The organism is Catenuloplanes atrovinosus (assembly GCF_031458235.1).
Lineage (GTDB): Bacteria > Actinomycetota > Actinomycetes > Mycobacteriales > Micromonosporaceae > Catenuloplanes > Catenuloplanes atrovinosus.
The window spans coordinates 8,489,297-8,545,434 of record NZ_JAVDYB010000001.1; the positions used below are offsets into that span (position 1 = coordinate 8,489,297).

Here is a 56,138-nt window from a genome sequence, read left to right on the forward strand (position 1 = left end):
TCGGTACGGACGGAGATAACGCCTAACTCGCCATAAATTCCGTGCAGGCCGATGGTGTGGGCCAATACTCAGAGTCCAGTGGCGATCACGCTGCACACAGTGACGGTAGCAACTTCCTCGATATCCGCTCGATGGGAGGCATCCAGCGCCGTCACACCCGGGCCTCGTGATCGAGCAGCCAGCGCTTGACGTCCAGGCCCCAGCGGTAACCGCCGAGCCTCTGATCGGTGCGCAACACCCGGTGACACGGCACGAAGAACGCCACCGCGTTCCGCGCGCAGGCCGCCGCTGCCGCCCGCACCGCCGCCGGCCGCCCGGACAACTCGGCGAAGCGCGTGTAACTGACCGGCTCGCCCGCCTTGATCCGGCGCATCACCTCCCAGGCGTGCGCCATGAACACGCCACCGGTGTGCTGATGCACCGCCACGTCGTCGATCGCGGTCAGATCACCGTCCAGGTAGGACCGCACCTTCGCGGTGACATCACCCAGGTCCGCGCGCTCCCGCGGCTCGCCGCCGCGCAGGGTCGGGTGGATCAGCGCCACCAGGCCCGGCACGTCCGCGGTGAAACCGGTGGCGCGCACCCGCCCGTCCGGCCCGGCCACGATGGTCAGCGGCCCGGCCGGCGTCGGCATGGTCGCGTAGTCCAATGTGATCATCATTGCTCTCCTCGAATCTCGGGGGTGGAGAAACCGGCGGTCACCAGGGCGGGAGCCGCCGCCGCGCGCCACAGCCGGATCAGCGCGTACGACCGCCAGGGACGCCAGCGCTCCGCGCGCGCGACCAGCGCGGCGGGCGTGTGCGGCAGGCCGAGCGCCGCCGCGCCCTTGCGCACGGCCAGGTCGGTGGGGAGCAGCACGTCCGGGTCGCCGAGCGCGCGCAGCGCCACGTAACCCGCGGTCCACGCGCCGATCCCGGGCAGCGCGGTCAGCCGGGCGGTGATCTCCACCCGATCGGCCCCCGGATCGAGCGTCAGCCCGCCCGCCACCGCCGCCGCCAGCGCACGCAGCGTCTCCCGCCGCGCGGCCGGCATCCGGAACGCCGAATCCGGCAGCGCCAGCAGCCGCTCCGCGCCCGGAAAAGGCACCAGCCCGTCACGCGCGCACCCGTCGTCGGCGGGCTCGCGGGCCGCGGCGGTGACCAGGTGTTTCAGGACCGCTCGGGCGGAGGCGACCGAGATCTGCTGGCCGATCACCGCGCGCAGGGCCATCTCGAAGCCGTCGACCGCGCGCGGGACACGCACGCCCGGCTCGTCCGACACCGAGGGCGAGAGATGCGGGTCGGCGTCGAGCGTGCCGTCGATCGCGTCCGGGTCGGCGTCGAGGTCGAGCAGGCGGCGGCAGCGGGCCACCGCGGGCGCCACGTCGCGCATGTCGGCCATCCGCAGCGTGGCCGCCACGTAACCGGGACGCGGCGTCAGCTCGGCGATCGCCGGACCGTTCGGCAGCGCCAGCGCGCGCCGGTAGGTCTCGCCGTCCGCCTCCTCCACGCCGGGAATCGCGCGGGCCGCCAGGAAGCCGAGCAGCGCGGGCGCGTGCAGCGGCGCGCGATAGGACATCCGCAGGTGGACCACGCCGGGCCCGGCCGCCCCGGCCGGGCCGGGCAGCGTCCACCCGGCGCGCTGCCGCCGCATCTCGCGCAGCCGGGACGGGCTGGCGTCGAAGACCTGCTGCATCGTCTCGTTGAACTGCCGCACGCTGCCGAAACCGGCCGCGAACGCGATCTCCGTCAGGCCCAGCCCGGTGGTCTCGATCAAGATCCGCGCGGTCTGCGCGCGCTGCGCCCGGGCCAGCGCCAACGGGCCGGCGCCCACCTCGGCCGCGAGCATGCGGTGCAGGTGCCGCTCCGTGTAACCGAGCCGACGGGCCAGCCCGGACACGCCCTCGCGGTCGACCACGCCGTCGCCGATCAGCCGCATGGCACGGCCCACCGCGTCGGCCCGCGAATCCCACTCCGGCGAGCCGGGCGCCGCGTCCGGCCGGCAGCGCCGGCAGGCACGGAACCCGTTGCCCTGCGCGGCGGCGGCGGACGGGTAGAACCGCACGTTCTCCCGGCGCGGGGTGACGGCCGGGCAGGACGGCCGGCAGTAGATGCCGGTCGACGTCACGGCCGTGAAGAACCACCCGTCGAACCGCGGATCGCGGCTGTCCACGGCCCGGTAGCAGCGCTCGAAGTCCAACTCCACGCCTTCGATCCTGCCCCCGCCGCCCGGCCGGTGGCTCGCGGGTTTCGGACATCACCGTGACCGGTCCGCCGGTCGGTACGGTGGGGCCATGCATGTCGGACTCGGCCTCCCGGTGGCCGGCGCGTGGGCCACCCCGGAGCGGATCGCGGCCGTGGCCACTCGCGCGGAGCGGCTCGGATACCACTCACTCTGGACGTTCCAGCGGCTCTACGTCCCGGCCGACCCGCAGCCGGACCCGGTCTACCGCAGCGTGCTCGACCCGCTGATCGCGCTCGCGTACGCGGCCGCGCACACCAGCCGGATCCGGCTCGGCGTCGCGGTGGTGAACGCGCCGTTCGTGCCGCCGCCGCACCTGGCCAAGCAGGCCACCACGCTGGACGTGCTCTCCGCCGGCCGCCTCGATCTGGGCCTGGGCAGCGGCTGGTCCGCGCCGGAGTTCGTCGCGACCGGCGCGGACCCGGCCCGGCGCGGCGCGCGGATCGGCGAGTACGTCCGGGTGCTCCGCACGCTCTGGTCCGGCTCCGGCGCCGCCCACGAGGGCGAGTTCTACCGGCTCCCGCCCGGCTACCAGCATCCGCTGCCGGTCCAGCGCCCCGGCCCGCCGATCCTGCTCGGCGGCTCCGCACCGGCCGCGCTGCGCCGGGCCGGTCGCCTCGCCGACGGCTGGATCAGCCGCAGCAAGGCGAACCTGGCCGAGATCGGCGACAGCGTGGCCATCGTGCGCGCCGCCGCGGCCGGCGCGGGCCGCGACCCGGCCGCGATCCGCGTGGTCAGCCGCGGCCCGGTCCGGGCCGGCGACGCGCTGCCGGAGGCCGGGCGCACGCCGCTCACCGGTTCATACGCGCAGATCCGGGCGGACGTGGACCGGCTCGCCGAGGCCGGCGTCACCGAGGTCTTCCACGACCTGAACTGGGACCCGCTGATCGGCGCGCCGGACGCCGACCCGGCCGCCGCCGCCCGCCGCGCCGACGAACTCATCGAGGCGCTGGCCCCCTAGGACGCCCACTCCAGCGCCGCGGCCTGGATCTCCTCCACCGGTACGTCCCGGTCGTGCCGCGCGATCGCCCAGCGCACGCCGAACGGGCAGCGCAGCACACCCATCCGGTCGCCGGAGAAGACGTCCGCGACCTCGGACAGCGGTGTGGCGCCGGCCGCCACCGCGCGCGCGAAGACCTCGTCCGGGTCCGGCACCCACAGCGTGACCGTGAACGCGTTCCCCTCGGCCGGTGGCGGCACGATCCCGTACGCCGGCATCGGCTCGCTGAGCTGGAACCGCACCCCGTTGATCTCCACCTCGGCGTGCATGATCGAGCCGTCCGGCGCCTCCATCCGCACCGGCACGGCCGCGCCGAAGACGTCCCGGTAGAAGTCCAGCGCCTTGGCCGCCTCGTTCACCGTGAAGAAGAGGCTGACCTGGGCGTATCCGGCCGGAGCCACGTTTTTGTCAGACATGGGGTCCATGCTTGTCCCATGACGGCGACCGCGCTTGGACAAACGCGACAGGCGACCACCAGCACGCGCGGGCTGCTCGGCGCCCGTGACTACCGGGTGACCCGGCTGGCCCCGTCCGACGCGGTGTCCGAGCTGGTGGAGCGGCACTGGCTGGTCGACTGGGACCTGCCGGACGGGCGGACCTCGCGGGCCACGCTGCTGCCGCACCCGTGCGTGAACCTGACCTGGCTTCCGGGGACCGACGTGATGATCAACGGAGTGGGTCGCGGCCTGTTCACGTACCCGCTGGCGGGCCGGGGTTTCGTCTTTGGGGTGAAGTTCCGGCCGGGTGGCTTCGCGCCGTTCTGGCCCGGCCAGCTGGCCGAGCTGACCGACCGGGTCCGGCCGCTCGACCGGGCCGGCGAGCTGCGCGACGCGCTGGCCGCGGCCCGGGGTCCGGACGAGATGGCCGCGGCCGTGGAGCGGCACCTGCTGGCCCGGTGGCCCGCGCCGGATCCGGCGGTCGCGCTGGTCGGGCGGATCATCCGGGTGCTGCTGCACGACCGCGAGGTGCGCCGGGTGGACGAGGTGGCCGCCCGGTTCGGCCTGTCCGCGCGCTCGCTGCAGCGGCTGTTCCGGGCGTACGTGGGTGTGACGCCCAAGGCGGTGCTGTCCCGCTACCGGCTGCACGAGGCGGCCGAGCGGCTGGCCGATCCGGACTCCGGCGGGCCGTCCCAGGTCGCGGCGGACCTCGGCTACTTCGACCAGTCGCACTTCATCCGCGACTTCACCCGGGTGCTGGGGGAGACCCCGGGCAGTTTTGAGTACCGGCACTCAGGGCCGGCACCGCGCGCGGCGGCAGGATCGTCCCCATGAGTCGCACGAGTGCCGGGCTCCGGCAGGTCCTCCTCGGCGCGGTCGCCGGGGCCGCCGTCTTCGCGGTCGCCTGGGCCGCGTCATCCGCCGTCGTCTTCGGGCTCGGCAGCCTGCTGTGGCCGGAGAGCCCGGACGCCAACATCGGCGCCGGCCTGATCCTGCTGGCGATCCCGGCCGCCGTCATCCCGCTGGCCCTCTGGGCCGCGCTGCGCGCGTTGCGCGTGCCCGCCGCCGCGCTGATCGGCGCCGGCGGCATCGTCGTCTACGTGCTGGCCGTCCAGATCGGCACCGGCCAGTCCGCCTGGGAGCCGGTCTACCTGACCGCCGCGGCCGGCACCGCCGTCTTCGCCATCTACGCGGGCCTCGCGACCGCACTCGCCGGCGCGATCACGTCCCGCCGCGAGGCCTGATCCCGGGGGGTGGGGATCGGGTCCGGGCGGCTGGGGGGCCGCCCGGACCCGCGACGTCCACGGCAGCACGTCGCCCCTGCCGGCGATTTTCCGCTGTCGGCAGGGACGTCCGCGCGCGCCATGAGACCCGGCCGGCGGCGGCCGCCGCGTGCGGTTTCCGAGACGACGTGCCAGGGCCTGCGACAGCCGGGCCGTGGTCGGCGGCGCGCCGCCGGTCACGTTCCGGAACGGGATGCCCGTCGCGACCGAGGTTCCGCGGCGGAACGCCACGCGCGTCACGAGATCAGGCCGGCGGAGGCCGCGTAGGTTTGTCCTGGCCACGCCGGGACCGGCTCCGTCGCCGCGAGCGGAGCGGAGCGCCAGCGGAGTCGGAGCGCGCGGCGAGGTTTGCCCGCGGGAGCATGCGGAAACCGGCCGCGCCGGAAGCGGGAATATGGGGTCCGGGGTTGTTCCCGGGGCTGGCGCAGTGCCCGCGGGAGCGACGGTCACAGCTCGAAAAGGTCCCGGATCGCCTCGCTGAGCCGGGCCAGGCTGGCACCGGTGATCATGCCGACCTTCTCCGCGCCCGCGCTCGCCGGCAGCCGGCGCATCCGGTTCACCACCACGACGCCCGACAGCGGGTCCGCCTCCGCGAGCGGCACCGCGAACGGGGGCAGCTCCGTCGAGCCGCGCTGGCGCACGATCGGGGCGCAGAACGGGGCGGCGCTGGGGCGCTCGTTGTGTGAGTCGCCGGACAGGACCACCACCCGGTACCGCAGGTCGCTGCGGCCACCGATGGTCCAGATCTCGCCCCGGTTCACGCTGCGTCGGAGAGGTCGTTCCAGTTGGTCTCGAGCTTCTCCGCCAGACGGTCGAAGCCGTCCAACTCGTCGCGGACGTCGGGGTTGGCGGTGAGCCACTCCTCGTGGCGCCGGGCCGCCTGCCGCAGCGCCTCGCGCCGGACCGCGCGGTCCAGCCACGCCGAGAGCGTGAGACCCTCCTCGGCCGCGGCCGCCCGCGCCCGGGCCAGGGTGTCCGCCCTCAGGCCGAGGGTCACCTTTTCCGCCATACGGCCGATCGTACGCGCGCCGGGCGTCCTCGCGAACTCAGCACGTCGCGTCCCGGACCAGATCATGACCTGCCGGTACGCAGCCGGACCAGCAGGTCGTGCACCGCGTCCGCCGCACCCGGCCGCTCGGGCAGGTGGGTCGACGCGCGGGCCTGCTCCAGCGCGGCCTCCAGCGTGGCGAGGTCGGTGGCCAGCCGGTCGTCGCCCGGCCCGAACCCGGTGGCGGCCCGGTGCTCGCCGGCCGCCTTCGCCGCGATCAGCTCGGGCAGGTATCCGGGTGCCTCGGGCACGATCCCGGCCAGCGTGGGCAGGTGCGCGCTCAGCTCGCCGGACCGCATCAGGTGCAGGCCGGTCAGGTACGCCCGGAACGTGTACAGCAGCGGCTTGAGCTCCCCGGACTTGGCGTAGAGCCGGTGCTGGGTCTGCGCGAAGCCGCGGTAGTGGTGCGCGTGGTGGCGGGTCACCGTGTCCGGGCCGAGCGCCACCAGTTCCTCGTGCGCGGGCGATCCGGCCACCACGATCGGCGAGAGCAGCTGCTCCAGCACGTACCCGTTGCGGCTCAGCAGCAGCCGGAAGAACTTGAACGCGTCGTGCGTGACCAGGTCGATCTCGGCGCCGTCCTGTTCCCACCCGGTGTCGATCGTGTCCCGGCCGGTCCGCAGCCCGACCACCTCCTCGATCGGCAGCAGGTGCGCGCCGCGCAGGTCGACGTCCGAGTCCCGGCTCGGGAAGCCGTAGAGGTGCGCGCCGGAGACGGTCACGAACAGCAGCGGGTACGGCTGACCGGCCGTGATCGCGCGCAGCTCCGCCAGGTCCAGCACGGTCATGTCGCGCGTCACGCCAGCGCCTCCCGCGCGCTGCGGGCCCGCACCGAGCGCAGCCAGGCGTCGACGCGGGCCGCGTCCGGCACGGCGGGCAGCGGCGTGGCGTCCAGCGCGTCGTCGATCTGCGCGTGCAGCGACAGCCGCCAGGTCTCCACCTCCGGCCAGGCGCGCTCGCCCCGCCGTACCGACAGCAGCCGTTCGCGGTGTTCGCCCGCGTCGGTGCGGAACGCGCCGGTCGCGAGCACGTCCCGGCAGGCCAGCAGCAGCCGGAGCAGGTGCATCACGTGCTTCCAGCGCGGTTCCCCGTCCCGCCGCAGGTCCGCCTCGATCTTCTTGAACTGACTCAGTACATAACCGGAGTAGGTCTGGTACATCAGCTGGGACAGGAACGCGCCGCGCAGCTCCACCAGTTCCTCGCCGAGCGGCGTGATCGTCTCCACCATCGGCGAGTGCAGCACCTCCAGCAGGTTCGGGTTCGCCTTCAGGGCCAGCTCGCAGAAGCGCTCCACCTCCCAGGAGAACTGCTCCGGGGCGGGACCCTCCACGTGCCGCGGCGGCTTGCGCAGCGACCAGAACGCGTCCGCCGGTGCCGCGTAGACACCGCGCAGGTCGGTGTCCGAGCCCTCGACGTCCAGCCCGAACGCGCGCGAACCGACCACCGCGGCGTAGATCGTGTGATCCGTGACGTAGCGGTGGTCGTCCGTGACCGGCCCGGACCGGGTCGCGTCCCGCTGGTAGGCCTTGCGCAGCGCCAGGTCGCCGCGCCCGGCCGTGATCTGGCGGCCGTCGGTGAGCCGGATCAGGTATCCGCCGGACTCCGCGTCGCCGACCACGCGACCGGTCGCGCCGCGCTGCACGCGGGCGCCGGCCTGGTCCAGGGAGGCCTCCCGGAGCACCACCTGGGTGCCGCCCGGGAGACGGGGAGAAGTCGTCATCGCTAGGCGATCGTACGTTCGCCCCGCTCGAAACCCCGGCCGGTCCAGGTGAACCGGTCCGTCACGGTCAGGCTGCCGCCGGACGCGTTGTCGTCCTTCTCGGTGAACGCGCGTGAGGTGACCACCACGGTGCCGTTCTCCAGCAAGAGCTTCTTCACCCGAAGGCCGCGGTCGTCCTCGCCGTCCTGGTACGTGAGCAGCACGCCCAGCCGCCGCCAGCCACCCGCGGGCGGCGCGCCGTCGTACGCGTGCACCACGGACGGCCAGCTCGACGTGGACGCGGTGCAGGAGGCCGCGACCAGGACGTCCGCCACGCCGTCGCCGGTCACGTCGCGGTTGGCCACCGCACCCTGCTCGACCGGCATCGCGGCGGCCGGGCACGCCAGCGCCGCGGCCAGCGCGGACTGCCAGTCGCCGGTGCCGGTCTCACCGGGCGCCGCCGGTGGGGCTTCGCTGGTCGCGGGCGGGGCCGCGCCGGTCGCCGATGGCGCCGGGGCGGCGGCGGAGGCGGCGGCGGGCGCGGAGATGGTGGACGGCGCCGGCTGGGGTGCCCTCGCCTCCTCCTCGCCTCCGTTGGTGCACGCCGTGAGCGCCAGCGCCAGTGCCAGCACGCCGATCTTCTTGATCATGTCGAGTTCCTCCCCGTGACGGACGACTGTCGGTTCGCACCAACGGCACGCCTCAGCCGCGGTGCCGGTTGCACCCGATCTCAATCTCTGGCGAGTACGGCCGCGCCCAGCACGCCGGCCGCCGCGTGCACGCCCGCGGCCGCGAACAGCAGGCCGTGCGCGCCGGCGCCGGCCGCGTACCCGGCGAGCGCGGTGCCCAGCGCCGCTGTGGTCACCTTCAGCCCGGCGCCGAGCGTGAAGACCTGCGTGTGCACCGCGGCCGGCGCGTGCCGGTCCCGGCTGGTGAACAGCGCGGCCGACTGCGGCCCGAAGAAGAACCCGGCCGCGCCGAAGAGCAGGGCCGCGGGGATCACGCCGGGCACGAACGGCACCGCGGCCAGCGGCAGCGCGGAGGCCACCAGACAGATCATCACGGTACGTTCCGGACGGCGCGCGCCGATCGGGTACCGCGCGTACAGCAGCGATCCGGCCATCCCGCCGATCGCGGCCGCGGACAGCAGCGCGCCGGAGGCGTACCCGGCGTGGTACTCGATCGCCAGCAGCGCCGCGATCAGCGGGAACGCGCCGGTCGCGCCCGCGCCCAGGCTGGTCGCCAGCGTCACCGCGCGCAGCCGGCGGATTCGCCAGATCGCGCCGAACCCGCCGGTCAGCATGCCGCCCAGCGTGGCGGCCGGCGCCTCGCGCCGGGTCAGCGGCAGCGACAGCACCACCAGCCCGGCCGTGAGCGCACCACCGCCGAGCAGCAGCGTCGCCGCGCGCGGGCCGGGCGTCTCCGCCACCACGGCCGCCGTGGCGGGGCCGCAGATGCCGGCCAGGTTGTAGGTCATCACGTCCAGCCCGTAGACCCGGTCCCGCCGCCCGGCCGGGAACAACTCCTTGATCAGGCTGGACAGGCCGCCGAAGCCCAGCGGCGCGCAGGCACCGCCGAGCACCGCGACGAGCAGCACCACCGCGGCCGGGAGCACGCCGGTGAGCAGGCCGCACACGGCCAGCGCCGCACCGTACCCGCCGAGGAACAGCGCGTAGACCGGCGCCCGGCGGCGGGCCCGGTCCGCGATCACGCCGACCGCGGACGCCGCCAGCACGTGCGGCACCATGAACGCGGCGGCCAGCGCACCGCCGAAGAACGTGCTGCCGGTCGTGTCCAGCGCCAGCAGGAGCAGCGCCACCCGGGCGCCCTCGTCCGCGAACCGGGCGAGCACCGCGACGGCCAGATATCGATAGATCATCACCGAAGACGATAGGCCGGACCGGCGCGATCCGCGCGGGCACTAAGCTGGTCAGTCGTGAGTCTCAGCATCGGCATCGTCGGCCTGCCCAACGTCGGCAAGAGCACCCTGTTCAACGCCCTGACCAAGAACGACGTGCTCGCGGCGAACTACCCGTTCGCCACGATCGAGCCGAACGTCGGCGTGGTCGGGCTGCCGGACGAGCGGCTGGACAAGCTGGCCTCGCTCTTCGAGTCGCAGAAGGTCATCCCGGCGCCGGTCTCGTTCGTCGACATCGCCGGCCTGGTCCGCGGCGCGTCCAAGGGCCAGGGCCGCGGCAACGCGTTCCTGGCGAACATCCGCGACGCCTCCGCGATCTGCCAGGTGGTCCGCGCGTTCTCCGACCCGAACGTGGTGCACGTCGACGGCAAGGTCTCGCCCAAGGACGACATCGAGACGATCAACACCGAGCTGATCCTCGCCGACCTGCAGACGCTGGAGAAGGCGATCCCGCGCCTGGAGAAGGAGGCGAAGCTCAAGAAGGACCGGGCGGGCATCGCCGCCGCCGCCAAGGCCGCCGCCGAGCTGCTCAACGAGGGCACCACGCTCTACGCGGGCGCCGCCGCGGCCGGCATCGAGGTCGACGAGCTGCGCGAGCTGCACCTGCTCACCACCAAGCCGTTCCTCTACGTCTTCAACGTCGACGAGGAGGAGCTGGCCAACGCGGAGTTCCTCGACTCGCTGCGCGCGCTGGTCGCGCCGGCCGAGGCCGTCTTCATGGACGCCAAGATCGAGTCCGAGCTGATCGACCTCCCCGAGGACGAGGCCCGCGAGCTGCTCGAGTCCATCGGCCAGACCGAGCCGGGCCTCAACCAGCTGATCCGCGTCGGCTTCCGCACGCTCGGCCTCCAGACCTACCTGACGGCCGGCCCCAAGGAGGCCCGCGCCTGGACCATCCCGATCGGCGCCACCGCCCCCGAGGCCGCCGGCGTCATCCACTCGGACTTCCAGCGCGGCTTCATCAAGGCCGAGATCGTCGGCTTCGACGACCTCATCGCCGCCGGCTCCATGGCCGCCGCCAAATCCGCCGGCAAGGTCCGCATGGAAGGCAAGGACTACACCATGCAAGACGGCGACGTCGTCGAATTCCGCTTCAACGTCTGACAGGGGGCGTCGTGGCGGCGGATGAGCCGACGATTCTGGCGACCAGCATGGTGTTTCGCGGGGCCGGGGCCGGGCCGTACGACTGGCAGGCGCCGCCGGTCTACCGGTACGCGGCGGAGCTGGCCGGGACCGGTGGGCGGCGGCCGAAGCTGTGCTACCTGGGGCAGGCCGACGGGGACAGCATGAACTCCCGTGCCGCGTTCTACGCCGCGCTGAGCGCGGAGGGGTTCGCGGTCTCGCACCTGGCGCTGTTTCCCATGCCGAACCACCGGGACGTCCGGCGGCACCTGCTGGAGCAGGACGTCATCTGGGTCGGCGGCGGCAGCGTGGCGAACATGGTGGCGGTCTGGCGGGTGCACGGGCTGCCGGAGATCCTGCACGAGGCGTGGCAGGCCGGCGTGGTGCTGGGCGGCGTGTCCGCGGGCAGCATCTGCTGGACGCTCGGCGGCACCACCGACAGTTTCGGCCGAGACCTGCGCGCGTTCACCGGCGGACTGGGCTGGCTGCCGTACGCGAACGGCGTGCACTACGACGCGGAGGAGCAGCGGCGCCCGCAGATGCACCGCCTGATGCGCGAGGGCGTGCTGGCCCCGCACGGATACGCCACGGACAACGGCGCCGGCCTGGTCTTCCGCGGCACCACGCTGGCCGGGGCGATCACCGACCGGGACGGCGCCGGCGCCTACGAACTGCACCGCACCGACACCGGCGACGTCACCGAGACCCCGCTCCCGACCACCCGGATCTGACGCTACGAGATGTAGAAGAGGATGACGTTGTGGACGTGGTGGGCCTTGTGGTCGCCGCGGAACTCGACCTCGTAGGTATGGGTGCCGACGTTGATCGCGATGGTGCTGGAGCCGAAGAAGGTGCCGGCCCACGACTTGTTGCTGACGACGCTGACGCTGGTCACCCTGGCGTAGGGGATGCTGGTGATCGCGAACTTCTTGCCGACGAACGACTTGTCCTGGATGATCACGCGGCGGTTGGTGAGGCCGATGAAGCCGGTGCCGACGCCGACCGCGTCGTAGACGGCGATGACGTCCTCACCCTCGAGGAGGCCGCTCTCGATCTGCTTCAGCTGTTCCTTGCGGTCATAGGTCGCCTGTGCCATGACCTGAAGGCTAGACCGGCCGCGCTGTGGCGAGCGTCACCATCAGGCGGCGGTGACGGTGCGGTACGCGTCCTCGATACGGGCGGCGAGTGCCACCTGACCTTCCGTTATGGACTCGGCGCCGGCGGCGGCGACCCGGATCTGGGTCTCGCCCTCCAGGCGCCGGATCTCCGGCCGGAGGTGCAGCGCGTCGGCCGCCACCTTGATCCGCTCGGTCAGGTCCGCATGCTGTGCCTCGTTCAGAGCTAGAGTTCGGCTGAGCTGCTGGCCGTCGCGGGTCCACCCGGACAGGACGGTCAGGGCGTCACTCAGATAATCGCGGTTCGCTGTGCGTCCGCTGTTGCTCCAGAGAGCACGCATCGCCACGCCTCCCCCAGGCGTCGTTGCCGGCTTGTGGCCAAATCGTCGCCGTGTCGTCATGGTGTCGCCCCTAGTCTTCCCGCTGACGGGTTGGCGTGTCCATGGCTACTGGACCACCTTGTCGTCGTACTAAGAGTTGATGCCGTCCACCCGAAATACCGATTGATCTGGCACTCTGGTTGCCCGTGTACACGGAACAGGCCAGGTCGAAGGTCGTCGTCGGCGCTGCCATCCTCTCCGGCGGACGCGTCCTGGCCTGCGCGCGCTCGGCGCCCCCGGAGGTCGCCGGCCGATTCGAGTTCCCCGGCGGCAAGGTCGAGCCGGGCGAGTCCGAGACCGACGCGGTCGCACGCGAATGCGCGGAGGAACTGGGCATCACGGTCCGGGCCGGCGCGCGTCTCGGCGGCGACGTGCCGCTCGGCAACGGCTGGGCGGTCCTTCGCGTCTACCTCGCGGAGCTGATCGGCGACGCCCAGCCACGCGCGCTGGAGCACCGCGAACTCCGCTGGCTCGCCGCGGACGAGCTCGACTCCGTCCCCTGGCTGCCCGCCGACGTACCGATCGTGGCCGCCCTCCGCAACCACCTGCGGGACCACTCCTGAGCGCCGAGAACCGATTTCCCGCTTCCGGCCCGGCTGGGTCCCGCATGCTCCCGCGGGCACTGTGCCGGCCCCGGGGACGACCCCGGACCCCAATCTTCCCGCTTCCGGCCCGGCTGAGCCCCGCATGCTCCCGCGGGCCAACCTCGCCGCGGGCTTCGACTCCGCTGGCGCTCCGCTCCGCTCGCGGCGACGGAGCCGGTCCCGGCGTGGCCGGGGAAGAACCACGCGACGGCCGTCGCCGGCCGAGCCGCGTGGCGCGGCCGGCGTTGCGGGGGCGTGGCGGCCGCCGGACGCCTGCGGAGTCATGACGGGGAGGCACCGCTAGTGGAGCGGCTCGTCCCGTACCACCTCGGAGATCGCCTCGGCGGGGGTGCGGCCGGGGCGGTCGCGCGCCGGGTGGTGGTAGTTCAGGTCCTCGACCGGCAGCGGGAACGTCACGTCGTCGCCGAACGGGGACGGCGCCGCCTGGTTCTCGAAGGTCAGTTCCGTCAGCGGCAGGTGCCCGCGGTCGTCGGTCGCGGCCGCCTGCGCGCCCCGGTGCGGGCGCTGCCGGTCGGGTTCGCCCGGGGCCGGCTCGCGGGGCGGCAGCACGCCCAGGGCCGGGTCCGGCGCGGCGTCCTCCAGCTGGTCCCGGCGGAAGATCTTGCGGCCGAGCCAGACCAGCGGGTCGTAGCGGCGGTCGACCACGCGCTCCTTCATCGGGATGATCGCGTTGTCGGTGATCTTGATGTGTTCCGGGCACACCTCGGTGCAGCACTTCGTGATGTTGCAGAAGCCCAGGCCCATCGATGCCTGCGCGTGCTCCTTGCGGTCCGCCTGGGAGTCCAGCGGGTGCATGTCCAGCTCGGCCGCGCGGATGAAGAAGCGCGGCCCGGAGAACGGCGGCTTGTTCTCCTCGTGGTCGCGGATCACGTGGCAGGTGTTCTGGCAGAGGAAGCACTCGATGCACTTGCGGAACTCCTGCGAGCGCTCCACGTCGACCTGCTGCATGCGGTACTCGCCCGGCGCCAGCGACGGCGGCGGCGCGAACGCGGGCGTCTCGCGCGCCTTGTCGTAGTTGAAGGACACGTCCGTGACCAGGTCGCGGATGACCGGGAAGGTGCGCAGCGGCGTGATGGTGACGGTCTCGTCCTCGGTGAAGGTCGACATCCGGGTCATGCAGCCCAGCCGCGGCATGCCGTTGATCTCCATCGAGCAGGAGCCGCACTTGCCGGCCTTGCAGTTCCACCGGCAGGCCAGGTCCGGCGTCTGGGTGGCCTGCAACCGGTGGATGACGTCCAGCACGACCTCGCCCTCGTTCACCTCGACCTGGAAGTCGCGCAGCTCACCGCCGCTCGCGTCGCCCCGCCAGACCCTGAAGTTGCGCTTCGTGCCCATCTGCTCATGCCTCCGGCAGCGCGTCGAACTCGGCCAGTTCCTCGTCGGTCAGGTATTTCGACATCTCGGTACGGTCGAACAGCCGCAGCAGCTCCGGCCGCATCCTGGGCAGCGCCTTCCGGGTCAGCCGTACGCCGTCGCCGTCCAGCGCGCAGACCAGGTTCACCCGCCGCCAGGCCGGGTCCATCGCCGGGAAGTCCTCGCGCGTGTGCCCGCCGCGCGACTCGGTGCGCTCCAGCGCCGCCCGGGCCGTGCACTCGGAGACCACCAGCATGTTGCGCAGGTCGAGCGCGAGGTGCCAGCCCGGGTTGTAGCGCCGGCCGCCGGTCGCGCTCACGCCCGCCACCCGCGCCCGCAGCTCGTGCAGCCGCTTCAGCGCCTCGGACAGCTCGGACTCGCGGCGGATGATGCCGACCAGGTCACCCATGATCGCCTGCAGTTCCTGCTGGAGGTGGTACGGGTTGTCGCCGCCGGCGCGCTCCAGCGGGCCGAGCGCGGTGCTCACCGCCGCCGCCAGGTCACCGGCCGAGACCCGGGGCCGCCCGGCGGTGTCGCAGTACGCCGCCGCGTGCTCGCCCGCGCGCTTGCCGAAGACCAGCAGGTCGGAGAGGGAGTTGCCGCCCAGCCGGTTGGAGCCGTGCATGCCGCCGGAGACCTCGCCGGCCGCGAACAGCCCGCGCACGCCGCCCAGCGCGGCCGCGGTGTCCGGGTCGACCTCCACGCCGCCCATCACGTAGTGGCAGGTCGGGCCCACCTCCATCGGCTGGGCCGTGATGTCGACGTCGGCCAGCTCCTTGAACTGGTGGTACATCGACGGCAGTCGCCGGCGGATGGTCTCGGCCGGCATGCGGGTGCTGACGTCCAGGTAGACGCCGCCGGCCGGGGTGCCGCGCCCCTCCTTGACCTCCGTGTTGATCGCGCGGGCCACCTCGTCGCGGGGCAGCAGCTCGGGCGGGCGGCGGTTGTTGTCCGGGTCGTCGTACCAGCGGTCGGCCTCCTCCTCGGTCTCCGCGTACTGCTTGCGGAAGACGTCGGGGACGTACCCGAACATGAAGCGCTTGCCGTCGGAGTTCTTCAGCACGCCGCCGTCGCCGCGCACCGACTCGGTGACCAGGATGCCCTTCACGGACGGCGGCCAGACCATGCCGGTCGGGTGGAACTGGAGGAACTCCATGTTGATCAGGTTCGCGCCGGCCCGGAGCGCCAGCGCGTGCCCGTCGCCGGTGTACTCCCACGAGTTCGACGTGACCTTGTACGACTTGCCGACGCCGCCGGTGGCCAGCACCACGGCCGGCGCCTCGAAGAGCACCAACTCGCCGGACTCGCGGTAATAGCCGAACGCGCCGGCGATCCGGTCGCCGTCCAGCATCAGCTCGGTGATCGTGGTCTCCGCGAACACCCGCAGCCGCGCGTCGTAGTCGCCGAACTCGCGGTGGTCCTCCTGCTGCAACGACACGATCTTCTGCTGCAGCGTGCGGATCATCTCCAGCCCGGTCCGGTCGCCGACGTGGGCGAGCCGCGGGTACTCGTGACCGCCGAAGTTGCGCTGCGATATCCGCCCGTCCTTGGTCCGGTCGAACAGCGCGCCGTACGTCTCCAGCTCCCAGATCCGCTCCGGCGCCTCCTTGGCGTGCAGCTCGGCCATCCGGAAGTTGTTCAGGAACTTGCCGCCGCGCATGGTGTCCCGGAAGTGGACCATCCAGTTGTCGCGCGAGTTGACGTTGCCCATCGCGGCCGCGGCGCCGCCCTCGGCCATCACCGTGTGCGCCTTGCCGAACAGCGACTTCGAGATGATCGCGGTCCGCTTCCCGGCCAGCCGCGCCTCGATCGCGGCCCGCAGCCCGGCGCCGCCCGCGCCGATGACCACCACGTCGTACCGGTGCCGTTCTGTTCGTGTCATGGTCGGCCCTCAGTTGATGAAGCGGAGGTCGGAGATCCAGCCCGCGGACAGCGCCATGATGTACGCGTCGGTCAGCGCGAGCGTGCCGAGCGTGATCCAGGCGAGCTGCATGTGCCGGACGTTCAGTTTCGACACGAGCGTCCAGAACCGGTACCGGATCGGGTGTCTGGAGAAGTGCTTGAGCCGACCGCCCGCGATGTGCCGGCAGGAGTGGCAGGACAGCGTGTACGCCCACAGCATGATCACGTTCACCCAGAGGATCACGTTGCCCAGGCCGAGCCCGGTGGCCTGCGCCAGCGCCGCGTCGTACGTGTTGATCACCGAGATGACCGCGGCGGCGTAGAACGCGTACCGGTGCACGTTCTGGAAGATCAGCGGGAAGCGCGTCTCGCCGGTGTACCGCTTGTGGCCGTCCGGCACCGCGCAGGCCGGCGGCGACAGCCAGAACGCCCGGTAGTACGCCTTCCGGTAGTAGTAGCAGGTCAACCGGAACAGCAGCAGGAACGGCAGCGTCATCGCGGCGTCCGGGATGATCCACCAGCCGGGCAGGAACCGTCCGAAGTGGGCGGCCTCCTCGACGCACCGCTGGGTCACGCACGGCGAGTAGAACGGCGTGAGGTAGTGGTAGGCCTCGACCCAGTAGTTCTCGTGCAGGAAGACCCGGACCGTGGCGTAGGCGACCCAGGCGCCCAGCCCCACGAACGTGACCAGCGGCGGGAACCACCACCGGTCCACCCGGAGCGTTCTGGCCGTGATCGCGGCCCGGCCCGGACCCGTCGCCGTCGTCGTCATCCAGGCTCCCCTGACGCTGTGAACGCGCGCTCGTCTGTGACCCACGTTACGCCGTGTGTGACGTGGACCATGCGAAAGGGAGTCTGGGTGTTACGGGCCGACTACGAAACCCCTGCCGGGCCGTTACGGGACAATGTGGCCAAGGTCACTGATCACGATGGACGGTTGATCTTGCATAGACTCACAGCGATGGCTCGGTGAGCCGGCGCAGCGGGCCGTCGCACCCGTCCGGGCCGTCCGCGATCAGCCGGTCCGCCACCGGGTCCGCGTCCTCGTCGCGCGGTGGCAGGTAGAACGCGGGGTCGCCGCCGCCGGCCGCCCGGTCCAGCGCGTCCGCGTAACTGGCGCGCGCCTCGATCACCTGCCGCCAGCCGTCCGACCACTCCTGGTCCAGGTAGTCCCCGGCGTGCCCGGCCGAGTGCGCGGCGCGGACCCGCTCCAGCTCCAGCAGGAACGGGCGGGCCGCCACGTTCTCGTCGCGGATCGCCTTCGCCCGCGCGGCCGGGCCGTTCGTGGCGCCGGGCGGGACCAGCCGGTTGAGCCGCTGCTCCAGGTCGAGACAGGCCGCGTCCACATCGGTGCGCACCTCCGCCTCCACGGCCCGGTCCTCCCGGTTCAGGTCGACCGCGCCGCGCACGGCCGCCATGACCGCGAGCAGGGCGCCGCAGCTGACCAGCACGATGAGCACCAGCGCGCCGGCCACGATCAGCGTCCAGCCGCGCCGGCCGATGCCCCGCCGCGCGGGCGCCTCGGGCGCCGGCTCGGGCGCGGGGTCCGATGGCGAAGGCGATGAATCCGTCACACGTGCCAGTGAAGCACCCGGACGCTAAACGGTGGGCAGATGCCGGCGGACGAAATCCAGCTCCAGCGGCAGCAGCCGCTCCGCCACCCCGGCCGCGGCCAGCCGCGCCACCCCGGAGAGCGGCAACACCGCGTGCGGGCGCCCGGCCGCCACCATCGCGGCCGAGAGCCGCAGCGTGTGCGCGGCCAGGATGGAGTCGTCCGCCATGCCGTGCACCAGCAGCAGCGGGCGCGCCTCGTCCGGCCGGACCGGCGGCTCGGCCGCGATCTCCACCAGGTTGTGCCGCGCGTAGACCTCGTCGTCCGGCAGCCCCAGGTACCGCTCGGTGAACGCGGTGTTGTGCAGCGCCCAGTCGGTCAGCGGCGTGCGCGCCACCCCGCAGGCGAAGACGTCCGGGCGGCGCAGCACCGCGAGCGCGGCCAGCCAGCCGCCGAGCGCCCAGCCGCGCACGGCGATCCGGCGCAGGTCCAGGTCCGGGTGCTTCTCGCCGAGCGCCTCCAGCGCGTCCACCTGGTCGGCCAGCGCGATGTCGGCCAGCCGCCGGTGCACCACCTTCTCGAAGCTGGGCGCGACGCCGGGCGTACCCCGGTTGTCGATGGTCACGACGGCGAAGCCGGCGTCCGCCCACCACTGCCGCTCCAGCCACCAGGCGCGTGCGGCCAGCACCTCCTGCCGGCCCGGACCGCCGTAGACGTCCAGCAGCACCGGCAGCCGGCCGCCGGCGTGGTGGCGCGGGTAGAGCACCGCGGCCGGCAGCCGCCGGTCGGTGACCCGGGACAGCGCGGGCCGCGGCGCGAACGGCGGCGGCGACGCGTGCGAGGCCAGCCCGCCGATCCGGGTGTCGCCGCGCCAGACCGACCACTGGGTGCCCGCGTGGTCCAGCGACAGCCGGCCGATCGCGAGCAGCCCGCCGGCCGCGGCGGCCACGTGCCAGCCCGGCTCCGTGGTGAGCCGCTTCGCCTCCATGCCGCCCGCGCCGAGCGCGCCCCGAATCCGGTAGACGTGCTGCTCCGAGGGCTCGCCGTCGGTGCCCTCGACCAGCAGGTCCGGCGCGCCGCCGGCGACCGGGCCGACCACCCGGCGCACGTAGAGCGAGGGCGGCGTGAGCAGGCTGCCGTCCGCGAACAGGCAGCGCGCGTCGTATCCGTCGTGGGCCAGCTCGCCGCCGACCAGCACCCGGCCGTCCGGAAGGTGGCAGGGCGTGCCCTCGACCGGCTCCACCCAGCGCGGGTCGGTCAGCTCCGCGTGCACCTGCGTCTCGCCGGTGCGCGGGTCCACGGAGAGCACCAGCCCGTGCTGCTGCAGCCGGCGCAGCACCGCGATCAGCGGGCCGCCGTCGGCCCAGCGCACCGCCACCGGGTACGGGTACGTCTCCCGGTCCCAGTGCACGTCCACCCAGCCGCCGTCCAGGTCCAGCAGGTGCAGGCTGACCTGCGGGTTCGGCCCGCCGGCCCGCGGGTACGCCAGGCTCGGCGCCGGCTCGCCCGGATCGACCGGGTCGTGCAGGTAGACCCGGGGCAGCCGGGACGTGTCCACCCGCGCCGCCAGCACGGTCCGCCCGTCCGGCGACCACCAGTAGCCGCGCCCCCGGTCGAACGCCTCGCCGGCCAGGTAGTCGATCGCCCCCCAGGAGACCGTGCCGTTGCTGTCCAGCTCACCCGCGAGCATGACATCCGTGCCGTCCGGCTCCACGATGTGCAGCGCGGTCGTGGCCGTGGGCTCGCCGCGCGCGGTCAGCCCGGGGTGCGCGGTCAGGTACGCGATCCGCTCGCCGGCCGGGTCGGGCCGCGGATCGACCGCCGGCCCGGCCGTCACCACCTCGACCACGTCGCCGTTGATCAGGTCGGCGCGGAACAGGCGCCCGGCGACGGTGAACGCCGCGATGTGCCCGTTGCGGTCCAGCGCGTACGACGTGATGCCCTCACGCCGGTCGCCGACCAGCTCGACCGGCTCCGCGACCAGCCGCTCCTCGCCGGTGGCGGCGTCCAGCATCCAGAGACAGCCGGCCGGGTCCTCCGGCCCGGTGGAGCGGATGAAGATCACCCGGCCGCCGTCGCCCGCGACGCTGACCGAGAGCGGGCTCCCATTGGTGAACCGGCGGGTACGGGCGGCGAGTTCTGGATAGTCCACCGTCAGATCATCCTCCAGAAACCGTGCTTTTGGGCTGTTTCGGGGGAGGGCCGGGCCCCCGCGTAGAGTGTCTCGGGTGACGACGCACAGCGCGGCCCGCCGCCTCCTGCTGGTGCATGCCCATCCCGACGACGAGTCGATCGGGACCGGCGCGACGATGGCTCACTACGCGGCCGCCGGCGCCCACGTGACGCTCGTGACCTGCACGCTCGGCGAGGAGGGCGAGATCCACCTGCCGGAGCTGATCGGCCTGGCCGCGGACGCGGCCGACCAGCTCGGCGGCTACCGGGCGGCCGAGCTCTCCGCCGCCTGCGCCGCGCTCGGCGTGACCGACCGGCGGTTCCTCGGCGGCGCCGGCCGCTACCGCGACTCCGGCATGATGGGCCTGGCCACCAACGCGCACCCGCGCGCGTTCTGGCAGGCCGACCTGGACACCGCGGCCGGCTTCCTGGTCGAGGTCATGCGCGAGGTCCGGCCACAGGTGGTGGTCACCTACGACGACAACGGCTTCTACGGCCACCCCGACCACATCCAGGCGCACCGGGTCACGATGCGCGCCTGCGAGCTGGCCCGGGCCGAGGGCTTCGGGCCCGACAAGATCTACTTCCAGGCCACGCCGCGCAGCGTGCTCGCGGCCGGCATCGAGCAGTTCGGGCAGACCACGGGCAACCCGTTCTCCGGCGTCGAGGTGCCGGACGAGTTGCCGTTCGGCTCGTCGGACGAGGAGATCGCGGCCCGGATCGACGCCACCGACTCCGCGGACGCGAAGGTGGCGGCGATGAAGGCGCACGCCAGCCAGATCCCGCTGGACTCCTGGCTCTACTCGATCGCGGGCAACTTCGGCGGCGAGTTCATGGGCGTGGAGTTCTACACGCTGGCGTACGGCGAGCGTGGCCCGGGCGACGGCCCGCACGGCTGGGAGAGCGACCTGTTCGCGGGCCTGGCGACGGAGCCGGCCGGCGCGGAGGTCCCCGCCGGGGCGCTGTCGAGGTGAGCGCGCCGCCCCCCTCGCCGTACCCGCACCGGGTGCCGGCGCTGGACATCGACCCGGAGTGGCTGGAGCCGCTGCCGGAGGCGAAGGGCATGACCGTCACCGACCTGCTGCTGCGCATCCTCGGCGGCGTGCTGGTGGTGCTGGCCGCGGTGGTCACCGCGGTGCTGGAGGTGTTCTTCACGCCGCTGCGGCTGGGCGGCGTCCTGATCGGCGCGTCCGCGCTCGGCGCCGTCGTGGCGAACGTGGCGCTCGCCGTGTTCGCGCTGCGCACGGTCGGCGCGAAGTGGGCGGTGGCGCTGCCCGCGGTCGCCTGGTTCACGGTGCTGATGTGGGGCGCGGGCAGCACCAGCGAGGGCGACATCCTGCTGGCCGACAACAACTGGGTCGGGCTCGCCACCATCTTCACCGGCTCGATGGCGTTCGCGGTCGTGGCGTACCGCGTCATCCTGCCGCCGCCCGATCGCTCCTGACCAGGCAAAACGTTATCGGTTCGTCATAACGCGCGGGCAGGATGGCTGCGGCTGATCCACTGAGCAATTCTCAACCTGGCCCGCGTGGCGGGGCGGCGTGGCGACGATCGACGATCCGGGTGCGTCAGGTTGAAGAAGGCTCACTGCCTGGCGAGGTGCCGACGTGACCGTTCCCCCGTTCTCCGAGGACGACGCCCCGACCGTGCGGTTCGCCCGCATAGCCGGGTTCGCGCCGACCGCGCTGCCGGACGTACCGCCCCCGGCCGAGAACGCCCGCCCCCGCCGCCGCTGGCCGGTCGCGCTGGCCGGCCTGCTGGTCGCCGCGGTGCTCACCGGCGGCGGCGGGGTGGCCTGGGCCGCGCGCGGCGACGTGCCGCACGGCACCCGCGTGCTCGGCGTCCACCTGGGCGGCCTGACCGCCGCGGAGGCCGGCGAGCGGCTGCGCGCCGACGCCCGCCTGTCCCGCCGGCTGACCGAGCCGTTCACCATCTCGCTGGCCGGCGCGGAGATCGTCACGGTCGAGCCGGCCGCGATCGGCCTGGCCGTCGACGTGCCGGCCACGGTCGCGGCCGCGGCCTCCGGCGGCCGGCTGATCGGCATCGCGGACGTGGCGCCGGTGGTCACGGTCGACGGGCGGAAACTGCACGACGTGCTGCACGCCGCCGCGGTCCGGGCGAAGCTGGCCACGCCCGGCACGCCCGCCGCGATCACGTACCGGGGCACCACGCCGGTCGCGGTCCACCCGGAGCCGGGCCGCGGCATCGACGCGACGGCCGCCGCCGCGGTCGTCACCTCCGCCTGGGCCCGCCGGGACGTGCCGCGCGTCGCGTTCACCGAGACCGCGCCGGCCACCACCCGCGAGGACGTGGACCGGCTGATGCGCGAGCTGGCCGTGCCCGCCACCGCCGCGCCGGTCCGGGCCGGCGCGTTCGAGATCTCGCCCGAGGTGATCGCGCGGAGCCTGGTCTTCGAGGGCGACCCGCTCACCCCCCGGATCGACGAGAAGCGGCTGCGCCAGGCGCTGGGCACCACGCTGACCGACCTGGAGACCCCGGTCCGCGACGCCGCGATCGACGTCGACGACGGCTGGCCGCGAATCACCGAGGCGGTCACCGGCCGCACCGCCGACCTCGGCGCGCTCGCCCGCGACCTGTTCCACGTGCTGCCGGCGACCGGCGACCGCACGATCACCGCCACGTTCACCGAGACCCGGCCCGCGGTCGGCACCGCGGACGTGGAACGGCTCGGCATCACGGAGCGGCTCGCCTCGTACACCACGTACGGCACCGAGCCCGCGTCCGTGGACGAGCGGCTGAACGGCACGGTCATCAAGCCCGGCGAGACGTTCTCGCTGCACGACGCCGCCGGCCGGGACGCGAGCCCGCAACTGGCCGCCACCGTGTTCGTCGCGGCGTACCGGGCCGGGCTGGAGGACGTGGAGCACCGGCCGCACGCCACCTACCGGGAGAACCTGCCCGCGGTGACCGAGGCGACCGCCGGCCCCGGCCAGGACCTGCGCTTCCGCAACGACACCAGGCACGGCGTGCTGGTCGCGGCGCGCGTGTCCGGCCGGGCGATCACGGTGTCGCTGTGGGGCACCCGGGTCTACGACTGGATCGGCACCGAGTACGGCCCGCGCACCGGCGTCACCGACCTGGAGATCGAATATCGTGAGCCCGGTCCCGACTGTGAATTCGAGGCCGGATCCCGAGGCTTCTCCCAGGACGCGTGGCGTATCTTCCGCAGGGACGGCAGGGAAGTCGCACGCGAGAAGTTCAGCTGGACCTATGAGTCACTGCCCCGCGTCGTCTGCGGGCAGGGGAGGGGAGTGTCACGATGAGAAACCGCTGGCTGCCGGTTGGCGTGCTCGCCGGTGTGCTGTTCCTGATCAACGTCATCGCGCGGCTGATCAGCCGGTTCGCGTTCGACGACGATCCGAGCGCGCAGGACACGGTGTCGACCGTGATGTTCCTGGTGATCGGCGTGATCATCGCGGTGCAGGCGTTCCGCTGGGGCCGGGCGCGCCCGCTCGACTCGTGGAGCGGCGACATGGTCGCCATCGTGACCGCCGCGATGCTCCTGACGGTGCTGGTCGGCCCGTTCATCAGCGGCGACTCGCCGTTCGTCAACGGCGCCGGCGCGTTCTTCGCCCAGATCTGGCTCTACCTGGGCGTCACCATCGGCGGCGCGATCCTCGGCTACCTACTGCTGATGGCGCTCGGCTGGGACTACCGCTCACAGTCGCTGAAGCGCTACGAGGAGAACCGCCTGGCCGCCGCACGCCCCACCAAGAACCGCCGCACCACCATCCGCCGCTGAAGGCCCCATAAGCCCGACATATCCGCCTCGGGGGTGTCGGGGTTACGCGCTTCGGCGGAACGATCCCGGACCCCGATCTTCCCGCTTTCCCGGCGGGGTCGGGGTCCGCGTGTTCCCGCGGGCGCCGTGCCGGTTCCGGGGGCGACCCCGGACCTCTCTTCTCCCGCTCCCGGCGGGTCCGCACGCTCCCGCGGGCGCCGTGCCGGTTCCGAGGGCGACCCCGGACCTCGATTTCCCGCTCCCGGCGCGGTCGCGGTCCGCATGCTCCCGCGGGCAAACCTCGCGGCGTCTCCGCCGCCGCTCCGCCGCCGCGTCGGAGCCGGTGCCGCCGCTGGTCACCCAAGACCGCGCGACATCGCCTGTGGTCGCGGCACCGGCCGCGGCCACAGGCACGTGGCGGACCGCGCGGCGGCGCGCCGCGAGCCTCGGGACCGGCACCGGCGCACGAGTGTGGCGGCCGGAGGCCGCCAGGGCGGCGTGGGTCAGGACGGGGCGGTGCGGGTCAGGTAGGTGTGGTGGGTGGTGAAGCCGAGCCGGTTGTAGAGCGCCACCGCCGCCGCGTTGTGCTCCTCCACCTGGAGGAACGCCCGCCGTGCGCCGATCTCCTGCCCCCACCGCGCCGCCGCGCGCACCAGGTGCGAGCCCAGCCCGCGCCGCCGGTGCTCCGGCACCACGTCGACCAGCGCCACGCCCAGCCACTCGCCACCGCCGGTGACGGTGGCCCGGGTGACCCCGATCGGCGCACCGTCCTCGCCGTACACCTCCAGGAACGCGATCTCCGGCACCGCGGTCAGCACGTGCCGGGCCACGGCCGGGGGCGTCCCCTTGCGCGCCGCCGCCACCGCGAGCCACTCGTCGGTCATCCGGTCCCGGACCCGTACCGCCGGAAGGTCGTGGCGGTCCGGCGCGCTCTCCAGGATCGCCGCCACCTGAGCGGTCTGGAACAGCGTCAGCGGGTTGGTCGTCCAACCGCGCAGATCCAATTCCGCGTTCACCGGCGCGGCCAGCGGCAGCGGCACGTTCATCCGCGGCGGGAGGCCGTGGGCGCGGTACCAGACCTCCACCGCGTCGATCGCGGCGGGCAGCGGACGGTCCGGATCGCCGATCGGCAGCGCGGAGTTGGCCCGGCCGGTCCAGCCACCGGCCGCGCGCAGCAGCCAGCCGCCCTGGGTCTCCTGCACCGGTGCCGGCCAGGCCTCATTCGCCGCGATCTCGGCGGCGACGACGTCGGCCGCGGTGGGGCGCCGGGTGGGCGGTACGCGCTTGGCGCGGTGCACCTCGTCGAGCGGGACCCGGACCGTGCCGTCGGAGGTGGCGATCGTGAGATCGGTCTCGCTCAGGGCCACGAGTTCGCCGAGCGAGTCGGAAAAGAGCGTCCGGCCGCCGCGGGATCCGACAATTCGCCTCACTACGACGCGGTGTCCCACATCCTGCCTACGGAGCACGATCGACCCCCTCCCCGGCGAGATACTAGGCTCTTATGCGCCGTGGGTTGTAAACGAGCGGCGTTGTAATCGGAGGAGAGACCCGTGACCTACATCATCGCCGAGCCCTGCGTCGATGTTCTGGACAAGGCATGCATCGAGGAGTGCCCGGTCGACTGCATCTACGAGGGCAACCGCATGCTCTACATCCACCCGGATGAGTGCGTCGACTGCGGTGCTTGCGAGCCGGTCTGCCCGGTCGAGGCGATCTTCTACGAGGACGACGTGCCGGACCAGTGGAAGAACTACACCTCGGCCAACTACGGCTTCTTCGAGGAGCTCGGTTCGCCCGGTGGCGCCTCGAAGGTCGGCAAGATCGACAAGGACGACCCGTTCGTCGCCGGTCAGCCGCCGCGCGGCGAGGGACACTGACCGGCCTCGCGGCGCGACTGCCGGACTTTCCCTGGGACCAACTGGCCCCGGCGAAGGCGACGGCGTCCGCCCACCCCGGTGGGCTCGTCGACCTGTCGATCGGCACGCCGGTCGACCCGGTTCCCGCGGTCGTGCGCGACGCGCTCGCCGCGGGGTCGAACGCGCCCGGATACCCGCTGACCGCCGGTAACCCGCGGTTGCGGGCCGCCATCGCGGACTGGTTCGCGGCCACCTGCGGCGCCGACCTGCCCGGTCTCGGCGTGCTGCCCACGATCGGCTCCAAGGAGCTGGTCGCGTGGCTGCCCACGCTGCTCGGCATCGGGCCCGGCGACACCGTGGTGATCCCGGAGGTCGGCTACCCGACGTACGAGGTGGGGGTGACGCTCGCCGGTGCCCGGGCGGTCCGGTCCGTCTCGCTCACCGCGCTCGGCCCGCAGCGCGTCCGCCTGGTCTGGGTGAACTCCCCGTCCAACCCCACCGGCCGGGTGCTGCCGGCCGCCCACCTGCGCAAGGTGGTGGACTGGGCGCGCGAGCGCGGCGCGATCGTGGCCAGCGACGAGTGCTACCTGCCGCTCGGCTGGGAGACGGAGCCGGTCTCCGTGCTCTCCCCGCAGGTGCGGGGCGGCAGCTACGCGGGCGTGCTCGCGGTGCACTCGCTGTCCAAGCGGTCCAACCTGGCCGGATACCGCGGTGGCTTCCTGGGCGGCGACCCGGCGATCGTGTCCGAGGTGCTGGCCGTGCGCAAGCACGCCGGCATGATCGTGCCGGAGCCGGTGCAGGACGCGATGACCGCCGCGCTCGGCGACGAGCGGCACGTGACCGAGCAGCGCGCGCGGTACGCGGCCCGGCGCACCCGGCTGCATGCGGCGCTCACCGCGGCCGGGTTCCAGATCTCGCACTCCGAGGCCGGCCTCTACCTGTGGGCGACCCGGGACGAGGACTGCTGGGCCACGGTCGGCCGGCTGGCCGAGCGCGGCATCCTGGTCGCGCCGGGCGCGTTCTACGGCCCGGCCGGCGCCAAGCACGTGCGGGTGGCGCTCACCGCGTCCGACGAGCGGATCGACGCGGCGGTCGCCCGGCTCACCGGAAGCGGTTCGTGACGGAGCGCCGGTTCTTTCCCGGCGCCGAGTCCAGCAGCGCGCGCTGGATGGCCGCCTGCTCCCGGCGGTGGCGGCCGGCCGCGTCGCAGAGCGTCAGCACGTAGCCGCGGACCAGCCGGTCGGTGCGCAGGTCACGGCAGCTGACGTCGAGCACGACGCGGCTGCCGTCCTCGCGCATCAGGCTCCACTCCTCGTGCACGCCGTCCGCGCCGCCGGAGCCGCGGGCCAGCTCGAGCGTGCGGTGCACCTGCGGCCGGTCGTCCGGCTGGACCAGGTCGGCGAGCGTGCCGAAGGCCCGCGGCCGGACGCCGAGCACGGCCGGCAGCGACGGCGAGTAGTACCTGATCCGGTCCGCCTCGTCCACGATCACCACCACGTCGCTGGTGTTCTGCACGACCGCGCTGACGTACTGGTCGGACTCCCGCCGGTTCACCTCGTCGGTCAGGAAGATCCGCTCCAGCGCCAGCGTGGCCTGCACCGCGACCACCTCGATGCTGTCCTGCAGCGCGGCCAGCACCGGCCGGTCCGCGGCCACGAACAGCGCGCCGACCCGCGGTGGGCCGGCCGAGTCGTCCAGCACCAGCGGGCAGACCAGGGTGCCGGGCAGGCCGCCGAGCTGGTCGGCCAGCGCCGGGTGCAGCGCCTGCGTGCGCAGCAGCCGGGTGCGCCGCGCCGCGGCCGGCGTGGGCAGCGGGTACGGCGCCGGGATGCCCGGCCCCCACACGCTGCTCGCGGCCGTGGGCTTGCCGTCCGCGCGGTGCACGCGCAGCACGATCCGGTGCTCCGCGCCCTCGAGCAGCGCGCGCACCGCGTCCCGGATCGCGCGGTCCACCTCGTCCGGTCCGGTGGCCGCGACCAGCGTGCCGCAGATCTCCCGCAGGTCCCGCTCGCGGGCCAGCAGCCGGCGGTGCTTCTCCGCCGCATCGTACAGCCGGGCGAAGACCGCGCCGTAGATGACCGTGGCCAGCGCCGCGATCACCACGCCGTCGGTCACCGGGCCGCGCAGCGTCTCGGCCAGCAGCACGCCCGGCGGGATCAGCACGGAGACGCCGAGCAGCACCTTCCACACCAGGCGCAGCTCGCCCGGCTCGGTGGCCGGCGGCGAGCTCAGCCGGGACATCGACGGGTGCAGCGCGGCCTGCCCCCAGGCGGCGTAGAACAGCAGGTAGGCGAGCTCGAACGGGCTGCTCTCCGGCCAGCCGTCGTACCGGACGGACAGCACCAGCCAGGCGATGTCGCCGAAGAGCAGACCGGCCGAGCCGACCGCCAGCAGCGTGACGGACACGCTGAGCCGGGTGTTGATGGTCAGGCCCACGGTGGCCAGCAGCAGGAACAGGCAGCCGACCGAGTGGGTGGCCGCGCTGGTGCCGTCGCCGCCGCCGTGGCGCAGCGCGGGGCCGATCAGCAGCACCCAGGTGAGCAGCGCGGCCGAGGCGCCGAACGTGATCCAGTCCAGCAGCCGCGACCGGTCCCCGGCCAGGCCGTTCGGCCGGGTGAGCTGCACCAGGCCGATCACGATCAGCGGGAACATGGCGAGGTAGGCCACCTCGGACACGATCAGCGCGGTGCCCTGCTGGTGCTGGCCGTAGAACGTGTCGCCGATCGCCATCACGCCGGCGGTGGCGCCGAGCCACCACCAGGGCGCGCGGCGCAGCGGGCCGTTGAGCCGCACGCCGCCCGCGATCGCGCCGACCGTGGTGAGTCCGATCAGGGCGAAGACCACCGAGTCCGGCAGCGAGGTGAAGACGGCGCCGCCGAGCACGAGCATCACCACGGCGTGCACGGCCATCCAGCGGCGGGGCGTCACGGGCCTGCCAACCTCCGGTCCGGTCTCGTGTCGGATCGTCGTCTGTCCGTCGAAGGGCGTGAGCGCATATCGTCCGCCCGCACGGCGGATCTGTGCAATAGCGGCGCGTCAGCTCAGCGGGACGATGAGATCGGCACGGCCCTTGGTGGTGGCGATCAGCTCCGCGTTCGCCTGGTCGCTGCCGAGCGCGCGCTCCCGGGCGGTGGCCTCGTCCCGGCCGAACGCCATGTGCCGCGCGACCAGCCGGCGCAGCCGCTCCGGCTCATCGAGATCCAGATACCAGGCCTCGTCCAGCAGGCCGCGCACGTCGCCCCAGACACCGTCCGGGACCAGCAGGTAGTTGCCCTCCGTGATCACCAGGCGGGTCTCCGGCGGCACCGGGATCGCGCCCGCGACCGGCTCCTCGATCTCCCGCCGGAAGATCGGCGCGTACACCACGCCGTCGGTCTCCCGGCGGATCCGCCGCAGCAGCGCGACGAAGCCGGCACCGTCGAACGTGTCCGGCGCGCCCTTGCGCGCGTGCCGCCCGAGCCGGTGCAGTTCCGCGTCCGCGAGGTGGAAACCATCCATCGGTACGACCGTGACGGCCACTCCCGCGCCGGTCAGCGCCGTGGCGAGGCGCCCGGCGACGGTCGACTTCCCGGCGCCGGGCGGGCCGGCGATGCCCAGGACGCGACGCTGTTCGCCGCCGGCCAGCCGGCGCGCCCGGTCCACGAGATCGTCCCACTGCATGGCTTCAGCATAGGAATGGGCCTTCTCGACCCCGGTCCCCACCCGGATCGGCCCGTGCCGTCGAGCTTCGCCCGGGTGTATCAGCGCCGAGCCGGGTGGAAGAAGCCTCAGCGGCTCCCCGCGATCGCGGGGAGCCGTCAGGGCGTACCGCCGAGGCTTTACCGCATCCCGACCGGCGGGGCGCGATAGGTAACAGAGCGTGGGCACCGGTACGCGTCGCTGGGAATTTTAGCTCGCGAAACCGCTTTCGTCGAAAGATCTTCAGGCGGATTCCGCCGTGGACAGGCGAAGTGCCGTCCCGGTGATCAGAAACCGGTAGGTGGCGGTGCGGCAGGCCGCGGACACCGCGGGCGGCACGAAGACCGGGATCGTGCCGGCGTCCACGCTCTCGCCCGGCCCCAGCGTGAGCGGCAGCCGCGGCGGCCCGCCGTGCGGCCCGATCGTCAGGTCCGAGGCGGTCGCGTGGCAGTCCGGGCGGGACACCTCCAGGACCGTGCCGATCAGCGCCTCGATCCGTACCCGCTCGCCGTGCGGGTTGGTCAGTCGCACCCGCAGCGGCGTGGTGCTGCCCGGCTCCGGCGCCACCACCGGATCGCTGCGGAGCCGGAACTGGAACGTGCCGTCCGGCCGCGACGGCGCCGCCGACTCCTCCGCCGTGGTCGCGTCCGCCCGCATGGACAGGCCGCCGAGCAGGGCGGTCGTCGCCAGGACCGCCACCGACATCGCCACCCAGCGCCAGCGGTAGATGGTCCGCATGCGCTCACCTCCGTGTTGTCACCGGTAGGGGCGGGCGAGTGTCTCCCCAGCCCTCCGCCCGCCCCTACCGGTAGATCACTGTGCCGGCGCGCCCGGTGGCCGCCGGGTGTCCCGCCGCGCCGCGCGACCGCCCGGCCGGCATCGGTTGACGACGCGACGGCGGTGCCGGCGGGCGGGCGGGAACTGGTGCACGGCCTCGTCCTTCGTCTGCTGTGGCGCCCGCCGGGCACCGTCGGCTGCCGCGGTGCCCGGCGGGCTCGGAGTTTCGGCTCTCGCGCCTGCGTGGCGCTGAGAGAGAATCTGCCGGATCGCGCGGGCGCCGGTAATCCGTTGTCCGTGCGAGAAGATTGAGCGCTCACTCGTCCGGTCCGGCTGACCGGGTTACCCCGTTAGGGCTAACGTCCCACGTCGATGTGCGACGAACGGCTCGGTGGCGCGGGCGATCGGCGCGGCGCGCCGGTGGCTGGGTAGGGCTCGCGGTACAACGCCTTCAACTACGCGCCGCGCGGCCGGTGACGGCGGATGGCGCGGTGTCCGCCGACCCGGGGACGGCGGCACCGGCCGATGTGGATGAATGTCGCATTTCGCCCACCTATGGAAGTCGATGGATCGCAGCCGTTGACGTGGCCGTAGCGTGTCTGCAACATTTGGCGCAGCTGGCTGCAAAATCTGTACAACAAGTCGCCGGATATCAAACGAGTGATCGGAATACCGGCGCAGCATGCGCGCACGTACCCGAAATATCGGCACAAGTCGCCCTTCTCCACCGAAGGACCGCCATGAGACATCGACTGGCCACGCTGCTGGCCGCCGCCGTCACCCTCACCTCGACCGTCCTCGTCGTACCGCCCGCCACCGCGGCACCCGTCAACCTCGCGCAGGGCAGGACGTTCACCGCGAGCAGCGGTAACGGCTCCTACACCGCGGCCAACGCCGGCGACGGCGACCAGGCCACCTATTGGGAGAGCGCGAGCAACGCCTGGCCACAGTGGATTCAGGTCGATCTGGGCGCCGCCGCCGCGGTCACCAGCGCGGTGCTCCGGCTGCCCGCCGGCTGGGAGGCCCGCACCCAGACCATCGCGGTGCAGGACGGCGCGACCGGCGCCACGCTCGCCGCCGCGGCCGGCCGCGCGTTCAGCCCCGGCAGCGGCAACACCGTGACGATCCCGCTCTCCGCCACCGTCCGCCAGCTGCGGCTGGTCGTCACCGGGAACACCGGCTGGCCCGCCGCGCAACTGTCCACCCTGGAGGTCTGGGGCGAGCGGCCCACCGAGCCGGACCCGGGCACGAACCTGGCGCAGGGCAAGCCGATCACCGGCTCGTCGGCGATCCACTCGTTCGCCGCGGCCAACGCGAACGACGGGAACGTCGCCACCTACTGGGAGAGCGCGGCCGGGGCGTACCCGGCCACGCTGACCGTGGCGCTCGGCGCGAACGCGTCGCTCACCTCGGTGACGGTCGCGCTCAACCCGGACGCCGCGTGGGCCGCCCGCACCCAGAACATCCAGGTCCTCGGCCGCGCCGCGGACGCGACCGCGTTCACCAGCCTGGCCGCGGCCGCGAACCGCGCGTTCGACCCGGCCACCGGCAACACGGTGACCATCCCGGTCACGGGCACGGTCGCGGAGGTGCAGCTGCGGTTCACCTCCAACACCGGCGCGCCCGGCGCACAGGTCGCGGAGCTGCGCGTGTCCGGCACGCCGGTGGCGGAGCCGGCCAGCTCCGACCTGATCGCGTCGCCGGTGAGCTGGTCGCCGGCGAACCCGGCGGCCGGCGCCACGGTCTCGTTCACCGTCGCGATCAAGAACCAGGGCACGGTCGCGTCCGCGGCCGGCGCGCACGGGATCACGCTGACCGTCCTCAACGAGTCGGGCGCGGTGGTGCGTACCCTCACCGGCTCCTTCACCGGCGCGATCGCGCCCGGCGCGACCACGGCACCGGTGTCGCTCGGCACCTGGACCGCGGCCAACGGCCGCTGGACGGTCCGCGTGGTGCTCGCGGACGACGCCAACGAACTGGCCCCGAAGCGGGCGAACAACACCAGCGAGACACCGCTCATCCTGGGCGGCCGGGGCGCCACCATGCCGTACGCCATGTACGAGGCCGAGGACGGCCAGACCGGCGGCGGCGCGGCCGTGGTCGGCCCGAACCGCACGGTCGGCGACCTGGCCGGCGAGGCGTCCGGGCGGCGCGCGGTCACGCTGAACAGCACCGGCTCCTACGTCCAGTGGACCACCCGGGCCAGCACGAACACGCTGGTCACCCGGTTCTCCATCCCGGACGCGCCGGGCGGTGGCGGCACCACGTCCACGCTCAACATCTACGTCAACGGCACGTTCCTCAAGGCGATCACGCTGACCTCGCGGTACGCCTGGCTCTACGGCCCCGAGTCCGGCCCCAACAACAACCCGTCGTCCGGCCCGCCGCGGCACATCTACGACGAGGCGAACGTGCTGCTGGGCACCACGGTGCCGGCCGGCAGCACGATCAAGCTGCAGAAGGACGCGGCGAACAGCGGCCCGTTCGCGATCGACTTCGTCAACCTGGAGCAGGCCACCGCCGCGCCGAACCCGGATCCGGCCCGGTACGCCGTACCGTCCGGCTTCACCCACCAGGACGTGCAGAACGCGCTGGACCGGGTGCGGATGGACACCACCGGCACGCTGATCGGCGTCTACCTGCCGAGCGGCGACTACCAGACCGGCTCGAAGTTCCAGGTGTACGGCAAGGCGGTCCGCGTGGTCGGCGCCGGCCCCTGGTTCACCCGGTTCCACGCCCCGGCCGGCCAGGAGAACACGGACGTGGGCTTCCGGTCCGAGGCGAGCGCGAACGGGTCGGTGTTCGCCGGGTTCGCGTACTTCGGCAACTACACCGCGCGGATCGACGGGCCGGGCAAGGTGTTCGACTTCGCCAACCTGGCCAACCAGACCATCGACGACATCTGGGTCGAGCACATGGTGTGCCTCTACTGGGGCGCGAACACGGACAACATGGTCATCAAGAACTCGCGCATCCGGAACACGTTCGCGGACGGCGTGAACATGACCAACGGCAGCACCGGCAACCTGGTCTCGAACAACGACGCGCGCGCCACCGGCGACGACAGCTTCGCGCTGTTCTCCGCCATCGACGCGGGCGGTGCGGACGAGCGGGACAACGTCTACGAGAACCTGACCAGCACGCTGACCTGGCGGGCCGCGGGCATCGCGGTGTACGGCGGGTACGCCAACACGTTCCGCAACATCTACATCGCGGACACGCTGGTCTACTCCGGCATCACGATCAGCTCGCTGGACTTCGGCTACCCGATGAACGGCTTCGGCGCGGACCCGCCGACCCGGTTCGAGAACATCACGATCGTCCGCGCCGGCGGTCACTTCTGGGGCCAGCAGACGTTCCCCGCGATCTGGCTGTTCTCCGCCTCGAAGGTGTTCCAGGGCATCCGGATCAGCAACGTGGACATCATCGACCCGACGTACAGCGGGATCATGTTCCAGACCCAGTACAACGACGCCGGGCAGCCGGTGAACCCGATCACCGACACCGTGTTCACCAACATCTCGATCACCGGCGCCCGCAAGAGCGGCGACGCGTTCGACGCCAAGTCCGGCTTCGGCATCTGGGCCAACGAGATGCCCGAGGCCGGTCAGGGCCCGGCGGTCGGCGCGGTGACGTTCAACAACCTGCGGATGTCCGGCAACGCGCAGGACATCCGCAACACCACGCCGCTGCGCATCACGATCAATCCCTGATCCGCCGACGAGCCGCCGGGTCCGCCCGGCGGCTCACGGCTCCGCGCGGTGGCGGCCGGGGAACTCCAGGACGTCGGTGGCGTCGTCCCAGCCGGGCCCGTTCGCCACCTCGCGGACCAGCGGCGCCGTGCCGGCCAGCGGCACGTAGACCTGGGCGTCCACCGCCTCGGCCAGCAGCAGCGCCACGGCGAAGCTGGTCGGGCGCTCGTCCGGGTCGCGGGATATGCACTGGAGGCAGAGCTGGGCGACCTCGTCCGGCAGGCCGGCGATCGGCGGCAGCGGCGACGGGTCCACGCCCGGCGGGATCGCGTTCGGCGGCACGCCGGGCAGGTCGGACGGCGTCCAGGGCAGGCGCCGCGCGAGGCAGAGGTAGAGCAGCACACCGAGCGCGTAGACGTCGGCGGCGGGCGTGGCCGGCGTGATCGTGTCGGCCTCCAGGCGCTCGGGCGCGACGAACGCGGGCGTGCCGACGATGGTGCCGTCCAGGCCGGAGTCCGGCTCGCCGGCTATCGCGGCGATGCCGAAGTCGAGCACCTTGACGCCGGCCGGGGTGAGGATGACGTTGGCGGGCTTGATGTCCCGGTGCACGATGCCGTGCACGTGCGCGGCGGCGAGCGCGGCCGCGACCTCGGCGCAGACGCGCACCGCGATCCGCCAGTCGATCGGGCCGGCGCGCAGGTGGTCGGCGAGCGTCTCGCCCTCGACCAGCTCCATCACGATGTACGGCGCGGGCTGTCCGGGCAGCACCGAGGACATGCCGAAGTCGTGCACGCTCGCCACGTTCGGGTGGGCGAGCCGGGCGGCCGAGCGCGCCTCGGTGCGCACCTGCTCGACCACGGCGTCGGCCTCGGCCAGGTGCGGAGCGATCAGCTTGACCGCGACCGGGCGGTCCAGCACGTCATCGTGGCCGCGCCACACCTCGGACATTCCGCCCACGCCGATGCGGTGTTCGAGGCGGTAACGCTCGCCCAGAACGCGCATCCCGTACTCCTTCAGACATGAAACGGCCGCTAGATCAGCTACCCGTTCGGGCCGTGGGCAAACCCGCCGCGAGGGGCGGTTGTGCGCGTTCCATCATTCGCGACACGGACAGGACGAGCAGGCCCGCGACGGAGAGAACCGCGCCCACCCAGGCGGTGGAGAGGTATCCGTACCCGGCCGCGATCACGACGCCGCCGAGCCAGGCCCCGGCCGCGTTGGCCAGGTTGAGCGCGGAGTGGTTGGAGCTGGCCGCGAGCGCGGGCGCGTCCGGCGAGGCCGCCATCAGACGCATGGTGAGCGCGGTGCCGATGACCTGGCAGGCCACGCCGATCAGGAAGATCAGCAGGACCGCGGCCGGGATCCAGGCCGCGGTGGTGGCGAAGAGCACCAGCACGGCCAGCATGCCGATCATGCCGCCGAACAGCGTACCCATGATGGAGTGGTCGGCCAGCCGGCCGCCGAGCAGCGTGCCGGCGGTCATGCCGACCCCGAAGACCGCCAGCACCCACGGCACGCCGGCGGCCGGCAGGCCGCTGACCTCGGTGAGCGTGGGCGAGACGTAGCTGTACACCGCGAACATGCCGCCGAACCCGACGATGCCGGTGACCAGCGCGAACCACACCTGCGGGCGGCGGAACGCGCCCAGCTCGGTGCGGATCGTGGCGTGCGCGGCGGCCGGCACGCGCGGCACCAGGAAGTGCACCGCCACCATGGTCAGCGCGCCGATCGCGGCGATCAGGCCGTACGCCAGGCGCCAGTGCACGTGCTGGCCGACCGCGGTCGCGGCCGGCACGCCGATGATGTTGGACACGGTCAGGCCCATCATCACGCCGGCCACCGCGCGGCCGGCCCGCTCCGGCGCGACCAGGCGCGCGGCCACCACGGACGCGATGCCGAAGTACGCGCCGTGCGGCAGCCCGGCGATGAACCGGGCCAGGTAGACCAGTGGCGCGTTCGGCGCGATCGCGGAGAGGCCATTGCCGGCCAGGAACGCGACCATCAGGCCGAGCAGCAGCAGCTTCCGGTCCAGCCTGGCGGTGAGCGCGGTGATCAGGGGCGCGCCGACGACCACGCCGAGCGCGTACGCGCTGATGCCGTACCCCATCTCCGGGATGGAGACGTGCAGCGTGGCGGCCATCTCCGGCAGCAGCCCCATGGCCGCGAACTCGCTGGTGCCGATGCCGAAGCCGCCGAGCGCGACGGCGGTCAGCGCGATGCCGACCCGGCCTGATCTGATCTCCCCACCCATGCCGGGATCGTGACAGCCGGAGCCGTTGCATTCATAGGACGACCGACACAGCGGACAATCAGTTCATGTTACTTGCGGGTAAAGGAAAAATCACCGTCTATCTTTGCTGGTAACGAGCCGCCTACGCTCTGCGCACCCCTCATGAGGAGGTTCGGATGGGCAAGTGGGCACTCAGGCTCTCCGTCACCATCAGCACCGTCCTGGCCGCGATCACCGTCGGGCCGGCCGCGCACGCCGACGCCGCGGTCGACTACGTAGCGCTCGGCGACTCCTATTCGTCCGGCACCGGCGCCACCGGCGCGACCGGTACCTGCATGCGCAGCCCCAACGGTTATCCGCAGCTGTGGGCGGACCGGAACGACCCGTCCTCGTTCGAGTTCGTCGCCTGCGGCGGCGCCACCACGGACGACGTCCGCGCCACCCAGGTCGCCGCGCTCGACGACGGCACCGACCTGGTCACCATCACGATCGGCGGCAACGACGCCGGCTTCGCGACCGGCGCGATCTCCTGCGTGCTGGGCAGCGACGAGGTCTGCCTGGGCGTCGTCGAGGCCGCCCGGGTCTACATCCGCACCCAGCTGCCGGGCCGGCTCGACCGCACCTACGCGGACATCACCGGCCGGGCGCCGTCCGCGCAGGTGGTCGTGCTCGGCTACCCGCGACTGTTCGAGACCGGCGCCTGCCCGGGCGGGCTCAGCCTGGCCAAGCGCCGGGCGCTGAACGCCGCGGCCGACGACCTCGCCACCGTCACCCGGGAGCGGGCCGAGGCGGCCGGGCTGACCTGGGCGGACACCCGCCCGATCTTCGCCGGCCACGGCGTCTGCTCGGCCACGCCGTGGATCAACCGGGTCAACCTGCTCAACCTGACCAGCACGTTCCACCCCAACAACGCGGGGTACGCCAGCGGCTACCTGCCCACGCTGGAGAGCGTGACGGGCTGACCGGCACCACCGCACGGGGGAGTTCGCGCTCCCCGTGCGGTGGTTTAACGCGCCCGGAGCGGGGGGTATCGATGCGCCGCACCACCGAATCCGAACCCCCGGAGGAAACCATGACGTTCCAGGCCGTCCTCTACGTCATAGCCGTGATCCTGCTGATCCTCGCCGCGCTGCCGATCGGCACCCGCGGCGTCTCGCTGGCCCTGCTGGGCGCCGCGTCCGCGCTGCTCGCCTACGCCTGGCCGACCATCACCGGCAGCGAGGCGTAGCGCCGCACAGACCCGTGGCGGGCGGGGCGGGCGCGGCACCCCCTCCGCGCGACCTCCCCGCCCGCCACGTCCCGGGCCACCGAAGATCCGCTGCACTCCGTCTTCACGGCGGACGGGAAATGTCGCAGGGATGTGCCAGACTGCGCACCGACGACATCCTGTGGGAGGACACACCAGCATGACCGACCTTCAGCGGCTCCAGGCGACGCAGCAGTTCCACGTCCGGCAGCGCATCCGCCTCATGGTCAATCAGTACGAGGTTCGCGCGGTCAACGCGGACGGCTCCGAGGGCGAGATGATCGCGTTCGCCCAGCAGAAGCGGATGGCGTTCAAGGAGCAGGTCACGCTCTACACGGACGACAGCAAGCAGGTCCCGGTGCTCGGCTTCAAGGCCCGGCAGATCATGGACCTGGGCGCGACCTACGACGTGACCGACCCGGGCGGCGCGCCGATCGGCCTGTTCCGCAAGGACTTCAAGGCCTCGCTGCTGCGCTCCACCTGGATCGTCGAGCAGCCGCACGTGGGCGAGGTCCGCGGTCAGGAGCGCAGCCAGCTGGTGGCGATCCTGCGCCGCTTCATCGACTCGCTCTCCTGGCTGCCGTACCACTTCGATTTCGTGACCCCGTCCGGCGAGGTCGTCTTCTCCGTGGTCAAGAAGTGGGGCCTCACCGACAAGTACGTGGTCACCGTGCCGAACCCGCACATCGACCGCCGGCTGGTCATCGCGATGGCCGTGGCGCTGGACGCGCTGCAGTCCCGCTGATCCTCAGCTCGACGTGAGCCGGTGCAGGTCGGCGAAGACGCGGTTGTTCAGGTCGTAGGCGACCAGCACCTCGGCTATCAGCCGGTCCTGCACCGCCCGGTCCCACGGCGCGGCGTCCAGCAGCGCGCGGTACCGGTTCTTGAACTCGTCCGGGTCGCCGAGCGTGTCGAAGCGGTAGAAGCGGGTCCCGTCGACCCCCAGGCCGTAGGCGGCACGCACGGCGTCCCCGATGTGGAAGCCGCCGGAGAGGTCCCCGAGGTAGCGGGTGTAGTGGTGCGCCACGAACCCGGCCGGGTCACCGAAGCAGGTGGCGGTCATCCGCGCGCGGTAATCGAGGGTGCCGGGCGTCGCCTCGATCCGGTCCCGCCAGCCGGCGCCGAGCAGGAACTCCAGGTCCGCGACCAGCTCCGGCAGCCGGGTCAGCTCCGGCGCGGCGAACGGGCCGGCCACCGGGTCCGCGCGCATCACCTCGGCCGCGGACTCGAGCACCTCGTAGATGAAGTAGTGCTGCGCCACCAGCAGCGCGTAGCCCTCGCGGTCGAGCTGCCCGGAGGTGAGCGCGGCCAGGTAGCCGGCGCCCTCGGCGGAGCGGTGCGCCCGGCCGGTCTCCCTGCGCAGCCGCAGTGCGAAGGCCTGGTCGGTGTGCGTCGCGGTCATCTGCTGGCACTCCTGGCGTCCGGGGGTAGTTGTGCGCTCAATGGTGCTGGCTAGTCGCCGGGAGCGCCATACCCGCGGCAAGTAGAGATCACGATGTGACCCGCGGCGTCAGGAACCGGGCGGCCACCTCCTCCAGCACGGCCTCGTCGCCGGCGTACCAGCTGTCCGCGCGCGGCCAGTGCGTGATCACGTCCGTGAAGCCCAGCTCGGCCGCGCGGCCGTGCGCCTCCGCGAACGCGTCCACACTGCTCATCGAGAAGACCGGCGCGGAGTCGAGCGTCAGGTAGCGGTCGAGCGAGCCGCGCTCCCGGCCGGCCCCGTCCAGCGCGTCGTCCAGCCGCCGCGACAGCTCCTCCACCGTCGCCCACCAGGCCTCCTGCTGCGCCCGCAGCTCCGCGCCGGAGGGCGGGGACAGCGACGCGCCGGGCACGCCGCCGGTGGTGACCCAGCCCTGCGCGTGCTTCGCGACCAGACGCAGGCCGCGCGGGCCGTTCGCCGCCATGATCAGGGGCACCCGCGGGCGCTGCACGCAGCCGGGCAGGTTCCGCGCGTCGACGGCCGCGTAGTGCGCGCCTCGCCAGGTCACGTGGTCCTCGCGGAGCAGCAGGTCGAGCAGCTCGACGAACTCGGCGTACCGGTCGAAGCGGTTCTTGGGCGTCAGCTCGGGCTCGCCCAGCACGGCCGAGTCGAAGCCGGTGCCGCCCGCGCCCACGCCGAGCAGCAGCCGGCCCGCGCTGATGTCGTCCAGCGCGGTGACCTCGCGGGCGAACGGCACCGGATGCCGGAAGTTCGGCGACGCGACCAGCGTGCCGAGCCGCATCTCGGAGGTGACCAGCGCGGCCGCGGTGAGCGTCGGCACCGCGTCGAACCAGGGGCCGTCGACCAGCGTGCGCCAGCCGATGTGGTCATAGGTCCAGGCGTGGTCGAAGCCCCACTCCTCGGCCCGGCGCCAGCGCCGCTCCGACTGCCGCCACGGCTGGTCCTGCAGAATCACGATTCCGATGCGCACGATCGACACGCTAACGCAGGAGACCCGGCACCGAACCGGTGCCGGGTCTCCTGACGAAACGCGGGGGCGGAGCTCTCTACGCGTTACCCCCGCTGGCTCGGGTGTGCCGGGTCAGTCCACCGCGAGGTGGCCGCGCAGCTTGACCAGCGCCTTCGCCAGCAGGCGGGAGACGTGCATCTGGCTGACGCCGATCTGGTCCGCGATCTGCGACTGGGTGAGGTTCCCGTAGAAGCGCAGGGTCAGTATCTTCTGCTCGCGCTCGTCGAGCGCGGCCATCGCCGGGCCGAGCGCGACGCGCAGCTCGGTCAGCTCGTACTCGTGGTCCTCGGAGCCGAGCGTGTCGGCCAGCTCCATGCCGCCCTCGTCGGTCACCGGCGTGGAGAGCGAGGTCGCGGTGTAGGCACGCGCGCCCTCCAGGCCCTCCAGCACCTCCTCCTCGGTGACGTTGAGGTGGGCCGCGATGTCCGCGACCGTGGGGGAGCGGCCGAGGTCCTGGGAGAGCGTCGCGTTCGCCTCGGAGATGGCCAGGCGCATCTCCTGCAGGCGGCGCGGCACCCGGACCGACCAGGTGCGGTCGCGGAAGTGGCGCTTGATCTCGCCGATGATGGTGGGGATCGCGTAACCGGCGAAGTCCACGCCGAACGTCGGGTCGAATCGGTCGACCGCCTTGATCAGGCCGATCATCGCGGTCTGGACCAGGTCGTCCATCGACTCGCCGCGGCCGGAGAAACGGAGCGCGAGGTGGCGTGCCAGCGGCAGCCAGGCCTCGATCGTCCGCCGGCGCAGTGCGGATCGCGACGGGTGGGTTTCGGGAAGCGCCGCGAGGGCATTAATGAGTTCGGTGCCCTCGGCTGCGGCCGCGTCGTGCTCGTGGTCGAACCTCGTCGACCCGTGCGCACGGGTTGCTGCAACGCCCATGGAGTCCTCCCTCGTTAGGATCTCGACCCTAACCTAAAGAGCTTGCCGGTGGTAGCCGAAAGGATGAGGTGTCCCAGCGTTTCGGCCCTTTCCCACCGACGGTGTGATACCCCTCCGTGGTCCCGATACGGATATGTCGGGTTTCTTCGACGCGTAGAGTGATCACGTTGTACCGCACGGGTGACCGATGTGGTGGTGATCTCAGCTGGTGCGCGAGTCCATCAGCGCGCGGATGCGCAACGCCGCGTCCTTGGCGAACCGGACGTACTGCTTACCCCGGTAATCCAGCTGCTCCGAGTACCGCCGGTTCTGCAGCGGCTCCAGGAAGTCGAGCACGACGCCGAGCGGTTCGCGCAGGTCGTGGACCGTGGACTCGGCCGCCTCCGCGAGCTTGCGGTTCATCTCGCGCAGCCCGGACAGCTCCTGGCCCAGCTCGTCCGCGCGGGAGGTGCCGGCCCGGACGTCCCGCTCCAGGCGGGCGACGTCGCGCTCCAGGCCGGAGATGCGGTCCCGGAGCGCCTCCGCGGCCACCGCCTCGGCGCGCATCTCGGCACGCAGCAGCGAGATGCGGGCACGCATCAGGTAGAGCCCGGCCAGTGCGGCGGCGAGCATGATCGACGTGACGACCAACGCGACGGTCACACCGAAGACGCTAGCGCCTGCGGGTGTCCTCCGCTGCGATCGGGTGTGTCCGGAACCGGGCGCGCCGGACACACCCGCGCGGATCAGTCGTTGGTGTGCAGCGCCGTGTTCAGCTCGATGCCGGTGCCCTTGCGCGGCCGGGCCTCCAGCGCGCCGGTCAGCGAGTTCCGCCAGAACAGGATGTTGGACGCGCCGGAGAGCGTGACCGCCTTGACCGCCTCGCCGGACGGCAGCAGCACCTTCGAGCCGGCCGTGACGTACGTCCCGGCCTCGACCACGCAGTCGTCGCCGAGCGAGATGCCGATGCCCGCGTTCGCGCCGATCAGGCAGCGCTCGCCGATCCGGATCCGCTCCTTGCCGCCGCCGGACAGCGTGCCCATGATCGAGGCGCCGCCGCCCACGTCCGAGCCCTCGCCGACCACGACGCTCGCGGAGATCCGGCCCTCGACCATCGAGTTGCCCAGCGTGCCCGCGTTGAAGTTCACGAAGCCCTCGTGCATGACCGTGGTGCCGCTGGCCAGGTGCGCGCCGAGCCGGACCCGGTCCGCGTCCGCGATCCGCACGCCGGACGGGACCACGTAATCGATCATCCGCGGGAACTTGTCCACGCCGTACACGGTCAGGTGCCGGCCGGCCGCGCGCTCCAGGATCTGCAGCTCGGAGATCCGCTCGCCCGGGCACGGCCCGGCCGAGGTCCAGGCCACGTTCGCCAGCAGGCCGAAGATGCCGTCCAGGCTCACCGAGTTCGGCGTGACCAGCCGGTGCGAGAGCAGGTGCAGCCGCAGGTACACGTCGAACGTGTCCTTCGGCGCGTCGGCCAGCGAGCCGATCACGGTGAGCACCGCCACGGTCCGCAGCCCGGGCAGCGCCTTCGGGCCGAGCACGCCGGCCGGGAGGCCCAACAGCGCGGCGCCGTCCGCGTCCGGCAGCGGCGTGTTCGCCGGCTGCCCCTCGGCCGGCGCCGCTCCGAGGCCGAGCTTGCCGGCCGGGTACCAGGTGTCCAGCACCTGACCCTCGGCCGTGATCGTGGCGAGGCCGATGCCCCAGGCCGCACTAGTAGACACGTCGCTCACAGGTGAGAAGGTACCGTGCCACCCATGGCGAACCCGCTGACCCCCGACGTGCTGGCCGACCCGGTCGCGCTCACCCGCGCGCTGGTCGACATCGAGTCCGTCTCGCGAAACGAGAAGGAGATCGCCGACTGCATCGAGCTGGTGCTGGCGGACGCGCCGCACCTGACCGTGCACCGGCAGCAGAACACGATCATGGCCCGCACCGAGCTCGGGCGCGCGCGCAGCGGGTGGTGCTGGCCGGGCACGTCGACACGGTGCCGCTGAACGACAACTTCCCGTCCCGGATGGTCGACGACCTGATCTACGGCTGCGGGACCTCGGACATGAAGTCGGGCACCGCGCTGGCGCTGCACATCGCCATGACCGTGCCCGACCCGCGGTACGACGTGACGTACTTCTTCTACGAGGCCGAGGAGATCGAGTCCGAGTTCAACGGGCTGCACCTGGTCTCCCGCGCGCACCCGCAGTGGCTGGCCGCGGACCTCGCCATCCTGCTGGAGCCCACCTACGGCGTGGTCGAGGCCGGCTGCCAGGGCACCATGCGGGCGCTGGTCCGGACGACCGGCCGGCGCGCCCACTCGGCCCGGTCCTGGCGCGGCGTGAACGCCATCCACGCCGCCGGCGAGGTGCTGCGCCGCCTCCAGGAGTACGGGCCGCGCACGGTCACCATCGACGACTGCACGTACCGGGAGGGGCTCAACGCGGTCCGCGTCCACGGCGGCGTGGCCGGCAACGTGATCCCGGACCGCTGCGAGGTCGAGGTCAACTACCGCTTCGCGCCGGACCGCTCCGAGGCCGAGGCCGAGGCTCACCTGCGCGAGGTCTTCGCCGGGTACGACCTGGAACTCACCGACTCCGCCCCGGCCGCGCCGCCCGGCCTCACCGCGGCGCCCGCCCGCGAGTTCCTGGCCGCGGTCGGCGAGCGCCCGGCCGCGAAGCTGGGCTGGACGGACGTGGCCCGGTTCGCCGCGCTCGGCATCCCGGCGCTCAACTTCGGCCCCGGCGACCCCAACCTCGCGCACACCCAGGAGGAGCACGTCGAGATCGGCAAGATCCGGGACGGCGCCGCGACGCTGCACCGCTGGCTCGCCTCCTGAGCGCCGATGAAGAAGGCCCCGCTTCCGCGGGGCCTTCTCGTTACGCTGCGCAATCCTGCTTGGACTTCTCCTCGGACGATTCGTCCTCGGGCTCCGCCGTGGCCTCGCCGTCCAGCAGGGCCATTCGTCGTTCGGCGACGACGTCGCGGATGCGCCGTTGCATCTGACGCCGATGCCGGAGCATCTCGTTCCTGTTGAGCACGGTTGGCTCCTCCCCCCGAGGTGGCCCGGGCGGATACCCGGGCGCCGTGCTGCGCATGCTGATGACTTGTGAAGTAAAGACGTTCCTTCCTTAAGTTTGGTTGCGGCCGTCCTTAGTTTCTGTCGAATTTTCCGCAGATCCGCCCGCGCGGGGTCGGCCGGACGGTCAGATACCCGTCGCCGGCGTGCATTACGGTGATCGCATGAGGGGTGTGTCATGAGCGGTCGCGTACGTCTGACTCCGGAACGGCACCGTGGCCCGGTCACGCTGCGGCGCGACGCGATCGAGCCGTCCACCGCGGACCAGAAGCTGCTCGACTCCCGGCAACGCGCGGAGTGGAAGACGAAGGACGCGTGGCGGGCATTACGGATTCTCTCCGAATTCGTGGAGGGATTCGACAGCCTCGCGGATCTTCCGCCCGCCGTGAGCGTCTTCGGCTCCGCCCGCAGCAAACCGGACAGCGCCGAGTGCGAGACGGCCGAGCGGGTCGGCGCCGCGCTCACCCGCGCCGGCTACGCGGTGATCACCGGCGGCGGCCCCGGCGTGATGGAGGCGGCTAACAAAGGGGCCAGCGAGGCCGGCGGGCTCTCCATCGGGCTCGGCATCGAGCTGCCGTTCGAGCAGGGCCTCAACGAGTGGGTCGACGTCGGCATCGACTTCCGCTACTTCTTCGCCCGCAAGACCATGTTCGTGAAGTACGCGCAGGGATTCATCGTGCTGCCCGGCGGCTTCGGCACCATGGACGAGCTGTTCGAGGCGCTCACGCTGGTGCAGACCGGCAAGGTGACGCGCTTCCCGGTGGTGCTGATGGGCAGCGCGTACTGGCGCGGCCTGCTCGACTGGCTGCGCGACACGATGGCCGTGGACGGCAAGATCGGACCGGCCGACCTGGACCTGATCTGCCTGACCGACGACGTCGACGAGGCGGTCCGCTTCATCGTCGAGGCGGACGCCGCACTCGCCGCCGAGCAGTCCGCCGTGGACGACCTGACCAGCGACGTGCGGGACGCCTGATGGCCGCGATCTGCGTGTTCTGCGCGTCCGCCGACGCGATCGAGCAGCGCTGGCTCGACCTGGCCACCGAGACCGGGCGGCAGATCGGGGCCCGCGGCCACACGCTGGTCTCCGGCGGCGGCTGCGTCGGCATGATGGGCGCGGTCGCGGACGGCGCGCGGGCCGCCGGGGCGTACACGCTCGGGATCATCCCGCAGTCGCTGGTCGACATGGAGGTCGCGGACACCGCCTCGGACGAGCTGGCCGTGACCGACGGCATGTTCTCCCGCAAGGCCATGATGATCGAGAAATCGGACGCGTTCATCACGCTCCCCGGCGGCCTGGGCACGCTCGACGAGCTGTTCGAGGTCTGGACCACCGGCTCGCTCGCGATCCACCGCAAGCCGATGGTGCTGGTCAACCCGGACGGCTTCTACGACGGGCTGCTGAGCTGGCTGCGCACGCTCACCGACACGCGCTTCGTCCGCGAGGGCGCCATGGCCGAGCTGATCGTGGTCGACTCGCTGGACGCCGCCTTCGAGGCCATCGAGCCGCGCCTGGCCGGCTGACCGGGGCCGTACCCGCCCGGCATAACGGCCCGGACCAGGCGATATCCGGCGTGTCGGTGGGTCGTGATGAGATAGCGCGATGACTGTGCTGCCCCGGCGGACGTATCGGCTGGTGCGACGGCCACCGGCCGCCGCGCCGCCGCTGCTGCCGGACGCCGCCCACGACCGGATCGTCGCCCACACGGACGGTCCGCTGCTGGTGGTCGGCGGCCCGGGCACCGGCAAGACCACCACGCTGGTCGAGGCCGTGGCCGCGCGCGTCCGGGCCGGCACCGACCCGGAGCGCATCCTGGTGCTCACGTTCGGCCGCCGCGCCGCGCAGGCGCTGCGTGAGCGGATCGAGGCCCGGGTCGCCGGCCTCGCCGACCGCGACGTGGTCCACCAGCCCACGGTCAGGACCTTCCACGCGTACGCGTACAGCCTGCTCCGCCGCGCCGCCGCCGCCCGCGGCGAGCCGTCCCCCCGCCTGCTCACCGGCCCCGAACAGGACCTGGTCATCCGCGAACTCCTGGAGGTCGTCGGCGACCCGGACGCGATCACGCCACCACCGGCAGCCGGCACGCGCTCCCCGCGGTACCGCGAGCCTTCCGCGCCCGGGCCACGACCGGACGATCCCGCGGACGATTTCGCCGACGAGGTGGACCGCGCGAGCGAGCCGCGGTCCGGCAGCCCGGTCTCCCGCGACGACGGGGACCGCGCGAGCGAGTCGCGACCGGGAGGCCGCACATCCCGCGACGACGACGCCGGCGCTGACGACCGGCGGGCCGGCGCGCCGCGCGCCGGTGTGACCGGCGTCGCCGGGCGCGAGGAGGTCGCGGGACCGGCCGGTGACGATCCCTACGGCTGGCCCGCCGGGCTCCGGCCCGCGCTGCGGACCAGGGCGTTCGCCACCCAGCTCCGCGACCTGATGCTGCGCGCGGTCGAGCGCGGCATCGGCCCGGCCGACCTCAGCCGCCTCGGCGAGCGGCTCGGCCGCGACGACTGGCCGGCCGCGGCGCGGTTCCTCCGCGAGTACGCCGCGGTCCTCGCGCTGCGCGACACCACCGGCCGGGCCGCGGCCGCCTACGACGCGGCCGAACTGGTCCGCGCCGCGATGACGCTGCTCACCGACGACCCCGAGCTGCTGGAGTCGGAGCGGCGGCGGATCGCGCACGTGTACGTCGACGAACTGGCCGACACCGACCCGGCCCAGGTCGCGCTGCTGCACCTGATCGCGGGCGGCGGTCTGCCGCTGGTCGCGTTCGCGGACCCGGACTCGTCGGTCTACGGCTTCCGCGGCGCCGACCCGTCGATAGTGGCGGCCTTCCCGGCCCGCTTCCGCACCGCCTCCGGCGCCCCGGCCGCGACCGTCACCCGCACGATCTCCTACCGCGCCCCCCAGGGCCTCCTCGACGCGCTCCGCCGCGTCGGCCGCCGCCTCCGCGGCCCGGTCACCCACCGCCACCTCACCGTGCCCCCACCGCCGCCCGCTCCTCCGTCCGCCTCCGATGCCGTCGCGCCGGATGAAGCGGCCGGCCTCACGACCGCGACCGTGACCGGCGGAAACGAGATCGCGGCGGGCGATGCCGTGAGCGGCGGGAACGAGGTCGCGGCGGGCGATGCCGTGAGCGGCGGGAACGAGGTCGCGGCGGGCGATGCCGTGAGCGGCGGAAACGAGACCGCGGCGGACGATGCGGTGACCGGCGGAAACGAGGTCGCGGCGGGCGATGCCGACGACGCGGGAAAAGCCGCCGCACACGGCGAGGCGGGTTCCCAGGTAGGCGAGAGCATCGCCGGTGAGATCCCGCGCTCCGACGACGCCGTCGCCCACCGGGCGACCGCCGGGGCCGGTGGGGCGAGCGCCGCCGTCGGTGAGGACGTCGTCGATCCGAGCGACGCCGCAGAAGCGGCCGACGCCGCCAGGACCGGCGGCACCGCGGAGACCGACGACCCCACCGGGACCCCGAGTGCCGCCGAGACGGAGGACACCGGGAATCGCGCGGGCGCCGCCGCGATCGGCGACACCGGCGCGAGCGGCGAGGAAGCCGTGCGGGTGCGGACGTTCCGCTCCGCGGTGGCGGAGTCCGCCTACGTGGCGCACGCGCTGCGGGAGGCGCATCTGCTGCGCGGGATTCCCTGGTCGCGGATGGCGGTGGTCGTACGGTCGACGATGTTGCAGTTGCCGCCGCTCCAGCGGGCCCTGCACGCGGCCGGTGTGCCGACCGTGACGTACGCCGAGGATCTGCCGCTGCATCTGCAGCCCGCGGTGGCGCCGCTGCTGCTGGCGTTGCGCTGCGCGCTGGAGCCGGACGCGCTGGACGAGGACGCGGCGGTGACGCTGCTGCACTCGCCGCTGGGTGGCGCCGACCCGCTGGCCGAGCGGCGGCTGCGCCAGGGGCTGCGCGCGCTGGCACACCGGACCGGCGACCGGCGGTCGTCCGGCGAGCTGATCGCGGCGGTGCTGCGGGACCCGTCGCCGCTGGACGGCGTGGACCGGCGGTGGGCCCGGCCCGCCCGGGCCGTCGCCGCGCTGCTGGAGACGGTCCGGCGGGCCGCGGCCGACCCGCGGAACTCGGTCGAGGACGTGCTGTGGGCGCTGTGGCGGGCGACCGGCCTGGCCGACCGCTGGTACGCGGCCAGCGTGCGCGGGACGCCGCCGCGCGCCGGCGAGAGCGGCCACGTGGAGCGGGCGCGCGCGGACGCGGCCGACCGCGATCTCGACTCGGTGCTGGTGCTGTTCGACGCGGCCGCGCGGTTCGCGGACCGGCTGCCCGGCGCGCGCACCGAGGTGTTCTTGGACCACGTGCTCGGCCAGGACCTGCCGGCCGACTCGATCGCGCCGTCCGCGGACCGGGGCGACGCGGTGCGCCTGCTCACCGCGCATGCGGCGAAGGGCCTGGAGTGGGACGTGGTCGCGATCGCGGGCGTGCAGGAGGGCGTGTGGCCGGACCTGCGGCTGCGCGGCAGCCTGCTCGGCTCCGAGCGCCTGGTCGACCTGCTCTCCGGCCGGACCGCGCCGGAGGCGGCCGCGCTGGCCGGGCAGACGTCCGCGCTGCTGGACGAGGAGCGCCGGCTGTTCTACGTGGCCGCGTCCCGGGCGCGGCGGAGTCTGCTGGTCACGGCCGTGGCGTCCGCGTCGGTGGGCACGGCGGACGGCGAGGAGCAGCCCAGCCGCTTCCTGCACGAGATCGGCGCGGAGGACGACGTACCGGCCGATGATTTCGATCTTCAGGGGCAGCGGCTGCCGCGCGCGCTGACGCTGGCCGCGCTGGTCGCGGAGTTGCGGACCGCGCTGACCGATCCGCGGTCGGGCGCGCACCGGAGGCGGGCCGCGGCCGGGGAACTCGCCCGGCTGGCCGCGGCCGGCGTGCCCGGCGCGCACCCGGACGAGTGGTGGGGCCTGCGCGCGCTCTCCGACGACCGGCCGCTGGCCGACGACGGCGAGCCGGTCCGGGTTACGCCGTCCACCATGGAGGGTGCGCTCCGGTGCAGCCTGCGCTGGCTGTTGGAACGGCACGGCGGCAACCCGCCGGCCGGCCCGGCGCAGGGGATCGGCAACCTGGTGCACGCGGCCGCGATGCTGGCCGAGGACGCGAACGCGGACCGGGAGCGGCTGATCGAGTACGTGGCCGGCCGCTTCCCGATGATCGAGCTGGCCGCGCGCTGGCTGGCCGGCCCGGAGCAGTCCCGGGCCGAGGGCATGGTCGACAAGCTGCTGCGCTGGCTGGCCGCGAACCCGCGCCGGCTGCTGGCCATCGAGCACGAGTTCGCGGTGCGCCTGGACGACGGCACGAAACGCCCGATCGACCTGGTCGGCCGGGTGGACCGGCTGGAGGTCGACGACGCCGGCCGGCTGGTCGTGGTGGACCTGAAGACCGGCCGGTCGACCGCGGTGACCACGGCGGACGTGGCCGAGCACCCGCAGCTGGCCGGCTACCAGGCCGCGGTCGAGGCGGGCGGGTTCGCGGACTTCGGCGTGGAGTCCGGCGGCGCCGCGCTGGTGCAGCTCGGCACGGACACCAAGGCCGCGCGCGAGCAGAGTCAGGGCGCGGTCGCCGACAGCCCGGACCCGGGCTGGGCGGAGGAGCTGGTCCGCCGCACCGCGGACACGATGGCCGCGTCCACGTTCTCCGCCGTGGTCAACAAGAAGTGCCGGACCTGCCCGGTGCAGACCGCCTGCCCGGTCTCCGGCCGCGGCCGGCAGGTCGTCGAACCCCCCACCAGGAGACCGGGTACGTGACGGATCAACCCGCCCTCTTCGCCGCGGCGGAGAAGCCGCGCCGGATCAGGGCCGATGCCGGGCCCCGGTTCACGCCCGGCGAACTGGCCCGGCTGCTGCGGCTGCACGCGCCCACGCCGGAGCAGGCCGCGATCATCTCCGCGCCGGTGGAGCCGCTGCTGGTGGTGGCCGGCGCCGGGTCCGGCAAGACCGAGACGATGGCCGCGCGCGTGGTCTGGCTGGTGGCCAACGGGTACGTACGCCCCGAGCAGATCCTCGGCCTGACGTTCACCCGCAAGGCCGCGGGCGAGCTGGCGCACCGCGTCCGGACCCGGCTCGGCCAGCTGGTCCGCCGCCTGGGCCGGGAGATCGCGGGCGAGCCGACCGTGGCGACGTACCACTCGTACGCGGCCCGGGTGGTCACCGAGCACGGCCTGCGCGGGGGATTCGAGCCGTCCACCCGGCTGCTCACCGAGGCGTCCCGCTGGCAGCTGGTCGACATGCTGGTCCGCAACTTCCCGGGCGACCTGGGCGCGGTCGGCCGCGCCCCCGGCACGATCACGGACGCGGTGCTGGCGCTCTCCGGTGAGCTGGCCGAGCACCTGGTCAGCACGGACGAGCTGGCGAGCTGGACCGGGCGGTTCATCGGCGAGGTGCGCGGCGTGCCGGGCTCGCCGGGGAAGCCGGTGCGCGACGTGCTGTCCCGCCAGCAGGCCCGGCTCGGCGTGCTGCCGCTGGTCCGCGCGTACGAGGCGCGTAAGGCCGAACTGGAGGCGATGGACTTCGGCGACCAGCTCGCCCGCGCCGCGCGCGTCGCCCGCGACCACCCGGAGGTGGGCCGGATCGAGCGGGACCGCTACCGGGTGGTGCTGCTCGACGAGTACCAGGACACCAGCCACGCGCAGGTGGTGATGCTGCGCGCGCTGTTCGGCGACGGGCACCCGGTCACCGCGGTCGGCGACCCGTGCCAGTCCATCTACGGCTGGCGCGGCGCCAGCGCCGGCACGCTGGACCGGTTTCCCGGGGACTTCACGCACCGGGACGGGCGGATCGCGCCGACCAGCGCACTGACCAGGTCGTGGCGGAACCGGCCGGAGATATTGGAGATCGCGAACGCGCTGTCGCTGCCGCTGCGCACCGCGGGCGCGCGGGTGGCGGCGCTGCGGCCGACGCCGGGCACGGCCGAGCCGCTCGGCGGGCACACGGTCCGGGCCGCGCTGCTGTCCACGCACGACGCGGAGGCGGACTGGATCGCCGACGGGATCGTCCGGGCCTGGCAGGCCGCGGGGGAGGACGACGCCGCGCTGCCGGAGGAGATCCCGGTCGAGAAACGGCCGACGACCGCGGTGCTGGTCCGGCTGCGCAGCCAGATCCCGGTGATCGAGGACGCGCTGCGCGCCCGCGGCGTACCCGTGGAGGTCGTGGGTCTGGGTGGCCTGCTGGACACGCCCGAGGTGCGCGACGTGGTGAGCACGCTGCGGGTGCTGGCCGACCCGGCCGACGGCGCGTCGCTGCTGCGGCTGCTCACCGGCCCGCGCTGGCGGATCGGGCCGCGCGACCTGGTGGCGCTGCACCGGCGCGCGCAGCGGCTGGCGGCGGCGCGCCGCGACGAGGCCGAGGACACCGTGATCCGCGATCCGCTGGACGAGGCGACGCTGGTCGAGGCGCTGGCCGACCTGGGCCTGCCGCAGCAGTACTCGGCGGAGGGCTATCACCGGCTGCACGCGTACGCGGCCGAGCTGGAGCTGCTCCGCGACCGCCTGGACCAGCCGCTGCCGGACCTGGTCGCGGACGTGGAGCGGACCATCGGCCTGGACGTGGAGGTGGCGGTGCGCGCGTCCGCGGCCGGGGACGCCGGCCTGGCCCGCGCGCACCTGGACGCGCTCGGCGACGTGGCGGCCCGGTTCGCCGGCGAGGCGGACGGCGGCACACTCTCCGGTTTCCTGGCGTTCCTGGCCGCGGCCGAGGAGGAGGAGCGCGGGCTCGCGCCCGGCCAGGTCGACGTGGTCGAGGGCGCGGTGCAGATCCTCACCGCGCACGCGGCGAAGGGCCTGGAGTGGGACGTGGTCGCGGTCGCCGGGCTGACCCGCGACGTGTGGCCGGGCCCGGTCCGCGCGTCCGATCACTACCTGGCCGGCATCGGCGTGCTGCCGTTCCCGCTGCGCGGCGACCGGGACGGGCTGCCGGCGCTGGACCTGTCCGGCGCGGAGACGCAGCGCGACGTGGCCGGCGCGCTGGAGCGGTTCGCGCGGGACTGGCGCGAGCACGACGAGCGCGAGGAGCGGCGGCTCGCCTACGTGGCGGTGACCCGGCCGCGCCGGCTGCTGCTCTGCTCCGGCTACTGGTGGGGCGACCGGGTCGTCCGGCCGCGCGGCGCGTCCGTGTTCCTCGAGGAGATCCGCGCGTCGTGCCTGGCCGGTCACGGCGACGTCCCGGTCTGGGAGCCGCCGCCGGAGCCGGGCGCGACCAACCCCGGAGCATCCGCCGCGGTACGCGCGGAGTGGCCGTCCGACCCCCTCGGCGCGCGCCGTCCCGCGCTGGAGGAGGCGGCCGACCTGGTCCGCGAGCTGCTGGCGGCGGAGCAGGCCGCGCCGGAGGAGCCGGCCGAGCCGCCGGCGGTGAGCCCGCTGGAGGAGGCGCTCGGCGCGCCGCCCGCGCCGTCCACCGAGGACGCCCCGGAGTCCGCCCCGGCGGAGGCGGCGGACGCGACCGATCCGGCCCTGGAGGCGGAGATCGCGGGCTGGCGGCGGGAGGCGGACCTGCTGCTGGCCGAGCGCGCCGAGCACGCCCGCCGGGACGGCCCGCTGGAGGTGGCGCTGCCCGGCCACCTCTCCGTGTCGCAGCTCGTCACGCTGCACCGGGACCCGCAGGCGCTGGCCCGCGCGCTGCGCCGGCCGATGCCGGCCGCGCCCGCGCCGTACGCGCGCCGCGGCACCGCGTTCCACGCCTGGCTGGAGCAGCGCTTCGGCACCGTACGCCTGCTGGATCTGGACGAGTTGCCCGGCGCGGCCGACGCGGACGCCGCGGCCGACACCGAACTGGCCGACCTCCAGGCGCGCTTCCTGGCCGGCGAGTGGGCGGACCGGACGCCGATCGAGGTGGAGGTGCCGTTCGCGACCGTGATCGGCGGCGTGGTGGTCCGGGGCCGGATGGACGCGGTGTTCGCCGCGCTCGGCGGCCGGTACGACGTGGTCGACTGGAAGACCGGCGCGCGGCCGTCCGGCGAGGCGGCGCGGGCCGCGGCGGTGCAGCTGGCCGCGTACCGGCTGGCCTGGGCCGCGCTGGCCGGCGTGCCGGTGGAGCACGTGCGGGCCGCGTTCTACTACGTGCGGGACGACGTGACGGTGCGCCCGGCGGACCTGCTCGACCGGGAGGCGCTGACGGAGCTGGTCGAATCCGTCCCGTCCGCGCGATCCGTTTCGCCGATTCGGTCGTAGTGGCTTGGTAAGGAGCCGTACGGCCGATGCGCGGCGATGTTCGGGTGAGGGGATGGGTCCGATGGGCGACTGTGCACGACCCCTTGACACGACATGCTATGCGCTTGGGCGAGACGTTGAGATATGTCAACTCGTCGTCGGATAACGCAAACGGGGGTTCTGCGGTGAGCAACGGAAAGGGCGGGATACGGGAGATGACGCTGGTCTTCACGCTGGCGTTGCTGGGGGTGGGGCTGGCCTCGCTGCTGGCGTTCATTCCCTGGTACGAGACGTCCGCGGCGGAGAGCGCGATAGTCGACGTCCGGATTCCACTCTTCGACCCGCCCGACTCGGCGGCACAGGGTTCGGGGCGATAGCGAGAAGGGGCGGTCCGCGACGGACCGCCCCTTTCACGTTCGGTTCGCGGCGGCGCGGTGCCTCTCCGCCTCGGCGTCGATCGCCTCGGCCGTCTCCAGGTCGCGGTAGGCGCGGTACTGCGCGAGCGAGTACGCGATCGCGGCGGCCCAGATCAGGCAGATCACCGCGTAGACCGGGTACCGGACGGTGTCCGGCGCGTCGATCCAGTCGCTGCGCAGCAGCGAGCGCGTGTTGGTCAGCACGATGACGCCGCCGACCGCGGAGCCCAGAATCCGCGGCGGGATGTGCCGGACCAGCCAGGCCGCGATCGGTGCGGCCACCACGCCGCCGAGCAGCAGCGCCGCCACCCACACCACGTCGATGTTCTCGCGGCCGATGCCGGCCAGGAAGCCGGCGCTGGCCGCGATCGCCACGACGAACTCACTGGTGTCGATGGAGCCGATCACCTTGCGCGGCTCCAGGCGCCCGCTGGCCAGGATGGCCGGCGTGCCGACCGGGCCCCAGCCACCGCCGCCGGTGGCGTCCACGAAGCCGCCGAACAGGCCGAGCGGTGCCAGGAAACGCTTGCGCAGCGGCTGGCCGAGCCGGCCCCGGGGCAGGCCCCACGCGGTGAACCGGACCAGGATGTAGACGCCCAGCGTCAGCAGGATCAGCGCCATGATCGGCGCCGCGACCTCGGTGGAGAGGTGGGAGAGGAACGTCGCGCCGGCGAACGCGCCGATGCCGCCCGGAATGCCGATCTTCGCGACCACCCGCCAGTCGACGTTGCCGAACCGCCAGTGCGCCGCGCCGGAGACCAGCGTGGTGCCGATCTCCGCCAGATGCACGGTCGCGGACGCCGCGGCCGGGTTCGTGCCGATGGCCAGCAACAGCGTGGTGGAGGTGACGCCGTACGCCATGCCGAGGCTGCCGTCGACGAGCTGGGCGCCCAGCCCCACCAGGGCGAGCAGGACGAGTTTCCGCATGTGCCGCTCCTTCCGTGCTACGTGGTCGCCGCCCCCTGGCGGGACTTGGTGAGCAGGTCGGCGAGCGTGGCCGTGTCGACGACCTCCTCGATCGCCTCGTGCACGGCCAGCCACACGTCGGTCAGGCCGGCCGCGACCCCGTGATAGCCGGCCGCGTCCGCGGGCAGCCCGCGGACCATGGTCAGCGAGCCGCTCACCGCCCGCAGGACGTCGCCGACCGTGATCTCGTCGGCCGGCCGGACCAGTGCGTAGCCGCCCTCGACGCCGCGGTGGCTGTGCAGCAGACCGGCCCGGCGCAGGTCCAGCAGGATGCCCTGGAGGAAGCTGAGCGGGATCTCCTGGGCGGACGCGAGCGCGGCCGCCTTGACCAGCTCGCGGGTCTCCCCGCGGTCGGCGTCCGCGATGGCCAGCATCGCGCGGACCGCGTAGTCGCTGCGCGCCGAGACGTACATGCGGGTCTCCTACCGTTAGCTGTTGCGGTCCAGCAGTCCCCAGCGGCGCCGGATGGCCCGGTCCGCGGCGCCGAACGCGGCGTCCGCGAGCAGGCCGAAGACCAGGATCGCGATCATGATGGAGATGAGCCGTTCGGTGTCGCTGAGCTCGCGCGCGTACTGCAGCTGCGCGCCGATCGACGTCTTGGTCGCGATCACCACCAGCAGCTCGCCGGCCATCAGGCTGCGCCAGGCGAACGCCCAGCCCTGCTTGAGCCCGGCGACGATGGCGGGCAGCGCGGCCGGCGCGATCACGTACCGGTAGAGGTTGATCCCGCGCGCGCCGATGTTGTGCCCGGCACGGCGCAGCAGCGGCGGCACGTAGTCGACGCCGTGGATCACGCCGTTCGCGATCGAGGGCGCGGCGCCGAGCACCACCACGAAGAAGATCGCCTGCTCGCTGAGCTGGTAGAGCATGATGGCCAGCGGGAACCAGGCGATCGACGGCATGGTCTGCAACGCGGTGATCATCGAGCCGATCGCGGCCCGCAGGATTCTGCTGCTGGAGACCGCGAGGCCGAGCACCAGGCCGACGACGACCGCGGCCGCGAAGCCGACGCCGGCCCGCCGCGCGGTGGTGCCCACGCCGGACCAGAACGCCTCGGACCGCACGTAGTTCCAGAGGTCCGGGAACACCCGGTCCGGGCCGGGCAGCGTCCAGACCGGCTTCCACCCGGACCAGACCACGATCTGCCAGATCAGGACGGCGAGCGCGATCGCGGTGAGCTTCGGCCAGGTCTGGAACCAGATCCTGCTGGCCCGGGACGGCCCCTTCTCCCGGCTGGCGATCTCGAGCGCGTCGAGCCCGGAGATCGCGTCGGTCTTCGGCGCGCCCGTCGAGCTGAGCGTGTCACTGGCCATGGCGGATGACCTCCCTGCGCAGCCGGTCGGTGACGTCGGCCGCGATCGCGGCGACCTCGGGCGCGTCGATGCGCCGGGGCCGCGGCGCGTCGACCGTGGTTTCGTGGATGATCCGGCCGGGCCGGCTGGAGAGCAGCACGATCCGGTCCGCCAGCCGGGCGGCCTCGCGCACGTTGTGCGTCACGAACAGCACGGTCAGCTGGCGCTCCAGGTAGATGCGCTCCAGCTCGTCGTGCAGGATGTCCCGGGTCATCGCGTCCAGCGCGCCGAACGGCTCGTCCATCAGCAGCACGGGCGTGTCCAGCGCCAGCGTGCGGGCCAGCGCGACCCGCTGCCGCATGCCGCCGGAGAGCTGGTGCGGCCGGTGTCTGCCGAAGTCGCCCAGGTGCACGGTGCGCAGCAGCTCCGCGGCCTTGTCCCGGCGCTGCTGCCGGTTCAGCCCGCGCAGCTTGAGCGGCAGCTCCACATTCGCGCCGACGCTCAGCCAGGGGAACAGCGCCGACTCCTGGAACATCAGACCGGGCCGCGCGCCGCCGGCCACCTCGATCGAGCCGCCGGTGGGCGAGTCGAGCCCGGCGACCAGGCTGAGCAGCGTGCTCTTGCCGCAGCCGGACGCGCCGACCAGGCAGACGAACTCGCCGGGCCGGACCGTGAGATCGAGGCCGTCCAGTGCCAGGACCGCCTCACTGCCGCGACCGTAGACCTTGGTCACCCCGGAGAGCGCGACCGCGGCGGTCGCGCTCTCCTTCACGGGCACGGCCGTCACGGCTGTGCGACCTCGGGCTGTCCGGCGGCCTTCAGGGCCTCGTTCAGGTACGACAGGTCGTAGAGGCCGTTCAGGTCGACCGGCTGGGTGAGCTCCACCGCGACGGCGTGGTCCAGGCCGGTCTTGAGCGA

General features: G+C 73.3%; 54 protein-coding genes and 1 pseudogene (1 of these 55 cut by a window edge). 22 read left to right on the forward strand and 33 right to left on the reverse strand.

Annotated elements, in window-relative coordinates:
• Positions 1–151: 151 nt before the first annotated feature.
• Both J2S41_RS37960 and J2S41_RS37965 read right to left on the reverse strand, forming a co-directional pair.
• Positions 152–658, reverse strand: coding sequence for a methylated-DNA--[protein]-cysteine S-methyltransferase (locus tag J2S41_RS37960; RefSeq protein WP_310375584.1), 507 nt, complete (start codon positions 656–658; stop codon positions 152–154).
• The gene (locus J2S41_RS37965; protein ID WP_374728231.1) at positions 658–2,184 is read right to left on the reverse strand and encodes an AlkA N-terminal domain-containing protein; all 1,527 of its coding nucleotides are present in this window, start codon (positions 2,182–2,184) and stop codon (positions 658–660) included. The genes J2S41_RS37960 and J2S41_RS37965 overlap by 1 nt, the downstream gene beginning before the upstream one ends.
• An 88-nt stretch (positions 2,185–2,272) precedes the next feature.
• Here J2S41_RS37965 and J2S41_RS37970 point away from each other — a divergent pair, with 88 nt between their 5' ends.
• Positions 2,273–3,181 (forward strand): TIGR03619 family F420-dependent LLM class oxidoreductase, encoded by a 909-nt coding sequence (locus J2S41_RS37970; RefSeq protein WP_310375586.1) that lies wholly within the window; start codon positions 2,273–2,275, stop codon positions 3,179–3,181.
• On the opposite strand, the gene J2S41_RS37975 is transcribed toward J2S41_RS37970, so the two are convergent.
• A complete protein-coding gene (locus J2S41_RS37975) occupies positions 3,178–3,636 on the reverse strand; it encodes a VOC family protein (RefSeq protein WP_310375588.1) in 459 nt (152 codons plus the stop codon). The two genes, J2S41_RS37970 and J2S41_RS37975, sit on opposite strands and share 4 nt — an antisense overlap.
• Positions 3,637–3,654: 18 nt before the next feature.
• On the opposite strand from J2S41_RS37975, the gene J2S41_RS37980 reads away from it, so the two are divergent.
• Together J2S41_RS37980 and J2S41_RS37985 are read left to right on the forward strand one after the other, a co-directional pair.
• Positions 3,655–4,491 (forward strand): helix-turn-helix domain-containing protein, encoded by an 837-nt coding sequence (locus J2S41_RS37980; RefSeq protein WP_310375590.1) that lies wholly within the window; start codon positions 3,655–3,657, stop codon positions 4,489–4,491.
• Positions 4,488–4,901 (forward strand): hypothetical protein, encoded by a 414-nt coding sequence (locus J2S41_RS37985; RefSeq protein ID WP_310375592.1) that lies wholly within the window; start codon positions 4,488–4,490, stop codon positions 4,899–4,901. Before J2S41_RS37980 ends, J2S41_RS37985 begins: the two co-directional genes overlap by 4 nt.
• Positions 4,902–5,386: 485 nt before the next feature.
• On the opposite strand, the gene J2S41_RS37990 is transcribed toward J2S41_RS37985, so the two are convergent.
• The 6 genes from J2S41_RS37990 to J2S41_RS38015 all read right to left on the reverse strand — a co-directional run bounded on the left by J2S41_RS37990 (position 5,387) and on the right by J2S41_RS38015 (position 9,566).
• Complete coding sequence (locus J2S41_RS37990) at positions 5,387–5,701, reverse strand: type II toxin-antitoxin system PemK/MazF family toxin (protein ID WP_310375594.1); 315 nt, start codon at positions 5,699–5,701, stop codon at positions 5,387–5,389.
• Entirely contained in the window at positions 5,698–5,949 is a 252-nt protein-coding gene (locus tag J2S41_RS37995) for a hypothetical protein (protein ID WP_310375595.1), read from the reverse strand. The genes J2S41_RS37990 and J2S41_RS37995 overlap by 4 nt, the downstream gene beginning before the upstream one ends.
• A 62-nt stretch (positions 5,950–6,011) precedes the next feature.
• The gene (locus J2S41_RS38000) at positions 6,012–6,776 is read right to left on the reverse strand and encodes a nucleotidyltransferase domain-containing protein (RefSeq protein WP_310376843.1); all 765 of its coding nucleotides are present in this window, start codon (positions 6,774–6,776) and stop codon (positions 6,012–6,014) included.
• Positions 6,777–6,784: 8 nt separating this feature from the next.
• Complete coding sequence (locus J2S41_RS38005) at positions 6,785–7,708, reverse strand: nucleotidyltransferase domain-containing protein (RefSeq protein WP_310375596.1); 924 nt, start codon at positions 7,706–7,708, stop codon at positions 6,785–6,787.
• Between the two features lie 2 nt (positions 7,709–7,710).
• Positions 7,711–8,337 (reverse strand): hypothetical protein, encoded by a 627-nt coding sequence (locus J2S41_RS38010; RefSeq protein WP_310375598.1) that lies wholly within the window; start codon positions 8,335–8,337, stop codon positions 7,711–7,713.
• Between the two features lie 80 nt (positions 8,338–8,417).
• Entirely contained in the window at positions 8,418–9,566 is a 1,149-nt protein-coding gene (locus J2S41_RS38015; protein ID WP_310375599.1) for an MFS transporter, read from the reverse strand.
• A 57-nt stretch (positions 9,567–9,623) separates the two neighbouring features.
• On the opposite strand from J2S41_RS38015, the gene ychF reads away from it, so the two are divergent.
• Positions 9,624–10,709, forward strand: a complete 1,086-nt coding sequence (gene ychF / locus J2S41_RS38020) for a redox-regulated ATPase YchF (protein WP_310375601.1) — start codon at positions 9,624–9,626, stop codon at positions 10,707–10,709.
• Positions 10,710–10,720: 11 nt separating this feature from the next.
• The gene (locus J2S41_RS38025; protein WP_310375603.1) at positions 10,721–11,458 is read left to right on the forward strand and encodes a Type 1 glutamine amidotransferase-like domain-containing protein; all 738 of its coding nucleotides are present in this window, start codon (positions 10,721–10,723) and stop codon (positions 11,456–11,458) included.
• A 2-nt stretch (positions 11,459–11,460) separates the two neighbouring features.
• Here J2S41_RS38025 and J2S41_RS38030 read toward each other — a convergent pair whose 3' ends face one another.
• Positions 11,461–11,823, reverse strand: coding sequence for a PH domain-containing protein (locus J2S41_RS38030; RefSeq protein ID WP_310375604.1), 363 nt, complete (start codon positions 11,821–11,823; stop codon positions 11,461–11,463).
• A gap of 42 nt (positions 11,824–11,865) precedes the next feature.
• Positions 11,866–12,183, reverse strand: coding sequence for a 4a-hydroxytetrahydrobiopterin dehydratase (locus J2S41_RS38035; RefSeq protein WP_310375606.1), 318 nt, complete (start codon positions 12,181–12,183; stop codon positions 11,866–11,868).
• 185 nt (positions 12,184–12,368) lie between these two features.
• Between J2S41_RS38035 and J2S41_RS38040 the strand changes: the two genes are divergently transcribed.
• On the forward strand, positions 12,369–12,785 hold the full coding sequence (locus J2S41_RS38040) for a (deoxy)nucleoside triphosphate pyrophosphohydrolase (RefSeq protein WP_310375608.1): 417 nt from the start codon (positions 12,369–12,371) through the stop codon (positions 12,783–12,785).
• Positions 12,786–13,106: 321 nt separating this feature from the next.
• Here the strand turns inward: J2S41_RS38040 and J2S41_RS38045 are convergent, their stop codons facing one another.
• The 5 genes from J2S41_RS38045 to J2S41_RS38065 all read right to left on the reverse strand — a co-directional run bounded on the left by J2S41_RS38045 (position 13,107) and on the right by J2S41_RS38065 (position 19,786).
• On the reverse strand, positions 13,107–14,162 hold the full coding sequence (locus J2S41_RS38045) for a succinate dehydrogenase/fumarate reductase iron-sulfur subunit (RefSeq protein ID WP_310375610.1): 1,056 nt from the start codon (positions 14,160–14,162) through the stop codon (positions 13,107–13,109).
• A gap of 4 nt (positions 14,163–14,166) precedes the next feature.
• Positions 14,167–16,062, reverse strand: coding sequence for a fumarate reductase/succinate dehydrogenase flavoprotein subunit (locus J2S41_RS38050; RefSeq protein WP_310375611.1), 1,896 nt, complete (start codon positions 16,060–16,062; stop codon positions 14,167–14,169).
• A gap of 9 nt (positions 16,063–16,071) precedes the next feature.
• The gene (gene sdhC / locus J2S41_RS38055) at positions 16,072–16,854 is read right to left on the reverse strand and encodes a succinate dehydrogenase subunit SdhC (RefSeq protein WP_310375613.1); all 783 of its coding nucleotides are present in this window, start codon (positions 16,852–16,854) and stop codon (positions 16,072–16,074) included.
• Between the two features lie 181 nt (positions 16,855–17,035).
• Positions 17,036–17,656, reverse strand: a complete 621-nt coding sequence (locus J2S41_RS38060; protein ID WP_310375615.1) for a hypothetical protein — start codon at positions 17,654–17,656, stop codon at positions 17,036–17,038.
• Positions 17,657–17,680: 24 nt separating this feature from the next.
• Positions 17,681–19,786 carry a S9 family peptidase gene (locus J2S41_RS38065; RefSeq protein WP_310375617.1) on the reverse strand — a complete coding sequence of 702 codons (2,106 nt, stop codon included), beginning with the start codon at positions 19,784–19,786 and terminating at the stop codon, positions 17,681–17,683.
• Positions 19,787–19,853: 67 nt separating this feature from the next.
• Here J2S41_RS38065 and mshB point away from each other — a divergent pair, with 67 nt between their 5' ends.
• The 4 genes from mshB (at position 19,854) to J2S41_RS38085 (ending at position 23,569) form a co-directional block, all read left to right on the forward strand.
• A complete protein-coding gene (mshB, locus tag J2S41_RS38070) occupies positions 19,854–20,780 on the forward strand; it encodes an N-acetyl-1-D-myo-inositol-2-amino-2-deoxy-alpha-D-glucopyranoside deacetylase (protein ID WP_310375618.1) in 927 nt (308 codons plus the stop codon).
• Positions 20,777–21,250, forward strand: coding sequence for a hypothetical protein (locus tag J2S41_RS38075; RefSeq protein ID WP_310375619.1), 474 nt, complete (start codon positions 20,777–20,779; stop codon positions 21,248–21,250). The genes mshB and J2S41_RS38075 overlap by 4 nt, the downstream gene beginning before the upstream one ends.
• Positions 21,251–21,413: 163 nt before the next feature.
• Positions 21,414–23,090, forward strand: a complete 1,677-nt coding sequence (locus J2S41_RS38080) for a VanW family protein (RefSeq protein ID WP_310375620.1) — start codon at positions 21,414–21,416, stop codon at positions 23,088–23,090.
• Positions 23,087–23,569 carry a hypothetical protein gene (locus J2S41_RS38085; protein ID WP_310375622.1) on the forward strand — a complete coding sequence of 161 codons (483 nt, stop codon included), beginning with the start codon at positions 23,087–23,089 and terminating at the stop codon, positions 23,567–23,569. The genes J2S41_RS38080 and J2S41_RS38085 overlap by 4 nt, the downstream gene beginning before the upstream one ends.
• A gap of 482 nt (positions 23,570–24,051) precedes the next feature.
• Here J2S41_RS38085 and J2S41_RS38090 read toward each other — a convergent pair whose 3' ends face one another.
• Positions 24,052–25,014, reverse strand: coding sequence for a GNAT family N-acetyltransferase (locus J2S41_RS38090; RefSeq protein WP_310375623.1), 963 nt, complete (start codon positions 25,012–25,014; stop codon positions 24,052–24,054).
• A gap of 84 nt (positions 25,015–25,098) precedes the next feature.
• Here J2S41_RS38090 and fdxA point away from each other — a divergent pair, with 84 nt between their 5' ends.
• Positions 25,099–25,425 carry a ferredoxin gene (gene fdxA / locus J2S41_RS38095; RefSeq protein WP_310375625.1) on the forward strand — a complete coding sequence of 109 codons (327 nt, stop codon included), beginning with the start codon at positions 25,099–25,101 and terminating at the stop codon, positions 25,423–25,425.
• Positions 25,422–26,525, forward strand: coding sequence for a succinyldiaminopimelate transaminase (dapC, locus tag J2S41_RS38100; RefSeq protein ID WP_310376845.1), 1,104 nt, complete (start codon positions 25,422–25,424; stop codon positions 26,523–26,525). The genes fdxA and dapC overlap by 4 nt, the downstream gene beginning before the upstream one ends.
• On the opposite strand, the gene J2S41_RS38105 is transcribed toward dapC, so the two are convergent.
• The 3 genes from J2S41_RS38105 to J2S41_RS38115 form a co-directional block, all read right to left on the reverse strand.
• Positions 26,506–28,332 carry a PAS domain S-box protein gene (locus J2S41_RS38105; RefSeq protein ID WP_310375626.1) on the reverse strand — a complete coding sequence of 609 codons (1,827 nt, stop codon included), beginning with the start codon at positions 28,330–28,332 and terminating at the stop codon, positions 26,506–26,508. The genes dapC and J2S41_RS38105 overlap by 20 nt on opposite strands.
• Positions 28,333–28,440: 108 nt before the next feature.
• Positions 28,441–29,106, reverse strand: coding sequence for a nucleoside/nucleotide kinase family protein (locus J2S41_RS38110; protein ID WP_310375628.1), 666 nt, complete (start codon positions 29,104–29,106; stop codon positions 28,441–28,443).
• Positions 29,107–29,325: 219 nt separating this feature from the next.
• Positions 29,326–29,820 (reverse strand): hypothetical protein, encoded by a 495-nt coding sequence (locus J2S41_RS38115; RefSeq protein ID WP_310375630.1) that lies wholly within the window; start codon positions 29,818–29,820, stop codon positions 29,326–29,328.
• A gap of 779 nt (positions 29,821–30,599) precedes the next feature.
• On the opposite strand from J2S41_RS38115, the gene J2S41_RS38120 reads away from it, so the two are divergent.
• Positions 30,600–33,572, forward strand: a complete 2,973-nt coding sequence (locus tag J2S41_RS38120) for a galactose-binding domain-containing protein (protein ID WP_310375631.1) — start codon at positions 30,600–30,602, stop codon at positions 33,570–33,572.
• 33 nt (positions 33,573–33,605) lie between these two features.
• On the opposite strand, the gene J2S41_RS38125 is transcribed toward J2S41_RS38120, so the two are convergent.
• Positions 33,606–34,553 (reverse strand): serine/threonine-protein kinase, encoded by a 948-nt coding sequence (locus tag J2S41_RS38125; protein WP_310375632.1) that lies wholly within the window; start codon positions 34,551–34,553, stop codon positions 33,606–33,608.
• Positions 34,554–34,587: 34 nt separating this feature from the next.
• Positions 34,588–35,802: an MFS transporter gene (locus J2S41_RS38130; RefSeq protein ID WP_310375635.1), complete on the reverse strand. Its 1,215-nt coding sequence runs from the start codon at positions 35,800–35,802 to the stop codon at positions 34,588–34,590.
• A 155-nt stretch (positions 35,803–35,957) separates the two neighbouring features.
• Between J2S41_RS38130 and J2S41_RS38135 the strand changes: the two genes are divergently transcribed.
• From J2S41_RS38135 to J2S41_RS38145, 3 genes are all read left to right on the forward strand, one after another.
• Positions 35,958–36,743, forward strand: coding sequence for an SGNH/GDSL hydrolase family protein (locus J2S41_RS38135; RefSeq protein WP_310375636.1), 786 nt, complete (start codon positions 35,958–35,960; stop codon positions 36,741–36,743).
• Positions 36,744–36,853: 110 nt separating this feature from the next.
• Positions 36,854–37,009: a hypothetical protein gene (locus J2S41_RS38140; RefSeq protein ID WP_310375638.1), complete on the forward strand. Its 156-nt coding sequence runs from the start codon at positions 36,854–36,856 to the stop codon at positions 37,007–37,009.
• A gap of 178 nt (positions 37,010–37,187) precedes the next feature.
• Positions 37,188–37,772: an LURP-one-related family protein gene (locus tag J2S41_RS38145; RefSeq protein ID WP_310375640.1), complete on the forward strand. Its 585-nt coding sequence runs from the start codon at positions 37,188–37,190 to the stop codon at positions 37,770–37,772.
• Between the two features lie 3 nt (positions 37,773–37,775).
• Here J2S41_RS38145 and J2S41_RS38150 read toward each other — a convergent pair whose 3' ends face one another.
• From J2S41_RS38150 to dapD, 5 genes are all read right to left on the reverse strand, one after another.
• Positions 37,776–38,429, reverse strand: coding sequence for a biliverdin-producing heme oxygenase (locus J2S41_RS38150; protein WP_310375642.1), 654 nt, complete (start codon positions 38,427–38,429; stop codon positions 37,776–37,778).
• A gap of 88 nt (positions 38,430–38,517) precedes the next feature.
• Positions 38,518–39,441, reverse strand: a complete 924-nt coding sequence (locus J2S41_RS38155) for an LLM class flavin-dependent oxidoreductase (RefSeq protein ID WP_310376847.1) — start codon at positions 39,439–39,441, stop codon at positions 38,518–38,520.
• A 108-nt stretch (positions 39,442–39,549) separates the two neighbouring features.
• Entirely contained in the window at positions 39,550–40,356 is an 807-nt protein-coding gene (locus tag J2S41_RS38160) for an RNA polymerase sigma factor SigF (RefSeq protein ID WP_310375644.1), read from the reverse strand.
• A 201-nt stretch (positions 40,357–40,557) separates the two neighbouring features.
• On the reverse strand, positions 40,558–40,998 hold the full coding sequence (locus tag J2S41_RS38165; RefSeq protein ID WP_310375646.1) for a phytochrome family protein: 441 nt from the start codon (positions 40,996–40,998) through the stop codon (positions 40,558–40,560).
• Between the two features lie 83 nt (positions 40,999–41,081).
• Complete coding sequence (gene dapD, locus J2S41_RS38170) at positions 41,082–42,071, reverse strand: 2,3,4,5-tetrahydropyridine-2,6-dicarboxylate N-succinyltransferase (RefSeq protein ID WP_310375647.1); 990 nt, start codon at positions 42,069–42,071, stop codon at positions 41,082–41,084.
• Between the two features lie 24 nt (positions 42,072–42,095).
• Between dapD and dapE the strand changes: the two are divergent.
• Positions 42,096–43,168, forward strand: a pseudogene (gene dapE, locus J2S41_RS38175) (succinyl-diaminopimelate desuccinylase).
• Positions 43,169–43,208: 40 nt separating this feature from the next.
• Here the strand turns inward: dapE and J2S41_RS38180 are convergent.
• Entirely contained in the window at positions 43,209–43,370 is a 162-nt protein-coding gene (locus J2S41_RS38180; protein ID WP_310375651.1) for a hypothetical protein, read from the reverse strand.
• A 216-nt stretch (positions 43,371–43,586) separates the two neighbouring features.
• On the opposite strand from J2S41_RS38180, the gene J2S41_RS38185 reads away from it, so the two are divergent.
• The 5 genes from J2S41_RS38185 (at position 43,587) to J2S41_RS38205 (ending at position 52,923) form a co-directional block, all read left to right on the forward strand.
• Positions 43,587–44,384: an LOG family protein gene (locus J2S41_RS38185; protein ID WP_310375653.1), complete on the forward strand. Its 798-nt coding sequence runs from the start codon at positions 43,587–43,589 to the stop codon at positions 44,382–44,384.
• On the forward strand, positions 44,384–44,932 hold the full coding sequence (locus J2S41_RS38190; RefSeq protein ID WP_310375655.1) for an LOG family protein: 549 nt from the start codon (positions 44,384–44,386) through the stop codon (positions 44,930–44,932). Before J2S41_RS38185 ends, J2S41_RS38190 begins: the two co-directional genes overlap by 1 nt.
• A 79-nt stretch (positions 44,933–45,011) precedes the next feature.
• The gene (locus J2S41_RS38195; RefSeq protein WP_310375657.1) at positions 45,012–49,151 is read left to right on the forward strand and encodes an ATP-dependent helicase; all 4,140 of its coding nucleotides are present in this window, start codon (positions 45,012–45,014) and stop codon (positions 49,149–49,151) included.
• Positions 49,148–52,567 (forward strand): ATP-dependent helicase, encoded by a 3,420-nt coding sequence (locus tag J2S41_RS38200; protein ID WP_310375659.1) that lies wholly within the window; start codon positions 49,148–49,150, stop codon positions 52,565–52,567. The genes J2S41_RS38195 and J2S41_RS38200 overlap by 4 nt, the downstream gene beginning before the upstream one ends.
• Positions 52,568–52,731: 164 nt before the next feature.
• On the forward strand, positions 52,732–52,923 hold the full coding sequence (locus J2S41_RS38205) for a hypothetical protein (RefSeq protein WP_310375661.1): 192 nt from the start codon (positions 52,732–52,734) through the stop codon (positions 52,921–52,923).
• Between the two features lie 33 nt (positions 52,924–52,956).
• Here the strand turns inward: J2S41_RS38205 and J2S41_RS38210 are convergent, their stop codons facing one another.
• The 5 genes in view from J2S41_RS38210 to J2S41_RS38230 are tightly spaced (at most 17 nt apart) and all read right to left on the reverse strand, a layout consistent with a single transcriptional unit that may run on beyond the window.
• On the reverse strand, positions 52,957–53,889 hold the full coding sequence (locus tag J2S41_RS38210) for a sulfite exporter TauE/SafE family protein (RefSeq protein ID WP_310375662.1): 933 nt from the start codon (positions 53,887–53,889) through the stop codon (positions 52,957–52,959).
• Positions 53,890–53,906: 17 nt separating this feature from the next.
• Positions 53,907–54,341 (reverse strand): RrF2 family transcriptional regulator, encoded by a 435-nt coding sequence (locus J2S41_RS38215; protein WP_310375664.1) that lies wholly within the window; start codon positions 54,339–54,341, stop codon positions 53,907–53,909.
• Between the two features lie 15 nt (positions 54,342–54,356).
• Positions 54,357–55,241, reverse strand: coding sequence for an ABC transporter permease (locus J2S41_RS38220; RefSeq protein WP_310375665.1), 885 nt, complete (start codon positions 55,239–55,241; stop codon positions 54,357–54,359).
• Complete coding sequence (locus tag J2S41_RS38225; protein ID WP_310375667.1) at positions 55,231–56,007, reverse strand: ABC transporter ATP-binding protein; 777 nt, start codon at positions 56,005–56,007, stop codon at positions 55,231–55,233. Before J2S41_RS38225 ends, J2S41_RS38220 begins: the two co-directional genes overlap by 11 nt.
• Positions 56,004–56,138, reverse strand: the final stretch of a protein-coding gene (locus tag J2S41_RS38230) for an ABC transporter substrate-binding protein (RefSeq protein WP_310375668.1). Its footprint extends 921 nt past the window's final position; 135 of the gene's 1,056 nt are visible here — the last part of the coding sequence; the start codon falls outside the window, past its right edge — the gene reads right to left on this strand; it ends in the stop codon at positions 56,004–56,006. The genes J2S41_RS38225 and J2S41_RS38230 overlap by 4 nt, the downstream gene beginning before the upstream one ends.

Excerpts from the sequence above, each read along its gene's own strand:
- J2S41_RS37960 (WP_310375584.1), bottom strand. The coding sequence starts at position 658 with ATGATCACATTGGACTACGCGACCATGCCGACGCCGGCCGGGCCGCTG.
- J2S41_RS37970 (WP_310375586.1), top strand. The coding sequence starts at position 2,273 with ATGCATGTCGGACTCGGCCTCCCGGTGGCCGGCGCGTGGGCCACCCCG.
- J2S41_RS37975 (WP_310375588.1), bottom strand. The coding sequence starts at position 3,636 with ATGTCTGACAAAAACGTGGCTCCGGCCGGATACGCCCAGGTCAGCCTC.
- J2S41_RS37980 (WP_310375590.1), top strand. The coding sequence starts at position 3,655 with ATGACGGCGACCGCGCTTGGACAAACGCGACAGGCGACCACCAGCACG.
- J2S41_RS37985 (WP_310375592.1), top strand. The coding sequence starts at position 4,488 with ATGAGTCGCACGAGTGCCGGGCTCCGGCAGGTCCTCCTCGGCGCGGTC.
- J2S41_RS37995 (WP_310375595.1), bottom strand. The coding sequence starts at position 5,949 with ATGGCGGAAAAGGTGACCCTCGGCCTGAGGGCGGACACCCTGGCCCGG.
- J2S41_RS38000 (WP_310376843.1), bottom strand. The coding sequence starts at position 6,776 with ATGACCGTGCTGGACCTGGCGGAGCTGCGCGCGATCACGGCCGGTCAG.
- J2S41_RS38005 (WP_310375596.1), bottom strand. The coding sequence starts at position 7,708 with ATGACGACTTCTCCCCGTCTCCCGGGCGGCACCCAGGTGGTGCTCCGG.
- J2S41_RS38010 (WP_310375598.1), bottom strand. The coding sequence starts at position 8,337 with ATGATCAAGAAGATCGGCGTGCTGGCACTGGCGCTGGCGCTCACGGCG.
- J2S41_RS38015 (WP_310375599.1), bottom strand. The coding sequence starts at position 9,566 with ATGATCTATCGATATCTGGCCGTCGCGGTGCTCGCCCGGTTCGCGGAC.
- J2S41_RS38030 (WP_310375604.1), bottom strand. The coding sequence starts at position 11,823 with ATGGCACAGGCGACCTATGACCGCAAGGAACAGCTGAAGCAGATCGAG.
- J2S41_RS38035 (WP_310375606.1), bottom strand. The coding sequence starts at position 12,183 with ATGCGTGCTCTCTGGAGCAACAGCGGACGCACAGCGAACCGCGATTAT.
- J2S41_RS38045 (WP_310375610.1), bottom strand. The coding sequence starts at position 14,162 with ATGGGCACGAAGCGCAACTTCAGGGTCTGGCGGGGCGACGCGAGCGGC.
- J2S41_RS38050 (WP_310375611.1), bottom strand. The coding sequence starts at position 16,062 with ATGACACGAACAGAACGGCACCGGTACGACGTGGTGGTCATCGGCGCG.
- sdhC (WP_310375613.1), bottom strand. The coding sequence starts at position 16,854 with ATGACGACGACGGCGACGGGTCCGGGCCGGGCCGCGATCACGGCCAGA.
- J2S41_RS38085 (WP_310375622.1), top strand. The coding sequence starts at position 23,087 with ATGAGAAACCGCTGGCTGCCGGTTGGCGTGCTCGCCGGTGTGCTGTTC.
- J2S41_RS38115 (WP_310375630.1), bottom strand. The coding sequence starts at position 29,820 with ATGCGGACCATCTACCGCTGGCGCTGGGTGGCGATGTCGGTGGCGGTC.
- J2S41_RS38120 (WP_310375631.1), top strand. The coding sequence starts at position 30,600 with ATGAGACATCGACTGGCCACGCTGCTGGCCGCCGCCGTCACCCTCACC.
- J2S41_RS38125 (WP_310375632.1), bottom strand. The coding sequence starts at position 34,553 with ATGCGCGTTCTGGGCGAGCGTTACCGCCTCGAACACCGCATCGGCGTG.
- J2S41_RS38130 (WP_310375635.1), bottom strand. The coding sequence starts at position 35,802 with ATGGGTGGGGAGATCAGATCAGGCCGGGTCGGCATCGCGCTGACCGCC.
- J2S41_RS38135 (WP_310375636.1), top strand. The coding sequence starts at position 35,958 with ATGGGCAAGTGGGCACTCAGGCTCTCCGTCACCATCAGCACCGTCCTG.
- J2S41_RS38140 (WP_310375638.1), top strand. The coding sequence starts at position 36,854 with ATGACGTTCCAGGCCGTCCTCTACGTCATAGCCGTGATCCTGCTGATC.
- J2S41_RS38145 (WP_310375640.1), top strand. The coding sequence starts at position 37,188 with ATGACCGACCTTCAGCGGCTCCAGGCGACGCAGCAGTTCCACGTCCGG.
- J2S41_RS38150 (WP_310375642.1), bottom strand. The coding sequence starts at position 38,429 with ATGACCGCGACGCACACCGACCAGGCCTTCGCACTGCGGCTGCGCAGG.
- J2S41_RS38160 (WP_310375644.1), bottom strand. The coding sequence starts at position 40,356 with ATGGGCGTTGCAGCAACCCGTGCGCACGGGTCGACGAGGTTCGACCAC.
- J2S41_RS38185 (WP_310375653.1), top strand. The coding sequence starts at position 43,587 with ATGAGCGGTCGCGTACGTCTGACTCCGGAACGGCACCGTGGCCCGGTC.
- J2S41_RS38190 (WP_310375655.1), top strand. The coding sequence starts at position 44,384 with ATGGCCGCGATCTGCGTGTTCTGCGCGTCCGCCGACGCGATCGAGCAG.
- J2S41_RS38195 (WP_310375657.1), top strand. The coding sequence starts at position 45,012 with ATGACTGTGCTGCCCCGGCGGACGTATCGGCTGGTGCGACGGCCACCG.
- J2S41_RS38210 (WP_310375662.1), bottom strand. The coding sequence starts at position 53,889 with ATGCGGAAACTCGTCCTGCTCGCCCTGGTGGGGCTGGGCGCCCAGCTC.
- J2S41_RS38215 (WP_310375664.1), bottom strand. The coding sequence starts at position 54,341 with ATGTACGTCTCGGCGCGCAGCGACTACGCGGTCCGCGCGATGCTGGCC.
- J2S41_RS38220 (WP_310375665.1), bottom strand. The coding sequence starts at position 55,241 with ATGGCCAGTGACACGCTCAGCTCGACGGGCGCGCCGAAGACCGACGCG.